Origin of the sequence: Agromyces subbeticus DSM 16689 (assembly GCF_000421565.1) — a bacterium.
In the GTDB taxonomy this organism is placed as follows: domain Bacteria; phylum Actinomycetota; class Actinomycetes; order Actinomycetales; family Microbacteriaceae; genus Agromyces; species Agromyces subbeticus.
Genome location: NZ_ATXG01000001.1, coordinates 458,211 through 514,941 on the forward strand (window position 1 = coordinate 458,211; position 56,731 = coordinate 514,941).

The window sequence follows — 56,731 nt, forward strand, 5'->3', positions numbered from 1 at the left end:
TTCGCCGCCGTCGTCGGCGAGCAGCAGTCCCGCCGCTGCGACCTCGAGCGTCGACGCGCACGTGTCGACCAGGGTCTGCAGCAGGTCGACCACGTCGTAGTCGTCGATGAGGGTGTCGGCGAGCGTCGCGAAGACGTCGACGAGTCGTTCATCCCTGGTCAACTCGTTCATCGGGCATCCTCGATGGCGTTGTCGGCGCGCTCGAAGCTCAGCCGCCGGGCCAGCAGGTCTTCGGCGATCTCGCGCATCGACCGGCTCTGCGCGAACGCCTGCCCCTGAATCAAGAGGTGGGCGTCTTCGGCGGAGATGCCGAGCTGCGCGATCACGAACCCGGTGGCCTGGTGGATGATGCGACGGGAGTTCGGTGCGCGGTCTTCGGCGGTGTCGATCACCGAGTCGGCCGTCTGCATGGCCCGGCGCAACACGTGTCGACTGACGATCGAGGCGAGCACTTCCGAGCGCTTGGTGTCGCGGGTGCCGAGTTCCATCGGCTGCACGGTGTACAGGTCGAGCGCCCCGATGCGCAATGGCCCGATGAGCAGGGGAAAGGCGAACAGGGCACCGATCTCCTGCGCCGCGACGGCGTCTGCGAAGGCGGGCCAGTGCCGCTGCATCGTCGCCTGCAGGTCGGGCTGCAGCACCGGCGCCCGGAGTGCGAGCGCATCCCAGCATGGGCCTTCGCCCGCGTCGAACTGCACCTCGTCGAGACGAGCGGCGAGCTGGTCGCTCGCTTCGACCGTCTGCGTGCCGAGGAAGTCGCCGAGCGTGGAGATCGCCGCTCCGGTGACGGGGATCGCCTCGAGGATCGGCGCGGTCAGCTCGTCGTCGGCACTCTCCATCTGCGAGAGGGCGCTCGCCGCGGCAGCGAATCCGTCCATGCCGAAAACGTTACTCCCCGAGCCCCGCGTCGCAACGGGTGGACATGCCGAGCGGCGTGTGCGACCGGCTGCGAACCGCCGGGGCTGCGTTCTCACAGCCAGAAGGTCTACCCTGAAGCGTGACTGCTGACGAAGCTCCGGTCGAGGTGGAGGCTCCTACTGAGCCCGCCGCGACGACATTCTCCGACCTCGGGCTCGATGGTGCTGTGCTGAAGGCGCTCTCCGATGTCGGCTACGAGACCCCCTCCGCCATTCAGGCCGCGACGATTCCGTCGCTCCTCGCCGGGCGCGACGTTGTGGGCCTGGCTCAGACCGGCACCGGCAAGACGGCCGCGTTCGCGCTGCCGATCCTCGCACGCCTCGACCTCTCCCAGAAGACCCCCCAGGCCCTCGTGCTCGCCCCGACCCGCGAGCTCGCGCTGCAGGTGTGCGAGGCGTTCGAGAAGTACGCCTCGCACCTCAAGGGCGTGCACATCCTTCCCGTCTACGGCGGGCAGGGCTACGGCGTGCAGCTCTCCGCGCTGCGTCGTGGCGTGCACATCGTGGTCGGTACCCCTGGCCGCATCATGGATCACCTCGAGAAGCGCACGCTCGACCTCTCGGAGCTCAAGTACCTCGTGCTCGACGAGGCCGACGAGATGCTGAAGATGGGCTTCGCCGAAGACGTCGAGACGATTCTCGCCGACACTCCCGACACCAAGCAGGTCGCACTGTTCTCGGCGACCATGCCGGCGACGATCCGCCGCATGTCGAAGCAGTACCTGCACGACCCCGAAGAGATCACGGTCAAGACGAAGACGCAGACCTCGGCCACGATCTCGCAGCGCTACCTGGTCGTGTCGTACCAGCAGAAGGTCGACGCCCTCACCCGCATCCTCGAGGTCGAGAACTTCGAGGGCATGATCGTCTTCGTGCGCACGAAGAGCGTCACCGAAGAGCTCGCCGAGAAGCTGCGCGCACGTGGATACTCGGCCGCGGCCATCAACGGCGACATCGCCCAGGTGCAGCGCGAGCGCACGGTCAACCAGTTGAAGTCGGGCAAGCTCGACATCCTGGTGGCCACGGATGTCGCGGCGCGCGGCCTCGACGTCGAGCGCATCAGCCACGTGGTGAACTTCGACATCCCGACCGACAGCGAGCCCTACGTGCACCGCATCGGCCGCACGGGCCGCGCGGGCCGCACCGGCGACGCGATCAGCTTCGTCACGCCGCGAGAGCGCAGCCTCCTCGCCCGCATCGAGAAGGCCACGCGCCAGCCGATCGTGCAGATGCAGCTGCCGAGCGTCGACGACGTCAACGTCACGCGCCTCGCGCGCTTCGACGACCGCATCACCGCAGCGCTCGGCCAGAACGAGCGCATCGACGGCTTCCGCGACATCATCGCCCACTACGTGCGCAACCACGACGTGCCCGAGGCAGATGTCGCCGCGGCGCTCGCCGTCGTGGCGCAGGGCGAAGCGCCCCTCCTGCTCGAGCCCGAGGCGGCACGCCGCGCCGAGCGCGAGTGGGCGGCTGATCGCCCCGCCCGAGGCGACCGGCCCGAGCGCGGTGACCGGCCCGAGCGTCGCGACCGCGGTGACCGCTTCGACCGTGGTGACCGGCCCGACCGCGGCGATCGCCCCGAGCGCCGCCAGCGACCGAGCAGCGGCCCGATGGCCACCTACCGCATCGCCGTCGGCAAGCGCCACAAGGTGGAGCCGCGCCAGATCGTCGGCGCCCTCGCCAACGAGGGGGGCCTCAGCCGCGGTGACTTCGGGGCCATCCAGATCCGCCCCGAGTTCTCGCTCGTCGAGCTGCCGGCCGACCTCTCGCAAGAGACGCTCCAGCGTCTCGACGGCACCCGCATCTCGGGCCGGCTCATCGAGCTGCGGCCTGATCGCGGCGGACCGACGCGCCGCAGCGACGACGGCGACGGCGAGAAGCCGTTCCGGAAGCCGCGACACAAGGGCTGAGCGAGCGGATGCCGGTGGCGACGGCTGGCTCGCGACGCATCCGCGTGCGCAGCCTCGTGGCCGCCGGCGTCTGCCTCGCGCTCGGACTCGGCCTGCAGCTGATCCATCGCACGCCGGTCGTCGACGTGCTCGGCAGCGCCTTCGACCCGGTGGACCTGGTGGCCTACGCGGCCGGCGCGCTGCTCGCCTGGCTCGTGCAGCTCGTCGTCGTCGACCGGCCTCGCGTACGCTCGTTGTCGGGCGAAGCCGCGAACCCGAGCTGAGCGCGGCCCGCCCGAGACCTGACGAGACCCGAGCGCCATGGAAGGCGGGTGAACATGCCCGACGACGAGCTGCACGACGGCCGAGGCCCCACCCGGCCCCGCGGACGCCGAGCGGCCCCTGCTGCATCACCTTCGCCCCTCGCCGGGGCGGTCACTGCGGTGCTCGCGATCGTGGCGGCATCGGCTGCGTGGGTGAGCCGAAACCGGCTCGCCACAGGCGTCGCCGTCACCGCGCTTGCGACCGCCGGCATGCTCGCGGGCGGCATGGCGCTCATGCAGCCGGCCGGTGGCTCTGCGCCCGAGCAGGAGGCCTCGACCTCGATCGACGATCCTCGCCCGACGTCGACCCGGCCCACGGCTCCGACCCCGTACGGCCCTGTGCTGCCGACCCCGGTGCCGCCGACATCGCCGCCCGCCGAGACGACGCCGCCGGCCGAGAGCGTCGAGCCGCCGGTCGACGACCCGGCGCCCGAGCCGACGACGGCGCCCGAGCCCGGCGACGACCACCCGGGTCAGGGCAAGGGCCCGAAGAAGCCGAGATGAGCCCGCGCCACAGCCCAGCTACAACCACTTCTTGATCTTGAACACCGTGTAGAGCCCGATGCCGAAGAGCACCATCGCGCCGAGCGCCATCGGGTAGCCGAAGGTCCAGTGCGTCTCGGGCATGTCGTCGAAGTTCATGCCGTAGACGGTGCCGATCAGGGTCGGCGCGAAGATGATCGCCGCCCACGACGAGATCTTCTTGATCTCGTCGTTCTGCCGCAGGCTCGTGTCGGTCTGGCGTCGGGCCACGAGCGCCGAGTGCACCGTGAGCGCGTTGTCGAGGATCGCGCGGAACGAGCCCACCCGTTCGTTGATGCGGATGGCGTGATCGAGGACGTCGCGCAGCGACCGCTGCAGCTCGACGTCGACCCGGTACTTCTCGGAGCCGCGGCGAAGCCACTCGAGCATCGCCGCGAGCGGCTGCACCGCGCGCTGGAAGTTGATGACCTCGCGGGAGAGCTCGTAGATGCGCCGCGAGAGGGCGTCGTCGTCGCTGTCGCCGAACAGTTGGTCTTCAATCTCGTCGATGTCGTTCTCGAGACCGGCGACGACGGGCTCGTACTCGTCGACGACCTCGTCGAGGATCGCGTAGAGCACGGCCTCCGGGCCCATCGCGAGCAGCTCGGGGCTCGACTCCATGCGGCGCCGCACGGCCGCGAGGTCGGGCGACTCGGCGTGCCGGATGGTGACCACGAAGTCGGGCCCGACGAAGAGGTGCAGTTCGCCGAACTCCACGGACTCCTGCTCGTCGCGGTACCGCGCGGGCCGCAGCACGGCGAAGAGCGTGTCGCCGTAGCGTTCGAGCTTCGACCGCTGGTGCCCGGTCAGCGCGTCTTCGACGGCGAGCGGGTGCAGGTCGAACTCGCGGGCGACCGAGGCGATCTCGAGCGGACTCGGCCGGTAGAGGCCGATCCAGGCGAGGCCGTCATGGTCATCCATGAGGCGGTAGGTGTCGTCGAGGTTCGTGGGTGTCTCGACGCGACGTCCGTCGACGTAGACGCCGTTGTCGACCAGAGGTGACATGAGCGATCCGTTCTCGCAGGGCGCGCGGCAGCGCGCCGGTATCGGCAGGTGTGCGGATGTCGCCGCAGACCGCGCGCGGATCGGAACGCGTTCGCGCCTGCCGAGCGAAGCTCAGCGCAGGAGGGAACGGGAATGCGACGCAGCGGGGCCTGCGGCGTCGGTACTATGATCGGCCATCGCCCTCACCGCCCTTCGCATTCGGGGGCCGCTCGATGGCAGGCCCGACGGCAGAGTCTAGCCGACGCGCCCGGGAGCCCGGAACACCCGGTCGGCGCCCACCACGAGCCGAGCGCCGAGGGCGCGCACCGGGCGCGGCAGCGGCAGCTTCGCCGTGAGCGAGCGGATGCCGCGGAACCGCTCGGAGCCGTGCGCCGCACGTCGCACGACGGCCTGCTCGAACGCCCCGGCCCAGAGTTGAGTGACCCGGCGCTCGTCGAACCGCGCGGCGGTGCGCACCGCATGCGCTCGCATGCGGGCGACGCGCTGCGGCGACATCCGCTGCAGCCTGACGATCGCGGCGGCGAGGGCGTCGACGTCGCCGGCCGGCACGAGGAAGCCGTTGCGGCCGTCGCGGATGAGGTCGGCGGGGCCGTAGGGGATGTCGTAGGCGATCGGCAGGCAGCCGGCGGCCATGCTCTCGACGAGCACGAGCGGAAAGCCCTCGGAGTGCGAGGTCAGCAGCAGGAACGAGGCTTCGAGCAGCTGTCGCCGTGCGCCGGGATCGAAGCCGTGCAGTCGCACCGCCGCAGGGTCGGTGATGCGTCGCTCGAGGGCGGGTCGGCTTTCACCGTCTCCGTAGACGTCGAGGCGCACGGGCGGGCCGGCGGGACCTGCCGGCCGACCGGCCGCCGGGCCGGTCGCGAAGAATGCGGCATTCGCGCGCTGCACGGCATCGATCGCGTGCGAGACCCGCTTGCGCCGGGTCAGCGCGGCGAGCACGACGCCCCGGTCGCGCTCCCGCGGCCCCGGCCCCGGCGCCGTTGCCGGTCGCTGCGGCAGGGGCCGGGCGTTCGGGATCACCGTCAGGTGGTCGTGCCGGCCGACGAGGCGCTCGACGTCGTCGCGCTGGCGCCGTGAGAGCAGCACGACGAGGTCGAAGCCGTCGAGCTGCTCGAACACCTCGCGCCGCGAGCGGCGGATCGGATGCTGCTCGGAATCAGCGGAGCGATGCGAGGCGTGCACCACATGGGCCGTCACGATGTGCGGCCGGCGGTAGCCGAGCAGCAGCGGCGCGACGGTCTTGCTGTCGATGATCAGGAAGCTCGGCCGGCCGCCGGTCAGCGCGTCGATCCAGGCACGGTAGAGCGGCCGGATGCCTCGCCACGAGCGCACCGGGCGCCCCTCGGCGTCGCACAGCACGACCGAGCGGCCGCCGAGCACGCCGCGCACTCGGGTGTCGCGCCGGTCGCTCAGGAGCAGCGTGCCGTCATCGCGGTAGTGGTCGAGCTGGAGCGTTCGGCCCTCAGCGTCGACTCGGCTACGACTCATGATGTGCGCGCCGCGACCGTGGATCTCGATCCCATCGGCCTCGTCGGGAGTACTCGCGTCGATCGGGGTGAAGACGTCGCGATCGAGCTGCAGCGAGCCGCCGGGCAGGGGATGTCGCCGGAGCCAGTCGTAGAGGTTCGTGACGCGAACCCCGTCGACGAGCACCCCGCGCCGTCGCAACTCGAGTTCGATCTCAGGCGTATCGGTGCGGGCGTCGAACGTCAGCACGTCGACCGTCACGCCGTCGAGTCGATGGAATGCCGCCGAGCGACGCAGCAGCGCGTCGGTCATGCCCCCGAACGTGTCGGGAATCGACCAGGTGAGCGCGAAGTGCCGCCCCTCGGGCAGTCGCACGCCCGTCACGCGTGCACCCCTGGGCAGTGCACGGCGAAGCGACATCCGTCAAGCCTAACCGGGGCGTCGCGGAGCGGCTGCGCCCTCAGCCGGTGACGCCCTCGAGGAAGTCGAGGGTCTCGACGAGTGCGGCCTGCGCCTCTTCGGAGTCGAGGTGGAACTGGTACTCGTGCGGCAGCGCGGGCACGTGGTCGGCGGGCCAGAACAGGGAGGTGACGTCGACGCCCAGCTCGGCGAGGCGCGCCTCCATCGGCAGCGACTGGATCCACGTGAGCGCGTCGCCGTTGCCGCCCGAGATGTAGGTGGCCGGGAAGTCGGCGGTCACGAAGTCGATCGTCGACATGGTCGCACCCGACGAGCGCTGCGACCAGTCCTGACTGCCGGTGTAGCCCCACAGTGCGATCTTGAGGCCCCAGGCGCCGATGCCGGTCAACTCGGACATCGCGTCGAGGTCGTAGACACCGCAGTTGAGCACGACGCCCACGATCTGGTCGGCATCGAGCGCGGGGTCGACACTCATGAGGCGCGCGTAGTCGGGGTTGGTCGACAGCGTCGCCAGCTGGCTCGCCAACTGAGCACCGGCGGAATCGCCGGCGATCACGATGCGGTCGGGGTCGATGCGGTACTCCGCTGCGTCGGCCTCGATGGTCTGCAGCGCATCGTTCAACTGGTGCACCGCGACGGGGTAGGTGCCCTCGGGCCCGAGCGTGTAGTTCAGCCCCACCGTCGTATACCCCTCGGCCGCGAGAATGCGCAGGTAGGGGTCGACATTCGTCGAGTCACCGGCGATCCACGCCCCGCCGTGCACCCACACGATGGTGGGCAGCGGCTCGTCGTCGCCGTCATCGGGCGAGAACACGTCGAAGGTCATTCCCGCGTCGTCGGCATCGCCGTCGACCGGCACCGCGAGGTGCTCGGTGAGCGGAGCGTCGGTCACGTACTTGTCCATCTCGGCCGCGGTGTCGTCGCCGCCCTTCTCGAAGACGGCGCGAATCGCCATCGCCGAAGGCCACGGCGTGAGCGTCAGGACCCACGTGATCAGGAAGCCGACGACGGCGATCACCACCACCGTGCCGATGAAGCGGCGCTGCCGCCGGCCGAGCCACAATTCGTTGCCCCACGACGGCAGCGTGTTGCGCGTGTTCTTCGACGACACTCGTTCCCCCTCGACTCCGTACCCGGTCATCCTGTCGGAGAATCAGCGGCCGCGAGGCGGGGCGCACCGTCGCCCGCCGCGTTCGGCTTCGTCACATGCCGTGTTCATGATCCGTTCAGCCTCACATGGTCGGCTAGTGTCCATGCCAGACGCCCGAGGTTGCGCGTCGACCACCGAGCGATGGGACCAATCGTGACGACCCGTACGGCCGAGTACCCTCGGCCGGACCACTTCCTCCTCCACATCAGCACACGCACGTGCTCGCCGGCGGCGGTCTGCTCTACGACCGGGTCGCGAGCGAGCGGCACCTGCAGACGCTCTTCGACGAGTTCGAGGCATCCGGTGCCCGCCCCGAGGCGATCGTCTTCACCGGCGATCTCGCCGACAAGGGGGAGCCCGACGCGTACGCCCGCATTCGCGGCATCGTCGACCCCGTCGCCGAGCGGCTCGGCGCCCAGGTCATCTGGGTCATGGGCAACCACGACGACCGCTCGGCATTCCGGCGCGGTCTGCTCGGGGAATCGCGGGACGGCGGCGTGGGCGGTGTGCGCCCCGTCGACCGGGTCGACGACGTCAACGGCCTTCGCGTCATCACGCTCGACTCGACGGTGCCCGGACACCACCACGGCGAGGTTGCTCCGGCTCAGCTCGACTGGCTCGCCGAAGAGCTCTCGATGCCAGCACCGCACGGCACGATCCTCGCGATGCACCACCCGCCGGTGCCGAGTGTGCTCGACCTGGCCGTCGCCGTCGAACTGCGCGATCAGGCCGGTCTCGCCGAGGTCGTCGAGGGCAGCGACATCCGCTCGATCATCGCCGGCCACCTGCACTACTCGTCGACCGCGACCTTTGCGGGGGTTCCCGTCTCGGTCGCCTCCGCCAGCTGCTACACGCAAGACCTCAACGTGCCGGTCGGCGGCACGCGGGGCCGCGACGGCGCGCGTGCGTTCAACCTCGTGCACGTCTACCCGACGACCGTGCTGCACTCGGTCGTGCCGCTCGGCGCGTTTCCCGCCCTCGACTGGATCGACGCCGGCGAGAGCGCGAGACGCCTCGACGCCTCCGGCATCAGCATCGCGGATGCCGAGGCTGCGCCGGTCGTGCAGGAGCCACCGTTCACGATGCCCATCCCGGTGCTCGCGGGCTGACGCCTGCTCGCGCGCTGACGCACTCGGCGGCGAGGCGTTGCCCCGCCCGATCGAGGCGCCTGCCATACTCGGAGCACTCTCGCGTCGGGTGCGAAGCCGCCCCCGACGCGGCGGAGCGCACATCTCGGGGGAGGGGTCGGTCATGGGGGCAGAAGTCGCTGCGATCATCGGCGTCGTGGTCGTGCTCGCAGATCTCGCGATCCGCATCGCCGCGCTGATCATCGTGCCCCGAGGGCGCAAGCCCACGGCCGCGATGGCGTGGCTGCTCGCGATCTTCCTGATCCCGTTCGTCGGCATCCTCTTCTTCCTGCTGATCGGCAGCGTCAAACTGCCGAGGAAGCGCCGCGAGAAGCAGCAGGAGCTCAACCGCCTCATCGCCGAGCGCGCTGAGCACGTCGACCTGGCCCCCGACCGGGCTTCGTGGCCCGACTGGTTCGCCTCGCTCACCGAGCAGAACCGGGTGCTCGGCGCGCTGCCGGCAGCCGGGGGCAACACTGCGCGACTCATCGGCGACTACCGCGGGTCGATCGACGCCATGGCCGACGAGATCGACACCGCCACGAGATTCGTGCACGTCGAGTTCTACATCGTCTCGTTCGACGAGACCACGAAGGGCTTCTTCGGCGCCCTCGAGCGTGCGGTGCAGCGCGGCATCACCGTGCGGGTGCTGCTCGACTCCGTGGCCTCGAATCGAGCCGCCGGACACGACGCGACGTACGCCGAGCTCGACCGCATCGGCGTCGCCTGGGCCTTCATGCTGCCGGTGCGGCCGCTCAAGGGCCAGTACCAGCGGCCAGACCTGCGCAATCACCGCAAGCTCGTCGTCGTCGACGGGCTGGTCGGGTTCATGGGCTCGCAGAACCTCATCGACCGCAGCTACAACTCGAAGAAGAACCTCGAACGAGGGCTGCAGTGGCAAGAACTCGTGACCCGGGTCACCGGGCCGGTCGTGACCGCGATCGACGCCGTGTTCGTCTCGGACTGGTACCTCGAGACCGACGAGCTCATCGGCGACGATGAACGGGTCGCCGCGGCCGCGGTGCCTGCCGACGAGTCATCCGCTGCGCTCGTCTGCCAGGTGGTGCCGAGCGGGCCCGGATACGACGCCGAGAACAACCTGCGTCTCTTCCTCACGCTCGTGAATTCGGCGCAACGCCAGGTCATCATCACGAGTCCGTACTTCGTGCCCGACGAGGCGATGCTCTACGCGATCACCTCGGCGTGCTACCGCGGGCTCGACGTGCAGCTCTTCGTCTCGGAGATCGGCGACCAGGGCTCGGTCTGGCACGCGCAGCGCTCGTACTACCGGGCCCTGCTCACCGCTGGCGTGAAGATCTGGCTGTACCCCGGCCCGTACATCCTGCACGCCAAGCACCTGTCGATCGACGACGATGTCGCCGTGATCGGCTCGAGCAACATGGACATCCGCTCGTTCAGCCTCAACTCCGAGGTGTCGCTGCTCGTGCGCGGCGCCTCGTTCGTGGCCGACATGCGGGCGGTCGAGCAGGGCTACCGAGACGCCGGGCGCCAGCTCACGCTCGAGGAGTGGGAGCGCGAGCCCGCCTCGGCGACCTTCCTCGACGGGGTCGCGCGTCTCACCTCTGCGCTGCAGTAGTCAGCCGCGCCGCCAGTAGTCAGGCGCTGAGGTCGGCTTGCGCCGAGGCATCCGCCGCTGCCTTCTCCCACGGAGCCGGGAACGGGAAGTAGTGCTCGAGGAACTCGATCACGGCGGCCGTGCGCTCCTCGACTGAGATCTCGGGAAAACTGCCGTCGTTCAGGCAGAACATGTCGTGGTCGCGGCGCTTCAGCAGCTGCTTCATGGCCGGCAGCGCCTGGCGCAGCGTCGTCTCGACGTACTTGACCTTGGCGTCGGTCTGCACCACCGCGTGACCCGTGAGCAGCGAGTAGTAGTGGTACAGCGAGTTGGTGACCGAGATGTCGGTCGCCGAGCGGAAGCGGCTCGCGGCCGTGCGCCGGAACTCCTCGGGGAACGCCCCCTCGAGCTCGGCCATCACGCTCTTGCGCAGCGGTGCCGCGCAGTGCTCGAGGTGACGGGTGGTGACCTTGCCGAAGCGGTCGCGCAGCAGTGCGCGGTTGACCCGCGCCGCGTTCTCGAAGCCGCTGCGGCCGGGGTGCGTCGATCCGAGGCCGATGCGGGTCGCCGCCTCGACGAACTTCGTGATGCCGCCGGGCGAGAAGAAGAGCGAGGGGCGGAGCGGGCGGCCGAAGAACATGTCGTCGTTCGAATAGAGGAAGTGCTCGGCGAGCCCCTCGATGTGGTGCAGCTGGCTCTCGACGGCGTGCGAGTTGTGCGTCGGCAGCACCGAGGTGTCGGCGAACATCTCTTCGCTGCGCACGATCGTGACCTTGGGGTGCTTGGCGAGCCAGGCCGGGGCGGGTGAGTCGGTCGCGATGAAGATGCGCCGCACCCACGGCGCGAACAGGTGCACCGAGCGCAACGCGTACTTGAGCTCGTCGATCTGCCGATAGCGGGCCTCGGAGTCGTCGCCCTCGCCGACCACGTAGCTCTGCATGCGCTTCGCCCGCTCGCGGATGAACTCGTCGCTCGAGCCGTCGACCCACGAGAAGACCATGTCGATCTCGAAGTCGACGTCGCTCGCGAGTGGCTCGAACATGTGCTCGAGCGTCGGCCAGTCGCGACCGTGCAGGTGCACGACGTCGTCGGTCGTCTCCGAGCGCGGCAGCGTGCGGCGCATGAGCGCGTTCTCGGCGGGGGCCTCGATCGTGTCGTCGCCGAACCGCCAGAACTCGATCTGCACCGCGGTCTCGCTGCCGTAGCGCAAGCGCCCGATGGGCTCGATGCGGGGTCGGTAGACGCGCAGCACCGTGGGCTTGCGGCCGGCCGAGAGCCGGCCGTCGGCGAGCAGCACCGGGTGGGTGTCGGCCGCACGCGTCGGAGCGAGGGTCGCCGCGTAGAAGGGTTCGTCGGCGAACGCCTCGGCGAACGCCTGGGCGACGCGCTTGCGATCGGCGCGGTCGACGGCGATCACGGGCCGGTCGTCGTTGCCGCGAACGAGCAGGAACGGGATTTCGGCGGCGTCGAGCGCCGCCGCCACGGTGAGCAGGTCTTCGACCATCGATTCCTGCGGCGTCATGTGGCCGTTGCGCAGGGCGTACTGTCCCTTGCGGATGACGAGGTCGTCGCGATCGAACCGGAGCGCACGGTTCGCGGACTCGACGAGCACGAGTTCCGACGCATCGGAGAGCCGCAACGGCGGCGTGGGCGTCGCCTCCCGCCGCGCGAACGCGTGTCCGTCGTGCTGCTGCCGGTCAGGGGTTCGATCGCGGTCGGTTCTCGTCACGGAGCGGTGGCCTCCAGGGGTCGTGGGGTGGGAGCGCGCGGAGCGCGATGCTCTGATTGTACGCAAGGCCGGGGTGGGAACAATCTCGTCCTCTGGACGTCTTGACAGCATGCTGTCAATCACGCCAAGATGACAGCATGCTGACAAACATTGCATCGAACGAACGAGTGGTCGTGCTGTACGCGACCGACACCATGGCCGATTGGGAGTACGGCTACCTCGTGGCCGGCCTCGGCATGACGGGAGGCGCGATCCGTCTCGTCGTCGCGAGCGAGAATGCGGCCGAGGTCACCACGATGGGCGGCATGCACGTGCGGCCGGATGCCGCGCTCGCCGAGCTCGACCCCGAGCGCATCGCGATGCTCGTGGTGCCCGGCGCCGACACCTGGGCCGAGGGGCACGAGCAGGTGCTCGCGCTCGCCACGCGCCTCGTCGCGGCCGGAACGCCGGTCGCCGCCATCTGCGGCGGAACGCTCGGGCTCGCCCGCGCCGGGCTGCTCGACGAGCGAGCCCACACGAGCAACGCGCCCGAATTCCTCGAGCTCGCCGCCGGGTACGCCGGGCAGGCGCACTACTCGCACGACCGCGCCGTCGTCGACCGCGGAGTGATCACCGCCGGCGCCACCGCGCCGCTCGAGTTCGCGAAGGCGGCCTTCGAGATGCTGAGCGCCATGCCGCAGCCGGTGATCGATGCCTGGTACGGCCTCTACACGACCGGCGAGCGCCGTTACTACGACGCGCTCGTCGGCGCAGCCTGATGGGCAGGCGGAGTCCCGCCGGCGACGCCCTCACGGCCCTCGTGCTGCCGGCCTTCGAGCTGAACGGGGAGTTCCTCGATGCGGCTCGCGAAATCGCCGGCCCAGCGGGCTTGACCCCGGCGCAGTGGCAAGTGCTCGGCGCGACGCTCGACGGCGGCCTCGCCGTCGCCGAGATCGCCCGCCGGGTCGGTCTCGGGCTCGCTCGCCAGAGCGTGCAGCGCACTGCCGATCAGCTCGTCGAACGCGGCTGGGCCGAGTACGTCGAGAATCCGAGGCACCGGCGAGCGAAGCTCCTGCAGCCCACTCCCGACGGGCGCGCCGCCGTGACTCGCCTCGGCGCTGCGCAGCGTGCGTGGGCCGACGCCGTCGGAGCAGAGCTCGGGGCGGAAGAACTGCAGGTCGCGCTCGACACGATGCTGCGCATCATCGCCGCGTCGCGGCGGGTGCGGGGCATCGCCGACTGATCGAGTCGCAAGATCGAGCGGGCGGGGCCGCTCGGTTCAGTGTGGCGCCGGATGACGCGAACTTACGCCGCGGGTCGGCGGGCGTGGCGGCATCCGATCGCCCTGTCTAGCGTTTCGAGCATGTCACGCACCATCTCGCTCGTCGCCGTCTCGGGCAGCCTGCACGCGCCCTCGAAGACCACTGTGCTCACCGCCGAGATCCTCGCGTCGTTCGCCGCTGCGCTCGGCGAGCACGTCGAGGTCGAGACGCATCTCATCGAGCTCAGTGAGATCGGCCGCGAGTTCACCGGGGCGCTGCGTCGCGACGAGCTGAGCCCGGTCGCCGAGGCCGCCATTCGCCGCATCGAGTCGGCGACGCTGCTCGTCGTGGCGAGCCCCGTCTACCGGGCGTCGTTCACGGGCCTCTTCAAGCACGTGTTCGACTTCGTCGGGCAGTACTCGCTCATCGACAAGCCGGTGCTGCTCGCCGCCACGGGCGGGAGCGACCGGCATGCGCTCATCATCGAACACCAGTTCCGGCCGCTGTTCTCCTTCTTCCAGGCGCTCACCCTGCCGCTCGGGGTCTATGCGAGCGATGCCGACTTCGTCGACTACCGTATCGACTCCGAGGCGCTTCGCGAGCGCATCGCGCAGGCCGTCGGGCGCGGGGTTCCGGTCGTGCGCGGCACCTTCTCGGACGTGGTCTCGGAGTACGTCGCGACGTGGTGACCCGGTGGGTCGCGGCCTGCGGCCCGGCCTGAGAGTTCAATGAGGATCACTCGACTCCACTGGGAGTCGGCGTACCGTTGAATGAGCAGAACGCAAGCCCAATACCGTGTGCCCGGACCCCGCGTGCGGCGACCTCGAGAGGAGGTCGTCATGACCGCGGAGGTCTCGCCGGTTCGGCTCACTCGACCGAGAACGGGTGACGGGCGCGCGACGCCGGCCAGCGATTTCACGGAGCTCGCCCGCCAGATCAAGGACGCGGGCCTCATGCGGCGCCGCTACGGCTACTACTGGACGAAGCTCATCGCCGTGCCCGTCGCGTTCGCGGCGGCGATCGCCCTGTTCATCTGGATCGGCGACTCGTGGTGGCAGATGTTCATCGCCGTTGGATTCGCCGTGCTGTTCACGCAGACGGCCTTTCTCGGGCACGACGCCGCGCATCGCCAGATCTTCCGCTCCGGCAAGTGGAACGACTGGGCGAGCCTCATTCTGGGCGGGTTCGTCGGCATGAGCTACGGATGGTGGCAGCACAAGCACACCCGTCATCACGCGAACCCCAACCAGGTCGGTGTCGACCCGGATATCGATCTGCCGGTGGTCGCCTTCACCCCGGAGCAGGCCGAACGCCGGCGAAGCCCCATCGCCCACTGGGTCATCGGGCACCAGGGCGCCTTCTTCTTCCCGATCCTGCTGCTCGAGGGCCTCTCGCTGCATGCGTCGAGCGTGCACCGCGTCTTCGCTCGAGAGCGGCTGCCGCACCGCACCGCGGAGACGCTCGTGCTCGCAGTGCGCATCATCGGGTTCGTGGCCCTCGTGTTCATCGTGCTCTCGCCCGACAAGGCGGTGGTGTTCCTCGCGATCCAGCTCGGCCTCTTCGGCTTCTACATGGGCGCCTCGTTCGCACCGAACCACAAGGGCATGCCGCTCGTGCCGAAGTCGATGAAGCTCGACTTCCTGCGTCGCCAGGTGCTCATGAGCCGCAACATCCGCGGCAACCGGTTCATCGACGTGCTGATGGGCGGGCTCAACTACCAGATCGAGCACCACCTCTTCCCGTCGATGCCGCGACCGCACCTGCGCCGCGCCGCACCGATCATCGAGCGCTACTGCCTGCGCCACGATGTGTCATATACCCAGACCGGGCTGTGGCAGTCGTACGGCATCGTGCTGCGCTACATCAATCGGGTCGGGCTCGGCGAGCGGGACCCGTTCGAGTGCCCGCTCGTGGTGCAGCGGGCGTCGATCTGAGCGGTCGCCGTGACGTCGTGTGACCCTCGATTGAGGCGTGTGACGGCCGGTTCCCCTGTGTGACGGGCACCCTCGCGACATCCGTTCGGCCTCCCTAGCGTCGGGGCAGGAGGTCGAAACATGACACGACTCATCATCGGCGCAATGGTCAGGGCGATCGGGGCGTATCCCTCGGGCTGGCGGTATCCAGGGGCCCATCGCGACCCGCGCGCCGACGCCGCCGTGCTGCGGCGCGCGGCCGAGGTGGCCGAGGCGGCACGGCTCGACTACCTCTTCTTCGGAGACTGGCTCGCGACGGGGCACGACCTCGAGTTCCGCGATCCGTACCTCGTGGCGCGCATCGACCCGATCTCGGCGATCACCTACCTCTCGGGCATCACCTCGCGCATCGGCCTGATCGCCACGGCGAACACGAGCTACTCCGATCCCTACACGCTCGCGCGGGCGACGGCGTCGGTCGACCTGCTCTCGGGCGGGCGGGCCGGCCTCAACCTCGTGACCGGCGCCGAGCCGCGCGCCGCGGGCAATCACGGGCTCGACTTCCACGCGGCGAACGAGTCGCGCTACGACCGCGCCGTCGAGTTCGAGATCGTGCTGCGCCGGCTCTGGGACTCCTTCGAAGACGATGCGATCGTCGCGGATGCCGCGACCGGCGTGTACCTCGACCCGCAGAAGCTGCACGCCACGGACTTCCACGGCGAGCACTTGAGCGTCACCGGGCCCTTGAACGTGGCGCGCCCGGTGCAGGGCCACCTGCCGATCGTGCACGCCGGCACCTCGCCGCGGTCGCGGCTCTTCGCCGCGCAGAGCGCCGACCTCGCGCTCGTCGCCGTGAGCGGTCTCGAACACGCCGTCGCGATTCGAGAGGAGCTGCGGGCGCTCGCCTTCGAATCGGGCCGCGACGATCGCACGCTCAAGGTCATCGCCCCGGTGCTGCCGATCGTGGGCGAGACCCGCGAGCACGCGCAGTCGATCGCCGACGAGCTCAGCGAGCTCGTGCAGATCGCCGAGGACTGGCCCGACGGCCCGCCGGCCGCGTTCCCGGCCAACCGCTCGCTCGCCCAGCTCGCCACCCTCGTCGGCGTCGACCTCTCGGGCCTCTCGCCCGACCGGGCGGTCACCCCCTCGCTCGTCGCTGCGTTCAGTGCCCCCGGGCAGGAGCTCGTCGAGATCGTCGCCGAGCGCACCGGCCGCAACCCGGGCGGGGATCGCCCGCCCACCCTGCGCCATCTCGTGGTCGCAGCCTCGGTGAACGCCTCGATGATCGTCGGCACGGCCGACGACGTGGCCGCCGAGTTCGAGGCCTGGGGTGAAGCGGGCGCCGTCGACGGGTTCAACGTGCTCTCGGCCGTGCAGCCCCAGCAATTCGAGGCGTTCGCCCTGCAGGTTGTGCCCGAACTGCAGCGCAGGGGGGTCTTTCCGACCGAATACGAGGGCGAGACCCTGCGCGAGCACCTCGGTCTCGGCCGCCCCGGCAACGTGCACGTGTCGCCCGGTGACGTCTCGTTGCAGGGCATTTCACCCCGTGACCGCGCGGGTCGCAGCGCGGTTGAGACGGCCCCGAGGCATCCGTAGTTTCGACCCCACGCCTCCACCAAGGGCCGTCACGATCCGTTCCCGACCGAAGGAAGACCACCAGATGTCCACCCCACGCACCTTCCGCCGCCTCGCCGTCACGGCAGCCGCCGCGCTCGCCGCCGTGAGCCTGCTCGCGTCGTGCGCAACGCAGACCACCGCGACGGATGCCGCCACCGGCGGCGACCCCGTCGAAGGCGGCACGCTCACCTACCTCGAGCACCAGCCGCACACGACGCTCTACCCACCCCAGGCCGGCTTCTACCCGAACGGCGGCATCGTCAACAACATCACCGCACGTCTCACCTGGCAGGACCCGGAGTCGCTCGAGATCGAGCCGTGGGTCGCGACCGAGTGGACGGTGAACGCGGATGCCACGGAGTACACCTTCGAGCTGCGTGACCACGTGACCTTCTCCGACGGCACCGTCGTCGACGCCGCTGCGGTGGCCAAGAACTTCGACACCTACGGGCTCGGCAACACCGAGCTCGGGCTCACGGTGTCGGAGGCGATCAACAACTACGCCTCGAGCGAGGTCGTCGACGCCGACACGGTCACGTTCCGCTTCTCGGCGCCGGCCCCCGGGTTCCTGCAGGCGACGTCGACGATCAACTCGGGGCTCCTCTCGCCAGAGACCCTCGACCGCAAACTCGAGGAGTTCGGTGCGGGCTCGTCGACCGAGATCGTCGGCTCGGGCGCGTTCGTCGTCACCGAAGAGGAGATCGGCACCTCGCTGCGCCTCGAGGCGCGTGACGACTACGACTGGGCGCCGCCCTCGTTCGAGCACCAGGGCCGTGCCTACCTCGACGCGATCGACCTCGTCGTCGCCCCTGAAGACAGCGTGCGCATCGGCTCGCTGCTCGCGGGCCAGGCCGACGTGATCCGTTATGTGCAGGCGTTCGACGAGGCGCAGGTCTCGGGCGCGGGCTTCGAGATCATCGCGGCGCCGACGCGCGGCGTGAACAACTCGATCGGGTTGCGCTTCACGAACCCGCTGCTCAGCGACCTGAAGGTGCGCCAGGCGCTCGTGCACGGCGTCGACGCGCAGGAGGTCGTCGACACGATCTTCACCGAGAACTACCCGGTCGCGACCTCGCAGCTCGCCTCGACAGCGGCCGGCTACACGGATGAGTCCGAGGCGCTCGCCTTCGACCCCGAACTCTCAGAGGAGCTGCTCGACGAGGCCGGCTGGCAGGTCGGTGCCGACGGCGTGCGCGAGAAGAACGGCGAGCGCCTCTCGCTCACGGTCTACGAGGCGAAGCCGCAACCGCTCTCGAAGCAGACCCTCGAGCTCGTCAGCCAGCAGCTCGCCAAGATCGGCGTCGAGCTCAACGTCAAGGCAGCGGATGCCGGCAGCTACGCAGCAGACATCCTCGATCCGCTGAAGACCCCGCTCTACCACTCGATGGTCGGACGCGCCGACAACGACGTGATCAAGAGCCAGTACTTCACGAAGAACCGCAACACCCTGCTCTCGAACGACGCGAAGCTCGACGAACTGCTGACCGCCGTGGCATCCGAACCCGATGCCTCCAAGCGCGACGAGGCCTCGGCCGCCGTGCAGGACTACCTCACCGAGCAGGCGTACGTCATCCCGCTCTTCGAGGAACCGCAGGTCTACGGCGCCGCGCCCTACGTGCACGGCTTCGCGACCGAGGCCGTCGCCCGCCCGCAGTTCTACGACACCTGGCTCGACGAGAAGTAGCCGATGCCGTATCTCGCACGCCGCGTCGGGCAGGCGCTCGTGGTGCTCGCACTCGCCTTCACGGTGACGTTCGTGCTGCTGCAGGCGCTGCCCGGCGACGCGATCCTGATCAAGTTCGAGAGCCCGGAGCTCGGGCTCTCGCCCGAGCAGATCGCCGACATCCGTGCGAGTTACGGCGCCGACGTGCCGGCCTGGCAGCAGTACCTGCACACCGTGTCGGGATTCCTCGTCGGGGACTTCGGCTACTCGGTGCAGTACGGCACGCCCGTGCACGAGCTGCTCGCGGCAGCCCTGCCAGAGACGCTCGCGCTCGCCGGGCTCGGGTTCCTCGTCGCGGTGCTCATCGCGGTGTCCGTCGCGTTCCTCTCGACACTCGCGCCATTCGCGTGGTTGCGCCAGGCACTGCGATCGTTGCCCGGCGTCTTCGTCTCGGTGCCGGTGTTCTGGCTCGGCATCGTGCTGATCCAGGTGTTCTCGTTCCAGCTGAAGCTCGTGCCGGTGATCGGCGCAGATCCGGTGCAGTCGCTCATCCTGCCGGTGCTGACGCTCGCGATCCCGATCTCGGCCCCGCTCGCGCAAGTGCTCGCCCGGTCGATCGACGACGTGGCGCTCTCGCCGTTCGTCGCGGTGGTGCGGGCCAAGGGTGCAGGGCCGGCACGAGTGCTCTGGCGGGATGTCGCACGCAACGCGTTGCTGCCGACGATCACGATCGCCGGTGTGCTGATCGGCGAGCTCATCGGCGGCGCGGTCGTGACCGAGACCGTCTTCGGTCGCGCCGGCGTCGGGCGGCTCACCGAGCAGGCGGTCGCCAATCAGGACGTGGCCGTGCTGCAGGCGATCGTGATCCTCGCGGCGGTGGTGTTCGTCGTCGTGAACCTCGCGGTCGATCTCGTGTACCCCGTGCTCGATCCACGGTTGAAGCGGAAGGCGGTGGCGGCATGAGCGCGACCGCTGTCGAGACGCGCCCTTCGTCGAGTGCTCCGCAATTCGCGACCGACGGTCGGCGACGGCTCCGCGGCATCCGACCCGGGCTCGTGCTCGCCTGGCTCGTGATCGCCGTCGTGCTCGCGTGGGCGGTCGTGCCGTGGCTCTTCACCGGGCAGGACCCGATCAGCGGCGTCCCGGCCGAGAAACTGCAGGCGCCGAGCCTCGCCCATCTCTTCGGCACCGACGCGATCGGCCGAGACCTCTTCACCCGGGTCGTCTACGGCGCCGTGCACTCGCTCTCGGGCGCGCTCGTCGCGGTCACGGTCGGCCTCGTCGTCGGCACGCTGCTCGGCGTGCTGGCCGGCTCGCTGGGCGGGGTCGTCGACGCGATCGTGATGCGCATCGTCGATGTGCTGCTGTCGATCCCGGGTCTGCTGCTCGCACTGTCGATCATCATCCTGCTGGGGTTCGGCACCGTGAACGCGGCGATCGCGGTGGGCGTCGGCTCGATCGCGGCCTTCGCGCGACTCTCGAGGTCGGAGGTGGTGCGCGTGCGGCAGAGCGACTACGTCGAGGCGGCGTTCGGTTCGGGGGCTCGCCTGCACACGGTGCTGTTCCGTCACGTGCTGCCGAACTCGCTGACCGCCGTGATCGGGCTCGCCGCCCTGCAGTTCGGCGCCGCCATCCTCGCGATCTCGACCCTCGGGTTCCTCGGCTACGGCGCGCCGCCGCCGACACCCGAGTGGGGCCTCCTGATCGCCGAGGGGCGCAACTACGTCGCCACCTCCTGGTGGCTGACCGTGCTGCCCGGACTCGTCGTCGTCGCGGTCGTGCTCTCGGCCAACCGCATCAGTCACGCCCTCGGGAGGAACCGATGACCGCACCGCTGCTCGCGATCGAGCACCTCGACGTCGCCTACCGCGCCGCGAGCGGGCCGCGCCGCGTCGTGCACGACGTCTCGTTCGACGTGCAGCCGGGCGAGGTCGTCGCACTCGTCGGCGAGTCGGGCTCGGGCAAGACGACCACGTCGAGCGCGGTGCTCGGGCTGCTGCCCGGGGGCGGCCTCGTCGAGGCCGGCGCGATTCGGCTCTCGGGCGTCGACCTCGCCGGCTGGAGCGACCGACGGCTGCAGAGCGTGCGCGGTGCCCGCATCGGCTACATCCCGCAGGACCCGGTGTCGTCGCTGAACCCCGTGCGCCCGATCGGCGTGCAGCTCGCCGACGCGTTCCGCATCCACGGGCGGGGCGACCGCCGCGACATCCGTGCCCGAGTGCTCGACCTGCTCGACCGGGTCGGGCTCGACGACCCGGCGCTGCGGGCGAAGCAGTACCCCCACGAGCTGTCGGGCGGCATGCGCCAGCGCGTGCTCATCGCGAGTGCCGTGGCCCTCGAGCCCGAACTCGTGATCGCCGACGAGCCGACGAGCGCCCTCGACGTCACCGTGCAGCGGCGCATCCTCGACCTCATCGACGTGCTGCGTCGCGAGCACGGCACGGCCGTGCTGCTCGTCACGCACGACCTCGGCGTCGCGGCCGAGCGGGCCGAGCGCGTCGTCGTGATGCAGCACGGCGGCATCGTGGAGCAGGGATCGACGGCGGCGGTGCTCGACGCGCCCGCCGAGGCGTATACGAGGCAACTGCTGGCGGATGCCCCGGGGCTCGGCGAGCACGAATTCCGCCACCCGCGCCCCCCGCTCTACCTGCGCGACGCGAGCGTCGCCGCGGCCGAGAACCCGTTCGCCCTCGAGGCATCCGGCCTCGTGAAGGAGTTCTCGCTCGGCCGAGGTCGCGAGCCGTTCCGTGCCGTCGACGACGTGTCGTTCACCGTGCTGCGCGGCACGACGCACGCGATCGTGGGCGAGTCGGGCTCGGGCAAGACCACCACCGCGCGCATCGTCGCGAGGTTCGTCACGCCTGACGCGGGCGAGGTCGCGCTCGGCGGCGAGCCGGTGAGGGCGCTCGCGGGGGCGGCCAAGCGGGTGTTCCGGCGTCGCGTGCAACTCGTCTACCAGAACCCGTTCGCCTCGCTCGACCCGCGCCAGTCGGTGCAGGAGATCATCGCCGAGCCGCTGCGCAACTTCGGCATCGGCGATCGGCGTTCGCGCGCGGCATCCGCTCGGCAGCTCATCGACCGGGTCTCGCTGCCCGCCGCCCTCGCGACGCAGCGGCCCGGCGAACTCTCGGGCGGCCAACGGCAGCGGGTGGCGATCGCCCGCGCGCTCGCCCTCGAACCCGAGCTCGTCATCCTCGACGAGGCGGTCTCGGCGCTCGACGTCACGGTGCAGGCGCGCATCCTCGAACTGCTCGAACAGCTGCAGGGCGAGCTCGGCCTCAGCTACCTCTTCATCTCGCACGACCTCTCGGTCGTCGCCCGGCTGAGCCACTCGGTGTCGGTCATGCGCCGCGGCCGCATCGTCGAGGGCGGCGCGACCGAGCAGGTCTTCGGCGCCCCGCAGCACGACTACACGCGGGAGCTGCTCGAGGCGGTTCCCCGGCGTGCTGCGGCTGACGCGCGCGGCGCCAGCGACAGACCCAGCGCATCCAGCCCTGCCAGCCCCGCCAGCCCCGCCAGCCCCGCACGCTCCACACGAAAGGCACTCGCATGACGCGCATCGGATTCTTCACCAGGCTGCTCGACGACGCTGGGCCGGCCGAGCGCTACCGCATCGCGACCGAGCAGATCGTTGCCGCCGAGCGGCACGGCTTCGACTCGGCGTGGGTCGCGCAGCATCACTTCCACGCGGCCGAGGGCGGGCTGCCGTCGCCGTTCGTGTTCCTCGCGCACGCCGCCGCGTCGACCTCGCGCATCCGGCTCGGCACCGCGATCGTGACCCTGCCGCTCGAAGACCCCGTGCGCGTGGCCGAAGACGCCGTCGTGCTCGACCTGCTCTCGGGTGGCCGGGCCGAGCTCGGGCTCGGTTCGGGCGCGAACCCGGCATCGTTCACCGCGTTCGGGCAGCGCTCGGAGGACCGCGCGGGCGTGTTCGCCGAGAAGCTCGATGCGCTCGTCGCCGCGCTCGCCGGCGGCGCGCTCGGCGACGACCGCAATCGACTGCAGCCCACCGGCCGCGACCTGCTCGGTCACGTCTGGCAGGCGACGTTCTCGGCGCCCGGCGGCACGCGCGCCGGCCGTGCCGGCCACGGACTCATGCTCTCGCGCACCCAGCCCAGGTCGGCGGATGCTCCGCGGGCATCGCTCTCGGCACTGCAGCAGCCGGTCGTCGACGCCTACCTCGAGTCGCTGCCGCACGGGGTGCCGCCGCGGATCCTCGCCTCGCGCACCCTCTTCGTCGCCGACTCCCGCGATGAGGCTCGTCGCTACGCCGAGGCCGGGCTGCGCCGGGCAGCGGCCGGCTTCACTCGCACCGGGCAGCCGCCGTTCGGCGACTCGCTCGACGAGCTCATCGCCTCGTACGACACCCACGTCGGCACCGTCGACGAGGTGATCGAGTCGCTCGCCGCCGACACGGTGGCGACGCAAGCGAGCGACGTGGCGTTCCAGGTGCACTCCGTCGACCCGCCGCACGAGCTCGTGCTGCGCTCGATCGAGCTCATCGCCCGCGAGGTCGCCCCGGCCCTCGGCTGGGGGAGCGGCCACGTTGCGCGTGCGCCACAACTCGTCGAGTAGCGCCTGCCCCGCTGGTCGAGTAGCGCCCGACGAAGGAGGACGCGTATCGAGACTCCGAGGGATGTCGATACGGCCCTGGCGGGCCTCCTCGATCAGCGAACAACGAACGACCGAAAGGAAGCACCCATGACCGACATCATCGACCAGCTCGCGGGGCTGGCGCCCGGCGGTACCGTCGACGCGCTGCGGCGGCATCGCCCCGCCACGCGCGACAACGCGCAGGCGAGCTACGACGCCCTCTTCACCCACTTCGACGAGGCGCACGCAAGCCTCGCCGAGCGGGCCGCGATCGCGCAGTTCGTCGCGATCCTGCATGATGACGTGCCAGTTGGCGAGCACTACGTCGCACTGAACCGCCGAGCGGGTGACGGTGCGCTCGTCTCGACGATCGCCACGCTGGCGGCCGCCGCGCGCACGACCGGGCCGTACGGCGAGTACCCCGCCGACGGGCCGTTGGCTCCCGAGAGCGTCGTCGGGCCGCGCTTCGCGGTCGACGACGAGGTTCGAAGCGTGCTCGGCGAGCGACTCGCCGCGGCGCTCGAGCACGCGCACCTGCTGGTGTTCCGCCCGCGCGAGTCATCGGTCGCGGCACTCGCGGCACTCGGCGACGCCGGCTGGTCGACCGACGGCATCGTCACCCTCTCGCAGCTCGTGTCGTTCCTCGCGTTCCAGTTGCGCGTCGCGGCCGGGCTCCGCCTGCTCACCACGAAGGACGCAGCATGACCGAACAGACGATCGACCACCCCGTGGCACAGCCGGTGACGGATGCCTCGGACGGCACGCCCGTGCGCATCCTCACGCACCCCGGGGCGTCCGTGCCCCTCGCGTTCACGCAAGCCGAGCTCGACTGGCTGCCGTGGCTCGAACCCGCCGACGAGGCGACGCTCAGCGAACGCCAATTCGAAGGTCTCGTCGACCGCTCGCGCGCGAAGAGCGACTACTTCCGGCTGCTCGTGCGCGATCCCGACATTCTGCGGGCCCGCACGCTCACCGACAAGGACATCTTCTACAACGCCAAGGACGGCCTGCCCCGCGCCGAGCGGGAGCTCGCCGCCGCCGCGACGAGCCGCTTCAACGGCTGCATCTTCTGCGCCTCGGTGCACGCGCGATTCGCGACCCACCACTCCAAGCGCCACGACGACGTGCAGCGGTTGCTCGACGAGGGCATCGACGGCGAGCAGGATGCCGCGTGGCGAGCCGTCATCGACGCGGCGGTCGCGCTCGCCGCCACACCGTCACGACTCGAGTCGCGCCACCTCGATGCCCTGCGCGCCGCTGGGTACGACGAGCAGGCGGTCTCCGACGTGATCCACTCGGCGGCGTTCTTCAACTGGGCGAACCGGCTCATGCTCTCGCTCGGCGAGCCCGAGAACCCGCCCGGCGAGTGAGGTGATGGCCGCCGGTGTCAGCCGCTCGTTGCGCCGGCGGCCGCGTCCGCTGAGTCGGGCGCCGGCGCTGCCGGCCCCCGCAGCACCCGCAGCAGGATCGATCGCAGCGCACCGAGGTCGTCGCCCCCGATCGGGCCGAACAACTCGTCGGCCACGGCCTTGGTTCGCTGCTGTGCGAGGCGCAGCTCCGCCTCGCCTTCGGCGGTGAGGCGGAGCAGCGCGACCCTGCGGTCGCGGGCGGATTGCGTGCGAGTGAGGTGACCGAGCCGCTCGAGGTCGTCGACCACCCGCACCATGCCGGTCTTGTCGGTGCCGAGCTGGGCGACGAGGTCGCGCTGCGTCTCGACGCCGTCGCGAATGAGGAACATCACCGAGACGTGGCGGCTCGTCAGGCCCATCGGGCGCAGCTCGGCGTTCAGCCCTGCGGTCGCCCGTGAGTACACCTGATGCAGCAGTACGCCAACCTCGATCGCGACCTGCCCCTCGTTCTCGCTCATACGACGAGTCTGCCGTAACTCGATCCGAACGCAACTGATCCAGATGGATCTAATTCGGGGTAGGCTCCGACCATGTCAACTTCCCACGAGGTGCTGCGTTCGCCCGAAGAGTCCCGTTCGCCCGAGTCGAGCCATGCTGCGCCGCGCTGGCCGTTCCGGTTCCTGCAGGTGGCGCTGTCGGTGACGGCGGTGCTGATGTTCGGCGAGGCGGTGCTCGCCGGTCAGTTCATGGCGGGCGATCACTCGGCATTCGCGATGCACCGCGAACTCGCGACGGTGGCGGGCATCGCGGTGATGGTGAGCATCGTCGCGGCGGTGCTCGTTCGGTGGGTGGGGCGCGGGCCGTGGTGGCCCATTGCCGCGACGACCGGCCTGCTCGCCCTGATGTCGCTGCAGGCGTTCGCAGGGTTCCGTTCACTCACCGCGCTGCACGTTCCGCTCGGGGTGGCCGTGATCATGCTCACCGTCGCACTGGCGACCTGGGCGTGGTGGAAGCGGTGACGAGCCGCGCCGCAGCGCCGAGCGAGTGTGTCGCAATGTGTCGCGGTGTGACACCCCATGGCGCGCGATGATTGAGGCCGAGCGCACTCCTCCGTAGCGTCGTCGCCAGACCGCCAGCTGAGGAGAATCCGTGATCGGCATCGAGGAGCGCACCGCCCGTCGGGGCTCGAGCCTCGCTGCCCAGACGGATGTCGCGGCGTCGCTGCCGACCAGCGCTCCGGGCCCGCTCGCGGTGCTCGCCGACGCCGGGCTCGAGGTGCCGGTGCTCGGCGGCGGGCGTGTACGCCACGTGAACCTCGACGTCGCGGCATCCGCCCCCGCTCTGGAGGTCGTGACGCAGCAGGTGGCTCGCGTACTGCCGTACTACGCGAGCGTGCACCGCGGGTCGGGGTATCCCTCGCAGGTGTCGACGTCGCTCGTCGAAGAGGCCCGCCTGACCGTCGCGCGACACGTCGGCGCTCGCGACGACGACCTCGTGGTCTTCACCCGCAACACGACCGACGCGCTCAACCTGCTCGCGGCGGCGGTGCCCGGCGACACGGTCGTGCTCGACCTCGAGCATCACGCCAACCTGCTGCCGTGGCGATCGCGCCGCGTCGTCGAGGGGCGGGCGACGATCGACGCCACGCTCGACGCGCTCGATGCCGAGCTCGCCCGATGTCCCGCCGCGCTGCTCTCGGTGACGGGCGCCTCGAACGTCACCGGTGAGGTGCTGCCCATCGATCGGCTCGCCGCGATCGCGCACGCCCACGGTGCGCGCATCGCCGTCGATGCCGCGCAACTGCTGCCGCACCGCCGCGTCGACCTCGCGGCATCCGGCATCGACTACCTCGCCTTCTCGGGTCACAAGGCCTATGCGCCCTTCGGCGCCGGGGCGCTCGTCGGCCGTGGCGACTGGCTCGACGCAGCACCTGCCTACCTCGCCGGCGGCGGCGCCGTCGCAGCGGTGCGCATCGAGGGCGTCGACTGGAAGCAGGGCGTCGATCGGCACGAGGCCGGCACGCCGAACGTGGTCGGCGCTGTGGCGCTGGCCACCGCGCTCGTCGAGCTCGAGCGACTCGGCGATGAGGCGCGACACGAGCACGAACGGGCGCTCTCCGATCGCCTGCACGACGGGCTCGCCGCCCAGGCGGGGGTCCGGGTCATCCGCGGGTTCCCGGGGGCGTCGTCGTCGGTGGGTGCCGTTGCACATGAGGCGGTCGACCGTCTCGGCATCGCCACGATCGAACTCGAGCGCGGCTCGGTCGGCCTGCTCGCCGCGGCACTCGGCGCCGAGCACGGCATCTCGGTGCGCGCCGGTCGATTCTGCGCCCACCCCTTCTTCGAGCGCGCGGCGACCCGGTCGAACGGGCTTCGCGCGAGCCTCGGTGCCGGCAGCTCGGCCGACGACATCGACCGGTTCCTCGACGCATTGGCCCGGCTCATCGCCGACGGCCCGGCGCACGACTACGACCACTCGCCCGCCGGCTGGTGCCCGCGGGTCGACGACCGGCCCTGGCCGAGCTTCGCCGGCTGACGCAGGTTCCTGAGCCCGCGAGTCTCGCGTCGCCTCGCGTCGCTGACGTCGCACCGCTCGCCGAGGTGATGCTGAGGGGTGCGCGCGCCCGCGCGGCGGCGTAGCGTTGAACGTGGGAGCCGTCGATGGACCTCGACCGTGCACGTCTGTTCGCTCGCCGCGACGAGTTGCGGCGCGTGATCTACGGCACGCCCGGCGGCGACACGGCAGAGGCCATGACCGAGCTCGCCATCGTCGAGCGGCAACTCGCTGAGCTCGATGCGCGCGACGAGCGCGAGCGGCTCGCGCGCAGCGCCCGCCTCGAACGAGGCGCGGCGGCAGCGGCTGCAAGCGTCACCTCCGGCACGAGCGAGCCGAGCGATGCCAGCCGGCCTCACTGGTGGCGAAGACCCGCGATCGTCGGCGCGGGCGTGCTGGCCGTCGCCGCCATCGGTCTCGGCATCGCCATCGCGATCGGCTCATCGCCGAACCTCGGCGACTCGCCGCGCGGACTCGAGGTCTTCGACCGCGGCCGTGACGCCGTCGATGCCGGCCCTCGAGCCTTCGTCGCCGTGCTCGGCACGGAAGCAGTCTCGACCTTCCGAAGCATCGGGCACGCCGTCGGACACGATGTGTGGGTGTTCCGCGATGACGGTGACGTCTGCATGATCGCCCAGCGTGAACAGTGGAGCAGCTGGGGCGCGAACTGCGTGACCGAGACGGAGTTCGCGCGCCGCGGCATCCGGCAGTTCATCACCGCCGACGAGTTCGGCGATCAGGAACCACCGGTCGGGCTGCATCCGGCGAGCGCCGTCGAACTCGTGTGGACCGAGCGATCGACGGGCGTGGAGTGGTCGATCGTGCCGCTCACGGAGGCGTCGGTCGATGGCGTCTGGGTGTTCGTTCCGGCGCCGGTCGACGACGGGCCGACGCCGATGACCTACGACGAGTGGTCGTCGTCGGGCGCCGTCGCCCGCTGAGCGCCCAGGCAGGCGAGCGGTCGCGCAGAATTCGCCGTTCCCACAGCGCGCGCGATGCGCCACACTGAGCGCATGGGATCAGCGTTGACCACCATCGGATTGCCCCTCGCCCTCGGCATCATCATGTTCGGGCTCGGCCTCTCGCTCACGCCGGGCGACTTCGCGCGGGTCGCGAAGCATCCGAAGGCCGTGATCGTCGCCCTGCTCTGCCAGCTGCTCGTGCTGCCCGCGCTCTGCCTGGGGCTCGTGCTCGTGTTCCAGCTGCCGCCGGTGCTCGCGGTCGGCATGATGCTGCTCGCGGCGTCGCCCGGTGGCACGACGGCGAACCTCTACAGCCACCTGTTCCGGGGCGACGTGGCCCTGAACATCTCGCTCACCGCGATCAACTCGGTGCTCGCCGTCTTCACGCTGCCGCTCATCACGAACCTCGCGATCGCCTACTTCCTTCCCGGCGACGAGACTCTCGGCCTGCAGCTCGCCAAGACGCTCGAGGTCTTCGCGATCGTGCTGTTGCCGGTGGTGCTCGGCATGCTCGTGCGGTGGTGGCGCCCGAGTTTCGCCGACCGCATGGACACGCCGGTGCGCATCGCCTCCATCGTGATCCTCGTGATCGTGATCGCCGGCGCGATCGTCTCGAACCTCGAACTGCTGCTCGAGAACGTCGCGAGCCTCGCCGGCATCACGGTGGTGTTCTGCCTGCTGAGCCTCACGGTCGGCTTCGTGGTGCCGCGGATGCTCCGGGTCGACCGCGCCCAGTCGATCGCGAGCTCGTTCGAGATCGGCATCCACAACGCGACCCTCGCGATCGTGATCGCCCAGACCGTCATCGGCAGCGTCGAGATGAGCCTGCCCGCCGCGGTCTACGGCGTGCTCATGTTCTTCGTGGCCCTCGCGTTCGGCTTCCTGATCCGAGGCCGCGGCGCGGCACCAGAGCGAGCGGATGCCGCAACGGGCGCGGTGCCCGCGGCCGGCCCGTCATCGCGATGAGCTGAAGGGGGCTGCCCGGTTCGCAGCTGCGCCGAGCGCGCGACCCGTTCGTAGACTGGAGTCACGCACGGAGGGGAATGCATGCAGCCACTGGTCGAGACCGACATCCGCTCATCGCTCGGCAACGCGAGCGCGGCGGAGCTCGAACAGCTCTCGCTGCCGGTGCGGTTCTTCATCACCGAGTGGGCTCCACTCGACGCGTTCTCGTGGCGCGATCCGCGCATCCCCGCTCGCGGCTACCTCATCACCGAGCTCGAGGGAGCCCCCGCCGGCATCGTGCTGCGCGCCGCGGAGCGCACGGGCTCGCATCATCGCGCGGCGATCTGCGACCTGTGCCACACTCAGCAGCCGGGCGACCAGGTCGAGATGTTCTCGGCGCGGCGCGCGGGCGTGCGAGGGGAGCGCGGCGACAGCGTGGGCACGTACATCTGCGCCGACCTCGCGTGTCAGGACACGGTGCGGCTCGGCCGGCCGCCGGCGCCGTCAGAGGTGCAGCCGAGCGCGCACGAGCTCGAGCGCATCGAAGGGCTCGCCCGGCGCACGCGGGCGTTCGTCGCCGACGTGCTCGCGGTGCGCTGACGCGCGTCAGCCGCAGGCGTCAGCTCGCGGCATCCGCTGCCACCGGCTCGAGGCTCGGCCGTTTCGCCGTGCGCCCGTCGCCCGACGAGCGGCCGGTGAGGCGTCGCCCGATCCAGGGCAGCACGAACTCGCGGTAGTACGCCGCGGTGTTGCGGCTGCGCGGGCCGGCCGCGGCGGCCGCGACCTCTTCGACGCCCCACTCGGCGGGCACCGGCAGGCCGAGACCGGTGAGCACGTTGCTCGCGACGCGGGCGTGGCCGAGCGCGTTCAGGTGCAGCTTGTCGGCCGACCAGTAGCGGATGTCGCGCAGCACGTGGTCGTTGAAGTTGTCGACGAACGTGACACCCGGCATGTCGGCGAGGTCGACGAGCGCCGCCGTGAGGCGCGCGCCGCGCGCATCGAACACCTTGCCCATGGGCAGGTGCTCGGTCGGGTTCGCTCCGCTCAGCATGAGCACGTGGATGTCGGCGGCACGGATGCGCTCGATCGCGCCCCGGAATCGCGTGGCCGTGGCCTGCTCGTCCATGCGGGGGCGCAGCATGTCGTTGCCGCCGCCGTTGAAGCTCAGCAGCTCGGGCTTCAGGGTGATGGCCGCGTCGAGCTGCTCGTCGATGATCGGACCGAGCTTTCGCCCGCGGATCGCGAGGTTCGCGTAGCCGATCGGCTCACGAGCGACCGCCGCGAGCCCGAGCGCGACGAAATCGGCCCACCCGCGCGGGGAGCCGTCGGGCAGTTCGTCGCCGACGCCCTCGGTGAAGCTGTCGCCGATCGCCGCATAGGAGTGGAACATACGTCCACGGTATCGCGGCGCGGCGCGGCGCCAGCGCCGGTGCTGCTGCCGGTGCACGTGAGTGTGCAGCCTCAGCCCGCGGGCAGCCTCAGCTCGCGTGCTGCTCGTGCTCGAGCACGCAATCGGCGCCGGGATACAGCAGCGTCTCGTGCCCGTCTTCGAATCGCACGAGGTAGGGCGGGCCGCCGTCGTCTCCGCGGACCTCGAGGATCTCACCGCGGCGCATCGACTGGCCGACCTGCTTGCCATGGATGACGAGGTGTGCTCCGACGCTTGCCTGCATCGCATTCTCCTCTCGCTCGTTCCAGCGTACGCCGGGCGCTCGCCGTGCGGAAGGTGCCGGACGATCGGTGCCGGACATCCTCCGAAGCGCGGACGCGCGTCCCTTGACGTGCATGGAACCGAATCCGTACGCTCCGAAGCACGTCCAGGGGGAGGGCCTTTCGGGGCAGGTTCCGCGGGCGCGTGCCGCCCTTGGCGGCGCGTCGAACTCACAGGGGAGCAACAGATGACCGAAGTCTCGACGTCACCGAATCGCCGTCGTCGCACCACCGTCCTCGCAGCCGCAGCGGCCCTCGCCGTGGCGGCCCCGCTGGCCGCGGGTTCGCCCGCGCTGGCTGACCCGAATTTCCCGTCACCCAACGGCAACACCAACATCTCCAGCATCGCCACGTACGCCGATGTCATCGCCGAACTCGACCGGCTCGAGCGCACCTCGCGCTTCGGCGTGGAGGTCTCGACCCTTGCCGAGATCGGCACCGAGGTCGCGACATCCGAGCAGGGTCGCGACCTGTACGTCGCCACCGTCGGCGACGGGCCCGAGGCGGTGTGGCTGCAGGGCCGCATCCACGGGAACGAGCCCTACGGCACCGAGACGCTGCTGGCCGTGCTGAAGGACCTCGGCACGAACGGCTCCGCCGACTGGGCGCTGCTGCGCGAGACGTACACGTTCCACGTCATCCCGATGTACAACCCCGACGGATCCGAGGCGAACATCCGCCATACGATCCTTCAAGACGGTTCCGACACCCGCATCGACCTGAACCGCGACTGGGGCGACAACCGCTTCGTCGCCGCCGAGTCCGAGGCGTACTACGAGTACTGGACGATGGTCGACCCGGCGTTCGCCGTCGACATCCACCACCAGGGGCTCAAGACGGAGTACGGCACGGGAGACGACGTGACGCTGTCGCTCGGCATCTCGCTGGCCCCGGGCGGACCGACCTTGCCGGGCATCGAAGGCGGTGCGTACGACACGCTGACGCGGCAGATGCACGTGCACGTGTACGACGAGCTCATGAAGTACGGGTCCATCAACATGGACCGCTACCAGGTCGGCGGCAGCCTCGAGATCGACATCAAGGGCGGGGTCGTCTCGGCGATGATGCTCGGGTACGACTACAAGGGCCTGAACCCCGAAGGTCACAGCAACCCGGCGATCTTCTTCGAGACGAGCGGCAACACGAGCGACGGCAGCCTCGGGCAGAAGGCTCGCGGCAAGTCGATCCACCAGAACGTGCTCGCGTTGACGGAACTGCTCATGGGCATGGCAACCGGTGAGGTCGCCCAGGAGGACCCGGCCCGGTGGGAGGAGATCCCGCACGCACCGGTCACCGGCTACCAGACCGATGACGGCGTGATCCCGGTCGGCTGAGTCCGGTCGCCGCATGGCGAAGCGGCGGGTCTCCGGCGATGCCGGCGGCCCGCCGCTTCGTCGTGCGACGTGGTCGCGCACCCTTCCGCAGACCGGGCAGCCCGGCTATGGTGACGAGAGTGGGTCGCTTGTCCCACTTTGAGCAAGCGGATGCCGCGGCATCCGCTGATCGCGACCTGCCGACGAACAGCGAGGTTCTCATGGGCGATGCCGCCACTCCCGACCACTCGGCCGAACCGCCGCGCTCGCCGCGGGACTTCCGCTGGGGTGCCGCCACGGCGGCCTTCCAGATCGAGGGGGCGACGAGTGCCGACGGGCGCGGCGAGTCGATCTGGGACGTGTTCACCCGCACTCCGGGTCGCGTGCTCGAGGGCACCACCGCCGAGGTCGCGGCCGACAGCTACCGGCGGTACGGCGACGACGTGGCCCTGCTCGCCACGCTCGGGGTCGACGACTACCGCTTCTCGATCGCGTGGCCGCGAGTGCAGCCGACCGGGGCGGGGCCGGCGAACGAGCCGGGGCTCGCGTACTACGACCGCCTCGTCGACGCGCTGCTCGCCGAGGGCATCGCCCCGGTGCCGACGCTCTACCACTGGGATCTGCCGCAGCCGCTCGAGGCCGCGGGCGGCTGGCTGAACCGCGATACCGCCGCTCGCTTCGCCGACTACGCCGCGCTCGTCGTCGACCGCCTCGGCGATCGGGTCGCCCGCTGGATCACCCTGAACGAGCCCGCCATGACGACGCTGCAGGGATATGCCCTCGGCACGCAGGCGCCGGGGCACGCGCTCATGATGGGGGCCCTGCCCACCGCGCACCACCAATTGCTTGCGCACGGGCTCGCCGTCGCGGCGATCCGCGCTCGGGGCAGCGCCGAGGTCGGCATCACGAACAACCACACGCTCGTCGTGCCGGCGACGGATGCCCCGGGCGACCGCCTCGCCGCCGGCGCCTTCGACCTCGTCTACAACCGCATCTTCGCGGGCCCCGTGCTCACCGGCGCCTACCCCGACCTCTCGGCTTTCGGGCTCGACGCGATGCCCGGGCTCGCCGACGGCGACCTCGAGCTGATCGGGGCGCCGCTCGACTTCTACGGGGTGAACTTCTACAACCCGACGCGGGTGGCCGCGGCATCCGACGGCTCGGAGTTCGCCACCGCCGGGCTGCCGTTCGAGCCCGTCGAGTTCGAGGGCGTGCCCACGACCGGGTTCGGCTGGCCGATCGTGCCGGCTGCGTTCACCGAGCTGCTGGTGTCGCTCGATCGCGACTACGGCGAGCGGCTGCCGCCGATCGTGATCACCGAGAACGGCGCATCGTTCCCCGACGAGGTCGTCGACGGGGCGGTGCACGACGAGCGTCGCACCGCCTACCTGGCGGAGCACATCGACGCGGTGCGCGCGGCGATCGAGCTCGGCGTCGACGTGCGCGGGTACTACCTGTGGTCGCTCCTCGACAACTTCGAGTGGGCCGAGGGCTACACGCAGCGCTTCGGCCTCGTGCACGTCGACTTCGAGTCGGGTGAGCGCGTGCCGAAGGACTCGTTCGAGTGGTACCGCGAGCTGATCGCGCGCGAGCGCGTTGCGCGGAACCAGGAGAACGGCGCGGCGTGAATTCGGGGAGCTCGGCGGCCGGGGAGCTCGGTGGCGGAGTTCGACCGCCGGAAGGCTCGGCTGAGAGCAGAGCGGGCGCTCAGTCGACCGCCAGCAGCGCCGCCCAGAGGTCGGCGCGCGCGTGGAACCCCGAGAGGTCGCGGCCGAGGAGCCGCTCGGCGAGCGCGATGCGGCTGCGCACGGTGTGCCGGTGCACCCCGAGCGCTTTCGCGGTGGCGTCGAACTGCCCGCCGTGCTCGAGCCAGGTGCGTGCCGTCGCGAGCAAGGTCGTGCCGTTGGCGGCGTCGTGCTCGGTGAGCGGTGCGAGCGTCGCGAGGGCCACCGCTCTGGCATCGGTGCGCGCGAGGAACGCGAGCACGCCCTGACGACTGATCTCGTCGAACAGCACCACGCCCGCCCCTGACTCGCGAGCCCGCTCGAGCGCCCGCAGCGCCTGCTCGTGGGCGGCGGCGATGCCGCCGGATCCGACGGTGTCGGAGAGCCCGACCGGCAGCTCGAACTCGGCCGCGAGCTCGTCGGCGAGCCCGAGGTCGGCCTCCTCGAGCACGAGCACGAACTGCTCGTCGTCGCGGGCGAAGAAGAGCCGCCCGCCGCGCTCGTCGACCCGCAGCTCGAGCAACTCGGTCAGACGATCGACGTTCGTCAGCGGGGCATCCGTCACCGCGATGCGCATCGGCGCAGATGGCAGCGGCCCCCACATCTCGGTCGCGACGCGCTCGGCGAGCGAGAGGTCGCCGGCGAGGATGCCGCGGAGCAGCCCTGATCGCAGGTGCCCCCTGGCCCGGTCGAGGTCTCGGTTCTGCTCGAGCGCGAGGCCGGCGAGTGCGATCACCGAGGTGACGACCTCGCGTCCGGCCTGGTCGAGCTCGGCGGAGTCGCCGATGGCGAGCACGCCGCGCAGCCCGCCGCCGCTGCCGAGCGTCTGCAGGGTCATCCGCTGCGGGGCACTCGTCGACTCGCCGGCGAGCAGGGTGCGGCTGGCGCGCTGCCCGCGGCGCAGCATCGAGCGCGCCTCGCCGACGACCTCGCCGAGCAGCGGCTGGCCGAGCCCGCTCGATGGCGCTTCGCGATCGAGGGAGCCCGTGGCATCGATGAGGCCGACCCACGCGCCGATGCGGTGGGAGAGCTCGACGAGGGTCGCCGACAGGCCGTCGGGTCGCAGTGCGGCGAGCGAGATCGCTCGCTGCGCATTGAGCGCCCACGCCTGCCTGGCATAGGCGTCTTCGGCGATCAGGTCGGCGACGGTGCGCGCGATCGCGATGAACGGCACGCGATAGGGCACCTCGAAGAGCGGCAGGCCCTGCGCGGTGCACGCCGCGACGAGCGACTCGGGCGTGCCCTCGCGAATGACCTCGGTGCCGAAGCCGAGCGCGGCGACCCCAGTCTCGCGCAGCCGCCGCACGTAGTCCTCGGCGAAGCCGGCATCGGCGTCGTCGCCGAACTGCGTGCCGGTCGTCAGCAGCACGTGCCCGGCGTCGAGGAACGGCGCCGGGTCGGCGAGGTCGGAGCTGTGCGCCCAGACGACGGGGGCCGCGAGAGCGCCGTCGGGCAGGGTCGCCGCCGGAGTGAGCAGGCCGAGGCCGAGCTCGGAGCGGTCGAGCAGGGTCTGCACGGTCGGCTGCACGAGCCAGTCCTCTCGGCCGGGGAATGTACGCGGCGTCGAACATTCAGGCCCGAGTGTACCTGTCGGCGTCGGATGTCGCGGCTCAGGTGACCGTGCCGCGCCGCGCGAACCGCGGCTCGCGCCAGACGCCGGTCGCGAGCACCTCCTCGAGTACGGCGATCGCGTCCCAGACGTCGGCATGCGAGACGTAGAGCGGGGCGAAGCCGAATCGCATGAGGTCGGGTGCGCGGAAGTCGCCGATGACGCCGCGTTCGATGAGCGCCTGCATCACGGCGTATCCGTCGTCGACCCGCAGTGCGACCTGGCTGCCGCGCTTGGCCGACTGCCGAGGCGTGACCACCTCGACGCCCCACGGCGCGAGCCGCGAGTCGACGAGCGAGATGAACAGTTCCGTGAGCCGCAGGCTCTTCTCCCGCACGTCGGCGAGGTCGACCTCGCCCCAGATCTCGAGGCTCGCCTCGAGCGCCGCCATCGACAGCAGCTGCGGCGTGCCGACACGGAAGCGCGTGACACCGTCGGCCGGCACGTACTCGACGTCGAAGTCGAACGGCGTGGCATGTCCGTGCCAGCCCGTCACGGCCGGGCTCGCGACGGCGTGGTGCCGCTCGGCGACCCACATGAACGACGGCGAGCCCGGGCCGCCGTTCAGGTACTTGTAGGTGCAGCCGATCGCGAAGTCTGCGTCGGCGCCGTTGAGATCGACGGGCACCGCTCCGACGCTGTGGCAGAGGTCCCACACCATGATCGCGCCGGCCGAGTGCACTCGCCGGGTGACCTCGACCATGTCGTGCATGCGGCCCGTTCGATAGTCGACGTGGGTGAGCACGACGACGGCGACGTCATCGTCGAGCACCTCGTCGAGGCTCGGCCCGCCGTCGTCGATCAGTCGTCGTTCGAGGGGCGCCGGCCGGCCGAGGAGCTGCTGCACGCCGTCGAGGATGTAGAGATCGGTCGGGAAATTGCTTCGTTCCGAGACGATGACGCGTCGATCGGGACGCAGCCGCGCCGCGGCGACGGCGACCTGGAAGAGGCTCGCGCTGGTCGAATCGCCGAGCACCACTTCGCCCTCGGCCGCGCCGATCAGGGGCGCGATGCGATCGCCGAGGACGAGCGGCTTCGCGAACCACCCGGCATCGTTCCAGCTGCGGATGAGCCCGGTGCCCCATTCCTCGGTGATGACGTGCGCGACGTGCGCCGCCGTCGCCTGCGGCAGGGCGCCGAGCGAGTTGCCGTCGAGGTAGACGAGGTCGTCGGGCAGCGCGAAACGGTCGCGATACGCGGCGAGCGGGTCGGCAGCGTCGAGGGCGAGGCAGGTCGCGCGATCGATGGCGAGAGGGGCGGATGTCGCGAGGCTCATGGTGTGCGTCGTCCTTTTGCGGCTCAGGGGCGGGTGCGGTCAGAGGGCCAGGAAGCGCCGGGCGTTGCCGTGGCGGATCGCGGTCTTCTGCGCGTGGGTGAGGAAGTCGGCGCGCTCGACCACCGCACCTACGGGCCGTTCGCCGAGCGGATAGGGATAGTCGCTGCCGAGCATCACCTGCTCGGCGCCCAAGGTGTCGACGAGCAGTCGCAGGGCGGCGGGGTCGAACACCACTGAGTCGACGCTGAATCGATCGACGTAGGCCGACGGCGGTCGCTCGCTGACACCGATCAGGTCGGGCCGCTGGTGCCAGGCGTTCTCGAAACGGCCGAGCCAGAAGGCGAAGGAGCCGCCGCCATGGGCGAAGCAGATGCGCAGGCTCGGGGGCACCCGATCGAAAACGCCGCCGAGGATCATCGCGATGATCGAGAGATGGGTCTCGGCGGGCATGCCCGTGAGCCAGCGCGCCATCCAGCGGTCGAGGCGCGGCGAGTCGGGCATGTCCCACGGGTGCACGAGCACGGGGATGCCGCGGTCGGCGCAGTGCTGCAGGAACGTGACGATGCCCTCGTGATCGAGGTCGCGGTCGCCGACGTGATTGCCGATCTCGACGCCCACATGTCCGCTTGCCATGGCGCGATCGACTTCGGCGCACGCCGCGTCGGTGTCTTGCAGGGGCACTTGGGCGAAGGGCAGCAGCCGATCGCGGGCCGGGCTGCAGACCTCGAGGGCGAGGTCGTTGAAGATGCGCGCCACCTTGGCGGCCTCACGTGGACCGGCTTCGTAGGAGAAGAAGACCGGAGTGGGCGAGACGACCTGCAGGTCGACGCCGTCGGCATCCATGTCGGCGAGCCTCGCCTCGGCCTCCCAGCACCGCGGATCGATGCGGCGGAACTCGCTCGAGCCGACCATGATCATGGCCTCGCGCTCGGAGTCCACGCGGAGCCACGGCCAAGGCCCGGGCCCGACCTGCGCGGCGAGGTCGGGCCAGCCCTTCGGCACGAAGTGCGTGTGGACGTCGATCTTGCCCACCCGGTTCAGCCCTTGCCGGGGTGGACTGCCCCGCAATTCGGGCAGGTGCGACCCTCTTCGCTCTCGTAGAAGTCGCGGAATACGGGCGGAAGGTCTTCGACGATGTCGCGTACCTGCAGCTCGACCTCGTGCACCTTCGTGTTGCAGTTCGGGCAGAACCAGGCGAATTTCTCGAGCGTGCCCTCCTCGCGGATGCGCTCGATGACGATGCCGATCGAACCCGCCTCGGGGCGCTGGGGGGAGTGGTAGACATCGCCGGGCAACAGCCACATCTCGCCCTCGCGGATGTCGATGCGCTGCAGGCCGTCGTCGGTCTGCACGTTCACATGCATGTTGCCCCGGTACTGGTAGAACCACTCCTCGTAGGGATCGAAGTGGAAGTCGGTGCGCTGGTTCGGGCCGCCGACCACCTGCACGATGAAGTCGCCGATCGGCTCCCAGGCCTGCTTGTTGTTCACCGGCGGCTTCAGGAGGTGCTCGTGCTTCTCGATCCACGCGGCGAAGTCGATGACGGGTGGGATGGTGCTCATGGTTCCTCCTCGGTTGTGGTGGTGCTGATAGCCGGTTCGGCACGCCTCGCGACCGCCTGGATCTCGATGCGAAGATGCGGATGCGGCAGGCTGTGCACGGCGACGGTCGTGCGGGCGGGGCCGTTCTCGTCGAAGTACTCGGCCCAGACCGCGTTGTAGCCGCCGAAGTCGTTCATGTCGACGAGGTAGCTCGTCGTCTGCACGAGATCGCCGAGCGAGCAGCCGCAGGCCGAGAGCACCTCGCGGATGTTCTCGATGACGGCGCGGGTCTGTACCGCGATGTCGAGGTGCGTGGTGCCGAACTCGTCGACCTCGGCGCCCTCGATCGTGTTGTCGGGGCGCCGGCTCGAGGTGCCCGACACGAAGACCAGGTCGCCCGAGACCCGCGCATGCGGAAAGCGGCCCCGGGGCACGGCCTTGCCTGCGACGGTGACGGCGCCGCTGGCGTCGGTGACGCCCATGTCGTGTTCAGGCATCACTGATCCGTTCGTTGCGGTCGACCCGAACCGACACCCGCCCGAGGCCGGTCACGACCGCCTCGATGCACCCGCGCGCGGGCACCGGCACCGCGGCGGTCGCGGCTCCGGCGAGCAGCACCATGCCGGCACTGAGGGCGAAGCCGTGCGCGGCCGCGAGGCGCCGTGCGGCGGTGATCGCTCGGTGCGGGTGGCCGAGCACGGCTGCGGTCGATCCCGTCTGCACCGGTCGGCCGTCGATCTCGAGCCGCACCCCGCGATTGCCGAGATCGCCGGCGTGTGCGGGGTCGGCCCACTGGCCGATGGCGAAGGCTGCGGCTGAGGTGTTGTCGGCCACGACGTCATCGAGCGAGAACCGGAAGTCGCGGTACCGCGAGTCGATGATCTCGAGGGCGGGTGCGACGGCCGCGATCGCCGAGGCGGAGCCGCGTGCATCGGCGTCGACCTCGTCGAGATCGGTTCCGAGCAGGTAGGCCACTTCGGGTTCGATGCGCGGGTGAATGGCGGTGCGCGGGTCGAACGTTCCACCGTCGTCGATGCGCATCGCGTCGGTCAGCGTGCCGATGATGACGTCGGAGACGCCCATCTGCTGCGCCTTCGCGCGGCTCGTGAACCCGAGCTTCACGCCGACGACGTGCTCGCCGCGGGCAAGGCGGCGCGCGATCAGTGCATGCTGCGCCGCGTACGCCGTGCCGAGGCCGATCGTCGCATCCGGTGCGAGCCGCCGGATCGGCGATGCGGTGCGCTGCGCCTTGTCGAGCGCCGCGGCGAAGGCGGCCGCGGCGGTCATGCTGCGCCGGCTCTCGCGGCGATGAGGTCGAGCGCGACGTCGACGATCATGTCCTCCTGGCCGCCGACCATGCGGCGGCGTCCGAGTTCGACGAGGATGTCGCGGGCATCGAGGCCGTGCCGCGTGGCCGCACGTTCGGCGTGCAGCAGGAAGCTCGAGTAGACGCCCGCGTAGCCGAGCGTGAGGGTCTCGCGGTCGACGCGCACCGGGCGTCGCTGCAGGGGCCGGATGAGCGATTCGGCGGCGTCCTGCAGCGCGAACAGATCGCAGCCGTGCTCCCATCCGAGCAGGTTCGCGACGGCGATGAACGCCTCGATCGGGCAGTTGCCGGCGCCGGCGCCCTGCCCGGCGAGCGAGGCATCGACGCGGAACGCGCCATGCTCGACCGCTGTGATGCTGTTCGCGACGCTCAGCGAGAGGTTCTCGTGCGCGTGGATGCCGATCTGGGTCTCGGGCTCGAGCACGGCCCGGTAGGCATCGATGCGCTCGGCGACATCGCCCATGGTCAACCGCCCGCCCGAGTCGGTGACGTAGACGCACTGCGCGCCGTACGACTCCATCAGCTTGGCCTGTTCGGCGAGTGCTCGGGGCGGGCTCATGTGACTCATCATGAGGAAGCCGGAGACATCCATGCCCTGATCGCGTGCCCACTCGATGTGCTGGGCGGCGACGTCGGCCTCGGTGCAGTGCGTCGCAACCCGCACACTCGTCACGCCGAGGTCGCGGGCGCGGGCGAGCTGATCGATCGTGCCGATGCCCGGCAGGATCAGCGTCGTGAGCTTGGCGCGACGGAGCACCGAGGCGGCGGCCTCGATCCACGCCTCGTCGGTGCTGGCGCCGTGGCCGTAGGCGACGCTCGACCCGCCGAGCCCGTCGCCGTGCGCGACCTCGATCGCGTCGACGCCGGCGGCGTCGAGCGCAGTGGCGATCTCGCGGACGTCGTCGACCGAGTACTGGTGCGCGACGGCGTGCATGCCGTCCCTGAGGGTGACGTCCTGCACGTACACCCGCGGTGCGCCGGTCGCGGTTGCGTCGGTCGCGCCGGTCTCGGCCGAATGCGTGGCTGCTGCGAACTCGGTCATGCGGTGGCCTCCATACGGTCGGCGATGAGGCGCTCGGCCGTGCGCAGCGCCGCGCTCGTCATGATGTCGAGGTTGCCGGCGTACTCGGGGAGGTAGTGGCCGGCGCCGGCCACCTCGAGCAGCACTGTGACCCGGGTGCCGCGGAACGCGCGGTCGAGCGCCGGGACGTAGGCCTCGTCGACGGCATCGAACTGCACCTCCTGCTTGAGGCGATACCCGCCGACATAGCCCTGCACGTCGGCGACCATCGCGTCGACGGAGGCGCGCACGGCGGCCTCGTCGACCTCGCCGTCGACGAGGCAGTAGACCGTGTCGCGCATGATGAGCGGCGGGTCGGCCGGGTTCAGCACGATGATCGCCTTGCCCCGCTCTGCGCGGCCGATGCGTTCGATCGCACGAGACGTGGTCTCGGTGAACTCGTCGATGTTGGCCCGCGTGCCCGGCCCGGCCGACTTCGAGGCGATCGAGGCGACGATCTCGGCGTAGGCGACCGATGCGACACGTGAGACGGCGGCCACCATCGGCACGGTGGCCTGGCCGCCGCAGGTGACCATGTTCACGTTCGTGGCGCCGAGATGCTGGTCGAGATTGACGACGGGCACGACATACGGCCCGATCGCCGCGGGCGTGAGATCGACCATGATGCGGCCACGATTGCGCACCAGTGCGTCGTTGCGGGCGTGCGCGCTCGCCGAGGTGGCGTCGAACACGAGCTCGACCTCGGCGAACTCCGGCATGCGCAGCAGCCCGTCGACGCCCTCGTGCGTGGTCGCGACGCCGAGTCGGCGCGCGCGGGCGAGCCCGTCGGAGTGCTCGTCGATGCCGACCATGGCGGCGACGTGGAGAGTGCTCGAGAGCCGCTTGACCTTGATCAACAGGTCGGTGCCGATGTTGCCCGAGCCGATGATGGCGATGCCCGTGGTCATGCCAGGGCTCCTTCCGGTCGCGAGTCGATGAAGTCGGCGTGCACCTCGCCGAGCCCGTCGAGACGGGCTCGGTACACGCCGGGCCCGGTCACCGCGACCATCGGGCCGAGGGCGCCCGAGAGCACCACCTCGCCCGCGCGCAGCGGCCGGCCGTGTCGGGCGAGGGCCCGAGCGAGCCAGGCCACCGCGATGACCGGGCTGCCGAGGCACGCGGCGCCCGAGCCGGTCGAGACGACCTCGCCGTCGTGGTCGAGGCTCATGCCCGTGGCGGCGAGGTCGAGCCCGTCGAGCGAGCGCGGCACCGTGCCGAGCACGATCGCGCCACTCGAGGCGTTGTCGGCGATGGTGTCGGTGATGCGGATGTCCCAGCCGGCGATCCTCGAGTCGACGACCTCGATCGCCGGCAGCACGAACTCGGTCGCTCGCAGCACGTCGGCGACGTGGGTGGCGGGGGAGTCGAGGTCGCGACCGAGCACGAAGGCCACCTCGGCCTCGACGCGAGGTTGCAGAAAGCGCGAGAGCTCGAGCGGTTCGCGGTCGGCGGCGACCATGTCATCGAGCAGCACGCCGTAGTCGGGCGTGTAGACCTCGAACTGCGCCTGCACCGACGCAGAGGTGAGGCCGATCTTGCGGCCGACGATCCGGCTCCCGCCGGCGATGCGCCGGTCGATGCCGAGCGACTGCACGGCATAGGCCTCGTCGAGATCGACCTCGCCGATGAGGTCACGCACGGGCGCGCACGGGGTGCCCGTCTCGGAGGCGAGCCGAAGTCGTTCGTCGGCGAGTGCCGCGGCGCTCACAGCTGCACGCAGACGTTCGTCGGCTCGGTGTAGAACTCGAGCGAGTGGTGGCCGCCTTCGCGGCCGATGCCCGAGAGGCCGACGCCGCCGAAGGGACTGCGCAGATCGCGCAGGTACCAGGTGTTCACCCACGACATGCCGACGCGCATGCGCTGGGCGACCCGGTGACCGCGGGTGAGGTCGCTCGTCCACGTCACGGCTGCGAGGCCGTAGTCGGTGTCGTTGGCGAGCGCGATGGCCTCCTCCTCGGTGTCGAACGGGATGAGAGCGGCGACCGGGCCGAAGATCTCTTCGCGCACCACGCGGTGCGAGTTGTCGAGCCCGGTCCAGAGGGTCGGCTCGATCCAGGAGCCGGCGTCGAGGCCGTCGCCCAGGGTGGGCACTCCGCCGCCGGCGAGCACGGTGGCGCCCTCTTCGCGCGCGAGCTCGAAGTACCCGAGCACCTTCTCGCGGTGCTGCGGCGAGATGAGCGGGCCGGTCGTCGTGGCCGGGTTCTCGGGGCGGCCGAGGCGCAGGCGCGCGGCCTGTTCGGCGAGGCCGTCGGCCACGTCGGCGAAGATCGAGCGCTCGACGTAGATGCGCTCGGTGCAGAGGCACACCTGCCCGGTATTCAGGTAGGTGGAGCGGGCCAGGCCCGCGATCGCCGTATCGAGATCGGCATCGGCGAACACGACGGCGGCGTTCTTGCCGCCGAGCTCGAAGGACACCGGGCGCACCCGCGGTGCCACGGCGCGCATGATCGCCGAGCCGGTCGACGACTCGCCGGTGAACGTGACCCCGTCGATGCCCGGATGCGTCGTGAGCAGCTCCCCGGCAGAGTCGGCGCCGAAACCGTGCACGACGTTGACGACGCCGACGGGCAGGCCGGCCTCGACGAGGATTTCGGCGAGCAGGGTCGCCGACGACGGCGTCTCCTCCGACGGTTTCACCACGACGGTGTTGCCGGTCGCGAGCGCCGGGGCGAGCTTCCAGGTGAGCAGCAGGAGCGGGAGGTTCCAGGGCACGATCACGGCGACGACGCCGAGCGGCTTGCGCACCGCGTAGTTGAGCGCGCGGCGTCCGTCGGGCAACTCGGTGAGGAAGGAGTCGAGGCCTGCGGCCGAGACGATGTCGGCGAAGGCGCGGAAGTTCGCCGCAGCCCGGGCGACATCGAGGTCTCTCGCGAGGGTCTCGGGCTTGCCGGTGTCGCCGACCTCGGCGGCGACGAGGTCGTCAGTGCGCCGCTCGATGGCATCCGCGATGCAACGCAGCATCGTCGCGCGCTCAGTGACCGACATGCGGCCCCAAGGGCCGTCGAGTGCGGCTCTGGCGGCGGCCACTGCGCGGTCGACTTCGTGCCGGCCGGCCTCGTGCACCTCGGCGATCGGCGAACCGTCGACGGGGTTCACCTTGGTGAAGGTGCGCACGCCGTCGACCGCCTGGCCCCCGATGAAATTGCGCAGCTGGCAGGGCGGCTGCGGTGTCGGGACCGTCGCACGCAGCGACGTCGTCTGGGAGCTCATGTGGATCAGGCTAGGAACTGGAGGTGATGCCGACAAATACCCACTTGTGGCACTGCCATGCCCCCACGGCTATAGTTCCGAAGCGTGGGCACTGATCGCCTCCTCGACGGACGGCTGAAGATTCGGCATCTGGTTCTCGTCGCCGCCATCGCCGACGAGGGCACGCTCGTGCGTGCCGCCGAGTCGCTGCACATCACTCAGCCGGTCGTGACGAGGGCGCTGCGCGAGGTCGAGGAACTGCTCGGCGTGCCGCTCTTCGAGCGCCGACCGCGCGGCGTCGTGCCGACGCAGTACGGCCACGCGTTCATCGAGCGCGCCCGTTCGGTGCTCGCCGAACTGCGCACGGCGGGCGAGGAGGTGCGCCTGCTGCAGTCGGGCCAGCTCGGCACCGTGACCGTCGGCACACACCTCGCCGGCTCGAACCTGCTGCTGCCGCGGGCCATCGCCGGCCTCAAGGCCGAGCACCCTCGGCTCACCGTCGTCGTGCGCGAGGGCACGCCCGATACCCTCCAGCAGCTGCTGCTCGCGGGCGACCTCGACCTCACGGTGGGGCGCCTGTCGCCGACGGTGCCGGTGCGGCTCGAGCAGGAGCGCCTGCACCAGGAGCCGATCCGCCTCGTCGCCCGTGCGGGGCATCCGGTGCACGGCGGTTCGCGGACCTCCCTTGCCGACCTGATCGCGTATCCGTGGATCTTCCCGGTCGCGCAGACCGCGCTGCGGGCTGAGCTCGAGGCGGTCTTCTTCCACGAGGGCCTGCCGTTGCCGGCCGACCGGGTCGAGTGCACGTCGATGCTCACGTTGCGAAACCTCCTCGTGTCGACCGACGTCATCGCGGCACTGCCCATGTTCATCGCGGTCGACGACCGCGAGCTCCGAATCCTCCCGACACCGTTGAGCTCGATCCGGCGCTCCGTCGGCGTCACCGTGCCGAAGGATCGTGCGCCGTCGGGGGCTGCCGCTGCATTGCTCGTGCATCTGCGCGAAGAGGGAGCACGGCTCGCCGAACTCGAACGCGACTTCACGCAATCGGAGTCTCGTCGCCTGGGCTGATATGCCCGAACGGTCATGGCTGCGAGCCGGATAGATATTGGACAGCATCGGTTGATCTCGCGACGCTGAGTGCACGACGCCTCACCGCGTCGACCGATGCACCCGATGTTCTGCGAACCCTGGAGGCGACATGGCCGGCTCTCCCTACGTGCCCGATGCGAAGAAGTACCGCCCCGACGACTTCGAGCGCGTCGACGGTGAGCCGACGGACCCCGATCCGGCGAGCTGGGGCATGCAGCCCGACGGCTCGTTCCTGCCGCCGGCATCGACGCCCTCGGTTCCCCGCGACGTCTTCGTCGACTGGCCCGGGCAGCTGCCGTACCGTGACGCCCAGACGTACAGCCTGAACGCGACATCCGAGGCGTTCTACCCGATCGTCGTGAACACGAGCCACTCGTGGCAGTCGATCTACGACTGGGAGGGCCGGCGCTACATGCTGCACTACGGCGGCGGCAACCGGTGGAACGTCTACGACATCACCGACCCGCGCGCCCTCGTGATCGTCGACGAGGAGACCCTGCCCTGGAGCGGCCCGAGCTTCGGCGCCGTGACGGTGCAGTGGAACGAGCAGCTCGGCAAGCACATCGCGATCCAGGCGAACGAGACGCCGCGCTACTTCCTCAACGGCCGGGTCGCGAACAAGTGGACCGACCCCACCGTCGAGGGCCAGCTCCTCGAGTGGGAGGGCCTGCGCGGCTTCCGCGTGTTCGAGGTGAATGGTCCGACCCCACGCGACTGGACCCTGCTCACCGAGGTCTCGACCGACCCGAACCACGGGCCCGACGAGGTGCAGGAGGGCAACGGCGTGCTCGACCTGCCGATCTACTACGGCGACAAGTACCTGTTCGTGGCGACCGCGCCCGACAACACCTTCACGAACCAGCCGTACAAGACGACGCTCTGGGCGGCGGGCCATGCCGCCTACGACGTCTCCGACCCGGCCAACCCCGTGCACCTGTCGACCTGGTGGGTGCCCGGCACCCGCGCCGGCGAAGAGGCCGACTCCGAGTACCTCGCGGGCAACGAGCGCTGGAACAACAAGACCTCGTGGTTCGGCTCGCGCATGGGCATCTTCATGCCGCGATCGGTCGAGTCGGGCTGGAAGTACGGCTACGCGGCGCAGGGCGGCCAGGGCTTCTTCGTCCTGGATGTCTCGGACCCGTCGAACATCCACCACGTCGGCTGGTGCGACCTCCCGGTGAGCGTCGCCGGCACCGAGGGCGACAACGTCGACACCACCCAGGTCGAGGAGACCGGGTACGTCTACGTCTCGGGCTACCCGATGAACACCGACTGCTACGAACCGGCGAAGGAGATCTACCAGATCGACGTGAGCGACCCGGCGCAGCCGCGGCTCGTCCGCACGATGCCGCGCCCGATGCCGCCGGCCGAGGCGGCGTTCACCGACTGGGCGCAGCGTCGCGGTTCGTTCGGGCCGAAGCGCTCGGGCTACTTCACCAACACCGGCACGCCGCACGGCGGGGTCATCCCGTACGCGTTCTATGCGGCTGGGCTCCAGATCTTCGACGTGCGCGACCCCGAGAACCCGAAGGTGGGGGCGTACTACGTGCCCCCGATGGGGCTCAAGGACGACGACGACCTCGCCGCACCGGTGCACGGCATCTTCGTCGAATGGGACCGCAACCTCATCTGGCTGTTCGCCAATCACGGCATCTACGCGGTCTCCACGCCCCTGCTGGGCGAGCCGGTCGTCGGGCTGCCGACCCCGCCCCCCGTCGTGAGCTGAACCGGCGCCGAATCGTCCCCCGCGAAAGTCGACCATGAATCAGAAATCCAGGCCGTGGCCGGCCCTCTGGGCGCTCGTCATCGGGTTCTTCATGATCCTCGTCGACACGACGATCGTGTCGATCGCGAACCCGGCGATCATGGCCGACCTCGACACCGACCTGACGGCCGTGATCTGGGTGACGAGCGCGTACCTGCTCGCCTATGCGGTGCCGCTGCTCATCACGGGTCGGCTCGGCGACCGGTTCGGGCCGAAGCGGGTCTATCTGGCCGGGCTCGTGGTGTTCACGCTCGCGTCGCTCTGGTGCGGGTTGTCGGGCGACATCACGACGCTCATCGCCGCGCGTGCGGTGCAGGGCCTCGGTGCGGCGCTCATGACCCCGCAGACGATGGCCGTCATCGCCCGCGTCTTCCCCCCGAACCAGCGAGGCGCCGCCATGGGCCTCTGGGGTTCGGTGGCGGGAGTCGCGACCCTCGTCGGCCCGATCCTCGGCGGCGTGCTCGTCGACTCGCTCGGCTGGGAGTGGGTGTTCTTCGTGAACGTGCCGGTCGGCGTCGTCGCGTTCGTCGCGGCGTGGCGCTTCGTGCCGGATCTCGAGAAGCACGGGCACCGCTTCGACTGGCTCGGCGTGGTGCTGAGCGCGGTCGGCATGTTCCTCGTCGTGTTCGGCATCCAGGAGGGGCAGGCGTACGACTGGGGCACGATCACCGGTCTGATCACGGTCTGGGGCATCATCATCTCGGGCATCGTCGTGCTCGCCGCATTCGTGGTGTGGCAGGCGTTCAACCGCACCGAGCCGCTGCTGCCGCTCGGACTCTTCCGCGACCGCAACTTCGCCCTCTCGAACGTCGCGATCTCGCTCGTCGGGCTCGCGATGACCGCCATGCCGCTGCCGCTCGCCTACTACTTCCAGATCGCGCGCGGGCTGACCCCGACGCAGGCCGCGCTCATGCTCGTGCCGATGGCCGTCGTCTCCGGCCTGCTCTCCCCGCTCGTCGGGCGGTTCAGCGACCGGGTCGATCCCAAATGGGTCGCGCTCGCGGGGCTGTCGACGTCGGCGCTCGCGCTCGGCGGCTACGCCGTACTTCTCGGTCCGGATGTCCCGTACTGGCTGCTCCTCCTGCCCTCCGCGCTGCTCGGGCTCGGCGTCTCGGGGATCTTCGCCCCGCTCGCGTCGACGGCGACCCGGAACCTTCCGTCGGCCCTCGCCGGCGCCGGGTCGGGCGTCTACACGATGACCCGGCAGGTCGGGTCGGTGCTCGGCTCAGCGGCGATCGCCGCGCTGATGAGCTACGCCCTCGCCGTGCAGTTGCCCGGCCTCGACGCCGAGCAGGCACGGCCCGGCGAGGGCGGGGCGGTGCCCGCCGAGTTCGCAGCGGGCTTCTCCGCGGCGATGGCGCAGTCGCTCTGGCTCGCCGTCGCGGGGTTCACGGTCTGTGCGGTCGTGGTGGCGTTCTTCGCGAAGCCGAAGGTCACCGTCGGCTGGGGCGAGGAACGAGCGGCCGGGACATCCGACGCCGGATCGTTGTCGGATTCGGCCGGCGCGCGCTGATGTCCATCGACGTGCCCACGGCGGACATCCAGCCCATTCAGCGGGATCCAGAATACAAAATCGTCACGGAAAGTTGAGCGCGACATGACTCACGCAAGCGGCGGCGGTCGACTCGTCGTCGACGGCCTCGAGAAGCAGTACCTGCTCGACGGTGCGGAGATTCCCGTGGTGAAGGGTGTCACCTTCACGATCGAGCCCGGCACCTTCACCTCGCTCCTCGGCCCGTCGGGTTGCGGCAAGACGACCACGCTCCGCTGCGTCGCCGGCCTCGAGAACAGCAACGGCGGCGTGATCTCACTCGACGGCAAGGTGCTCTCCACCGGGTCCCGGCACGTGCCGCCCGACAAGCGGGATGTCGGCATGGTGTTCCAGAACTACGCGATCTGGCCGCACATGACCGTCTTCGCCAACGCGGTCTTCCCGCTTCAGGTGTCGGAGGGAAAGCTACCGAAGAAGGAGGCGAAGAAGCGCGCGATGGAGGCGCTCGAGCTCGTGCAGCTCGATGGATTCGCCCATCGGCCGGCCACCGCGCTCTCGGGAGGCCAGCAGCAGCGACTCGCCCTCGCCCGAGCGCTGGCGCACCGTCCGCGACTGCTGCTGCTCGACGAGCCGCTCAGCAACCTCGATGCGAAGCTCCGCGACACGATGCGCAACGAGCTGCGCAGCCTCCAGCAACGGCTCGGCATCACCGCGCTCTACGTCACCCACGACCAGTCCGAAGCCCTGTCGATGTCGGACCGGGTGGCGGTGATGAACCAGGGCCGCATCGTGCAGGAGGCGGCACCCCGCGATCTCTACTACCAGCCCGCCGACCGGTTCGTCGCGGACTTCGTGGGCAGGGTCAACATGATCCCCGCCGTCGTCCGCGACCGTGACGGCGACGGCGACGCGGTCGTCGAAGCGTTCGGCACCCGCCTGATCACGCCCTGCCCGAGCGGGGTCGCGAAGGGCACCGACGTCACGGTCACCTTCCGGCCCGAGAGCGTGCGCTGGCACGAAGCTGAGCCCGACCGCCCGAACGTGGTGCCGGCGCGGGTCGTGCGAGTGGAGTTCCTCGGCGAGATCGTCGAGTACGAGGCGGAGATCCTCAACGGCCAGAGCGTCGTCGGCAGCATCGTCGGGCGCGGAGCGCCCTTGAACTCACCCGCGACGGGCGACGCGATCTTCATCGAACTGACACCCAAGGCGTGCCGCGTGCTCGCGGCATAGATCCACCCCAACCCCAGATCCACGTCAGAGAGGACATCCGGATCATGAACACACTCACAGCACGGAGCGGGCTGATCGCCCTCGGAGCGGCGGGCATGCTGCTGCTCAGCTCCTGCAGCACCCCCACGGAAGCGGCGGGCCCGATCGAACCGACCGGCGACGTCGTGCTCGCGGACTGCGAGGCCGTCGAGATCGGCGCGATCACGCGGTGCGAGAACTTCTACGACGACTTCTGGCCCCAGATCGACGAGCAGATGGACGCCCTGTACGAGACCGCCAAGGAGACCGACGGCGGCAAGCTCGTGATCTGGGACTGGTACGAGCTCTCGCCCGACGTGATCGCCGAGTTCAACTCCCGCTACCCCGACCTGAAGATCGAGACGCGCGGCCTCACCTACAACCTGTCGTCCGCGATCATCTCCGCCAAGACGACCGGCTCGCGCAACACCGACATCATCTCGGGCTCGCTCGTGTCGGCGGCCACGATGACCGACGAGGGGTACTGGGCCGACATCGACTGGACGAAGTTCGGCGTCCCCGCCGAGTACTTCACGATCGGCGACCCCGCGATGCTGCCCGACAGTGTCAACGGCTCGCTCATGCAGGTCAACACCGACAAGATCGAGGCGCCCGCCACGCTCCCCGGCCTGCTCGATCCGCAGTACGAAGGCACGGTGTCGGTCGCGAGCTACAACGCGAACGTCTTCGCCGGGTACGGCATGGTGGAGGGCGAGGACGCGATGCTCGACCTCATCGGCGAGCTGAAGTCGTCGGGCACGCTGCAGGTGCTCGAGGATCAGGACTCGCAGTTGTCGAGCGGCGACGTGCCGATCGCGCTCGGCCAGACCCTGTTCAACCCGAACCCGAGCCTCACGGTCTCGCCGTACGAGGATTCCGGCGTGTTCGCCCAGTTCTCGGGCGTGAACGTCGATGCGAAGAACCAGGCCGGCGCCATGCTGTGGTCGCTCTGGAACGCGTACGACCCCGACTGGCTCGAGCTGCGCATGACCGACGAGCGCTACTCCACCACGCAGGTGCCCTACCCGGGCCTGCCGACCTCGCTGTTCGACTCGGCGACCGGTCTCATGAAGACCAACGCCGACGCGCTCCTGGCGGGCCTGCAGGGCGGGGCGGTCACGGAGACCGCCGAAACCCGCGACGACTGGATCGCGATGATCAACGCCGCGGACGCGGCGCTGAACGGATAGCACGTGTCTCAGGCAGGACGGACCACGACGGCCGGGCGCACTCGGCCGACCTCGATGAAGATCGCGACGATCATCGCCGGAGCGGTGATCTTCCTCCTCCTCGCGATCCCGTTGGCCGTTCAGGTCATCACGGCCTTCCGTGGTCCGTTCCTGCCGTTCGGCGTCTCGTCCGCGAAGTGGTCGGCCGAGAACTTCGTGACCCTCTGGGAGCTCCGCGAGGACTTCTGGGCGGTCATCGGCTCGACGGCCGCATTCGTGGGCGGGTCGACCGTGCTCTCGCTCGCGATGGCGTTCGGGCTCGCATGGGTGACGGTGCGCACCGACGCGCCGCTCCGGCGGGTGATCTCCGTGCTCGTCGTCGTGCCCTTCATCATCCCCCCGATCGTGAAGGCGCAGGCGTATCTGCTGATGCTCTCGCCCGAGTCGGGCGTGCTCAACCAGCTCCTGCGCCTGCTGCCGGGCGACCTCGTGATCGATCCGTACTCGTTCGTCACGATGACCTTCATCCAGGCGCTCACGAACGTGACGTTCCCCTTCCTCATGATCGTGCCGATCCTCACGAGCATGGACGGATCGCTCGAGGAGTCCGCCCGCGTCTCCGGGGCATCCTGGCCGCAGACGCTGCGGCGCGTGACCCTGCCGATGCTGTGGCCCGGCCTGCTCGGCGTGGCTGTGCTGACCTTCATCCTCGGCCTCGGCAGCCTCGAGGTTCCGCTCCTGTTCGGTCAGGAGAGCGGCCAGTCGATCTTCGCGCTGAAGCTCTGGAACCTCATCAGCGCGGGGGCCGGCGAGCTGCCGCAGTACGGACTGGCCGCGGCCTGGGGCTGCGTGTTCCTCGTGATCACGACGATCGCCTTCGTGGTCTACCTCCGCGCGACCAGGAATGCCGAGCGCCGGGCCTCGATCTCGGGCAAGGGGTTCCGGCCCACGGTCATGAAGCTCGGCGGCTGGCGCATCCCGGTGATGATTCTGATCTTCGTCTTCGTGCTGCTCACGGCGATCCTTCCGCTGTTCGCCCTGTTCTGGTCGGCGATCACGCCGTACCCGATCGCGTTCTCGTTCACCGCCCTCGTCGAGCAGACGCAGTTCGGCTCGTTCGGCGCCGTGCTCGGCGACCCCGAGTTCTGGGCCTCGCTCGGCCGCACCCTGATCATCGCGGGCGCCAGCGCCACGATCGCGTGCGTCGCGGCGACGGTGCTCGCGTACGGCATCGCCAGGACGAGGCGCACCGGCTGGACGAAGGCGATGGACCTGTTCGCGTCCTCGTCGGTCGCGATCCCCGCCGTCATCGCCGGCTTCGCGATGTTCCTCACGTTCATGGTGATCAACCCGGTGATCCCGCTCGCGGGCACCATCGCGGCGCTCGTGATCGCCTACTCGTACCGCGTGTCGATCGCCTACCGGGCCGGGTACAGCGCGACGCTCCAGATCCGCATGGAACTGGAGGAGGCCGCGCTCGTCAGCGGCGCGAGCCCGCTCGAGGGCTTCCGGCGCATCGTCGCACCGCTGCTCATGCCGACGGTCTTCGCCGTGTGGATCCAGATGTTCGTGCTCGGCACCAATGAGTTCACGCTGCCGGCGTTCCTGGCGACACCCGAATCCCGGCCGTTGTCGGTGTACATGTACGCGATGATCAGCCCGCGATCGGCGCAGCTCTACGCGCCCGACCAAGGTGCAGCGATGGCCCTGATCTTCACGCTCCTCGTGTTCGCGATCGGCTACGGGTTGCAGTGGGCCGTGTCGCTCGGCGCGATCGGTCGCGCGAAGCGGCGCACGCCGCTGCTCGGGGTGAGCTCGACACCCGTGGTGCCGCCGGTCGTGCCGGGTGCGCCCGACACCCGTGCCGTCGCCGCGCAAGATCTTCGCGATCAGCGAGAGCTGACCGCGAAGCGTTGACGACGAGGAGGAGCGAGATGACCGGACAGTGCGACGACAGGGATGCCGTGCGGCTGACGGTCGTCGTCGGTCGCGACGGAGACGAAGTCGGCGTAGGCCAGCAACGGCGCTGAGCACCGTCTTCATCGGGTGCACGAGCCATGTACCTGATGTCCAGTGAAGTGCCTTCGGGTGTACACGCGGGCTATGAGGCATCCGCTCGGCCCGACCTACCATTGCCGCATCAGCCACCGTCGTCACCTTGCATCGGAGCACTCATGACTCTCGTCGACACCCCGGCCACCACGACCGGAGGACCCTCGCTCGCCCAGGAGCGCCGCCTCGTCACCGCCATTCCCGGCCCGCGCTCGCAGGAGCTCATGGCCCGCAAGGCCGAAGCCGTCGCCGCGGGCGTCGGCCACACGCTGCCGATCTCGGTCGTCGCGGCGGGCGGCGGCGTCGTCGTCGACGCCGACGGCAACTCGCTCATCGACCTCGGCTCGGGCATCGCCGTCACGGGCGTCGGCAACTCGCACCCGCGCGTCGTCGAGGCCGTGACCGCGCAGCTGAACGCCTTCACTCACACGTGCTTCACCGTCTCGCCCTACGAGGGCTACGTCGCGGTGGCCGAGAAGCTCAACGAGCTCACGCCCGGCGACCACGTCAAGCGCTCGGCCCTCTTCAACTCGGGCGCCGAAGCCGTCGAGAACGCCGTGAAGATCGCTCGCCACTTCACCAAGAAGCAGGCCGTCGTCGCATTCGATCACGCCTACCACGGCCGTACGAACCTCACGATGGGGCTCACGGCGAAGAACATCCCCTACAAGAGCGGCTTCGGACCGTTCGCCCCCGAGGTGTACCGCGCCTCGCTCAGCTACCCGTTCCGCGACGGCGGCCTCGACGGCCGTGAGGCAGCCGCCCGCGCGATCACCCAGATCGAGAAGCAGATCGGCGCCGAGAACCTCGCCGCGATCATCATCGAGCCGATCCAGGGCGAGGGCGGCTTCATCGTGCCCGCCGCCGGGTTCCTGCCGGCGCTCGTCGAATGGGCGAACGCCAACGGCGTCGTCTTCATCGCCGACGAGGTGCAGACCGGATTCGCCCGCACGGGCGCCTGGTTCGCGAGCGAGCACGAGGGCATCGTGCCCGACCTCATCGTGACCGCGAAGGGCATCGCCGGCGGCCTGCCGCTCTCGGCCGTCACGGGCCGCGCCGAGATCATGGACTCCGCGCACGCCGGCGGCCTCGGCGGCACCTACGCCGGCAGCCCGATCGCGTGCGCCGCTGCCCTCGCCACGATCGAGACCTACGAGCACGAGGGCCTCATCGCCCGCGCCCGCGACATCGGCGCCGTGCTTATCGGCCGCCTCAACGCATTGCGCACGGCCGACCCCCGCATCGGCGACGTTCGCGGCCGCGGCGCGATGGTCGCGATCGAACTCGTCGACCCCGAGACCGGTGCGCCCGACGCGGCCCTCACGAACCGCGTCGCGAAGTACGCCCACGAACACGGCGTCATCGTGCTCACGTGCGGCACCTACGGCAACGTGATCCGCTTCCTGCCGCCGCTCACCATCTCCGACGAACTGCTCGTCGACGGCCTCGGCGTCGTCGCGGAAGGACTGAAGAACGCATGACCGACCTCCTCGCGGCGACGACGGCGTCGACCGCAACGGATGCCGCGCCGGATTCGGCGAGCACCGTCGTTCACCCCGCGGCATCCGTCGATCACATCGCCACCCCGCTGACCGACGCGCGCTCGCAGCTCGCCGAGGCGATCGGCCTGCTCGGCTACACCGACGGCCTGCACCAGATGCTCGCGACCCCGCGGCGCGAGCTGAGCGTCGCGGTGCCGTTGCGCATGGACTCGGGCGAGAGCCGGCTCTACCTCGGCTACCGCGTGCAGCACAACTTCTCGCGCGGCCCGGCCAAGGGCGGCCTGCGCTACGCCCCGAGTGTGAACCTCGACGAGGTGCGCGCGCTCGCGATGTGGATGACGTGGAAGTGCGCCCTGCTCGACGTGCCGTACGGCGGCGCGAAGGGCGGGGTCGCGATCGACCCCCGCGAACACTCCATGGCCGAGCTCGAGCGGGTGACGCGTCGCTACACGAGCGAGATCCTGCCGATCATCGGCCCGGAGCGCGACATCCCTGCCCCCGACATCGGCACCGACGAGCAGACCATGGCCTGGATCATGGACACCTACTCGGTGAACATGGGCTACACCGTGCCCGGCATCGTGACCGGCAAGCCGATCTCGCTCGGCGGATCGCAGGGCCGCGCGTCGGCCACGAGCCGCGGCGTCACCCACATCGCGCTCGCCGCGCTGCGACACGTGGGCATCGAGCCGTCGAGGGCTTCGGCCGCGGTGCAGGGCTTCGGCAAGGTCGGCGCGGATGCCGCGCGGTTCCTGTCGGAGGCCGGCGTCTCGGTCACCGGCATCAGCGACCAGTACGGCGCGATCTTCAACGCCGCAGGGCTCGACATCGAGGCGCTCAGCGAGCACGTGCGCGCCACCGGATCGGTCGTCGGCTTCGCCGGGGCCGAGCCGATCGACGGCGCTGAACTGCTCGCACTCGACGTCGACCTGCTCGTGCCGGCTGCCGTCGAGGGCGTGCTGCACGAGGGCAACGCCGCAGCCGTTCGCGCGACGGTCGTCGTCGAGGGCGCCAACGGCCCGACCACGCCCGCCGCCGACCGCATCATGCGCGAGCGCGGCATCCTCGTCGTTCCCGACATCCTCGCGAACGCGGGCGGCGTCATCGTCTCGTACTTCGAATGGGTGCAGGCGAACCAGGCCTACTGGTGGCGCGCCGACGAGGTCGAGGCCAGACTGGAAGAACGGATGCTCAGCGCGTGGCAGCACGTGCTGGGCTACGCCGGGGCGCGGGGGCTCTCGCTTCGCACCGCCGCAACCGCGCTCGCCGTCGAACGTGTCGCCGAAGCGCACAAGCTCCGGGGCCTCTACCCCTGATCGATCGACCGCCGACCGGCGCCGCCACTCTCGCAACATCGAACGGAAACCACGCATGACGAACGCAACTCTGGAAGCCACCGTGCTCGACACGCTCAACGGCGGGCTCTTCATCGGCGGCGAATGGGTCGACGCTGAGGGCGGCAAGACGCTCGCGGTCATCGACCCGTCGACTGGTCGCACGATCAAGGAGATCGCGGATGCGTCGGTCGCCGATGGCACTCGTGCCCTCGACGCCGCCGTCGCAGCGCAAGACGCCTGGGCGGCCACCGCTCCTCGTCAGCGCGGCGAGCTGCTGCGCCGCGCCTTCGACCTGCTGCAGGACCGCAAAGAGGAGTTCGCCCTGCTCATGACGCTCGAGATGGGCAAGCCGCTCGCCGAGGCGCGCGGCGAGGTCGCCTACGGCGGCGAGTTCCTGCGTTGGTTCAGCGAAGAGGCCGTGCGCATCTCTGGCCGCTACGGCCTGAACCCCGAGGGCACGGGCAACATGATCGTCTCGCAGCGCCCGGTCGGCCCGTCGTTCTTCATCACGCCGTGGAACTTCCCGCTCGCGATGGCGACGCGCAAGATCGCGCCGGCGTTGGCGGCCGGATGCACCGTGGTGATCAAGCCCCCGGCCCTCACGCCGCTCACGACGCTCGCCTTCGTGCAGCTGCTCGAAGAGGTCGGTTTGCCGGCCGGCGTCGTCAACGTCATCGCGACGTCGACCTCTTCGAAGGTCTCTGGCCCGATCATCGCCGACCCGCGCTTGCGCAAGCTGAGCTTCACGGGTTCGACCGAGGTTGGCCGCAGCCTCATGAAGGAGGCGGCCCAGGGCATCCTCCGCACGTCGATGGAGCTCGGCGGCAACGCGCCCTTCGTCATCTTCGACGACGCCGACCTCGACAAGGCGGTCGATGGCGCGATGCTCGCGAAGTTCCGCAACATCGGGCAGGCGTGCACGGCCGCGAACCGCTTCATCGTGCACGAGTCGGTCGCCGAGGAGTTCGGCAAGCGCGTCGCCGAGCGCGTGCAGGCGATGCGCGTCGGCCGCGGCACTGAAGACGGCGTCGCGATCGGCCCGCTCATCGACGCGAAGGCCGTCGCCTCGACCGACGAGCTCGTGACCGACGCCGTGAACAAGGGCGCCACGGTGCTCGCGGGCGGCAGCCCGATCGACGGCGAGGGCACGTTCTACGCCCCGACCGTGCTCGGCTCGGTGCCGGCCGACGCGCGGCTGCTTCGCGAAGAGATCTTCGGCCCGGTGCTCGGCATCACGACGTTCTCGAGCGAAGACGAGGCCGTGCGCCTCGCGAACAACACCGAGTACGGCCTCGTCTCCTACGTCTTCACGCAAGACCTCGCCCGCGGCCACCGCATGATCGACCGCCTCGCCACCGGCA

51 protein-coding genes and 1 pseudogene (2 of these 52 only partly in view) are annotated in these 56,731 nt (G+C 70.3%); 33 read left to right on the forward strand and 19 right to left on the reverse strand.

From position 1 onward, the window contains the following. Both H521_RS0102065 and H521_RS0102070 read right to left on the reverse strand, forming a co-directional pair. Positions 1–171: the 5' end (the start) of a GAF and ANTAR domain-containing protein gene (locus tag H521_RS0102065; RefSeq protein ID WP_022891372.1), read on the reverse strand. Its footprint begins 543 nt before the window's first position; only the first 171 of its 714 coding nucleotides appear in the window; the start codon lies at positions 169–171; its stop codon lies off the left edge, out of view. After that, positions 168–878, reverse strand: a complete 711-nt coding sequence (locus H521_RS0102070; RefSeq protein ID WP_022891373.1) for a GAF and ANTAR domain-containing protein — start codon at positions 876–878, stop codon at positions 168–170. The genes H521_RS0102065 and H521_RS0102070 overlap by 4 nt, the downstream gene beginning before the upstream one ends. A 119-nt stretch (positions 879–997) precedes the next feature. Between H521_RS0102070 and H521_RS0102075 the strand changes: the two genes are divergently transcribed. The 3 genes from H521_RS0102075 to H521_RS0102085 are packed head-to-tail and all read left to right on the forward strand — an operon-like array spanning position 998 to position 3,636. Further along, the gene (locus tag H521_RS0102075; RefSeq protein ID WP_051159125.1) at positions 998–2,830 is read left to right on the forward strand and encodes a DEAD/DEAH box helicase; all 1,833 of its coding nucleotides are present in this window, start codon (positions 998–1,000) and stop codon (positions 2,828–2,830) included. A gap of 14 nt (positions 2,831–2,844) precedes the next feature. Beyond that, entirely contained in the window at positions 2,845–3,093 is a 249-nt protein-coding gene (locus H521_RS0102080) for a hypothetical protein (RefSeq protein ID WP_156891245.1), read from the forward strand. Between the two features lie 54 nt (positions 3,094–3,147). Then, entirely contained in the window at positions 3,148–3,636 is a 489-nt protein-coding gene (locus H521_RS0102085) for a superantigen-like protein SSL4 (RefSeq protein WP_156891246.1), read from the forward strand. Positions 3,637–3,654: 18 nt separating this feature from the next. On the opposite strand, the gene H521_RS0102090 is transcribed toward H521_RS0102085, so the two are convergent. From H521_RS0102090 to H521_RS0102100, 3 genes are all read right to left on the reverse strand, one after another. Then, a complete protein-coding gene (locus H521_RS0102090) occupies positions 3,655–4,659 on the reverse strand; it encodes a magnesium and cobalt transport protein CorA (RefSeq protein ID WP_022891377.1) in 1,005 nt (334 codons plus the stop codon). A gap of 234 nt (positions 4,660–4,893) precedes the next feature. After that, positions 4,894–6,546 carry a glycosyltransferase gene (locus H521_RS0102095; RefSeq protein ID WP_084511812.1) on the reverse strand — a complete coding sequence of 551 codons (1,653 nt, stop codon included), beginning with the start codon at positions 6,544–6,546 and terminating at the stop codon, positions 4,894–4,896. A 40-nt stretch (positions 6,547–6,586) separates the two neighbouring features. Next, a complete protein-coding gene (locus H521_RS0102100) occupies positions 6,587–7,657 on the reverse strand; it encodes an alpha/beta hydrolase (protein WP_022891379.1) in 1,071 nt (356 codons plus the stop codon). A gap of 180 nt (positions 7,658–7,837) precedes the next feature. Between H521_RS0102100 and H521_RS21005 the strand changes: the two are divergent. Both H521_RS21005 and cls read left to right on the forward strand, forming a co-directional pair. Then, a pseudogene (locus H521_RS21005) lies at positions 7,838–8,805 on the forward strand (metallophosphoesterase). A 142-nt stretch (positions 8,806–8,947) separates the two neighbouring features. Beyond that, positions 8,948–10,420, forward strand: a complete 1,473-nt coding sequence (gene cls / locus H521_RS0102115) for a cardiolipin synthase (protein WP_022891380.1) — start codon at positions 8,948–8,950, stop codon at positions 10,418–10,420. A 19-nt stretch (positions 10,421–10,439) separates the two neighbouring features. Here cls and H521_RS21010 read toward each other — a convergent pair whose 3' ends face one another. Next, a complete protein-coding gene (locus H521_RS21010; protein WP_245560931.1) occupies positions 10,440–12,011 on the reverse strand; it encodes a stealth family protein in 1,572 nt (523 codons plus the stop codon). Positions 12,012–12,265: 254 nt separating this feature from the next. Between H521_RS21010 and H521_RS0102125 the strand changes: the two genes are divergently transcribed. The 12 genes from H521_RS0102125 to H521_RS0102180 all read left to right on the forward strand — a co-directional run bounded on the left by H521_RS0102125 (position 12,266) and on the right by H521_RS0102180 (position 24,525). Further along, positions 12,266–12,886: a DJ-1/PfpI family protein gene (locus H521_RS0102125; protein WP_022891382.1), complete on the forward strand. Its 621-nt coding sequence runs from the start codon at positions 12,266–12,268 to the stop codon at positions 12,884–12,886. Next, entirely contained in the window at positions 12,886–13,350 is a 465-nt protein-coding gene (locus H521_RS0102130; RefSeq protein WP_022891383.1) for a MarR family winged helix-turn-helix transcriptional regulator, read from the forward strand. Before H521_RS0102125 ends, H521_RS0102130 begins: the two co-directional genes overlap by 1 nt. A gap of 120 nt (positions 13,351–13,470) precedes the next feature. After that, positions 13,471–14,058, forward strand: a complete 588-nt coding sequence (gene msuE, locus H521_RS0102135; RefSeq protein ID WP_022891384.1) for an FMN reductase — start codon at positions 13,471–13,473, stop codon at positions 14,056–14,058. A gap of 150 nt (positions 14,059–14,208) precedes the next feature. Continuing rightward, positions 14,209–15,303 carry a fatty acid desaturase family protein gene (locus H521_RS0102140; protein ID WP_022891385.1) on the forward strand — a complete coding sequence of 365 codons (1,095 nt, stop codon included), beginning with the start codon at positions 14,209–14,211 and terminating at the stop codon, positions 15,301–15,303. A 120-nt stretch (positions 15,304–15,423) separates the two neighbouring features. Beyond that, the gene (locus H521_RS21015) at positions 15,424–16,878 is read left to right on the forward strand and encodes an NtaA/DmoA family FMN-dependent monooxygenase (protein WP_022891386.1); all 1,455 of its coding nucleotides are present in this window, start codon (positions 15,424–15,426) and stop codon (positions 16,876–16,878) included. 64 nt (positions 16,879–16,942) lie between these two features. Next, positions 16,943–18,583 (forward strand): TIGR04028 family ABC transporter substrate-binding protein, encoded by a 1,641-nt coding sequence (locus H521_RS0102150; RefSeq protein ID WP_022891387.1) that lies wholly within the window; start codon positions 16,943–16,945, stop codon positions 18,581–18,583. 3 nt (positions 18,584–18,586) lie between these two features. Then, positions 18,587–19,525, forward strand: coding sequence for an ABC transporter permease (locus H521_RS0102155; protein ID WP_022891388.1), 939 nt, complete (start codon positions 18,587–18,589; stop codon positions 19,523–19,525). Further along, positions 19,522–20,388, forward strand: coding sequence for an ABC transporter permease (locus tag H521_RS0102160; RefSeq protein WP_022891389.1), 867 nt, complete (start codon positions 19,522–19,524; stop codon positions 20,386–20,388). The genes H521_RS0102155 and H521_RS0102160 overlap by 4 nt, the downstream gene beginning before the upstream one ends. Then, positions 20,385–22,115 (forward strand): dipeptide ABC transporter ATP-binding protein, encoded by a 1,731-nt coding sequence (locus tag H521_RS21020; protein ID WP_022891390.1) that lies wholly within the window; start codon positions 20,385–20,387, stop codon positions 22,113–22,115. The genes H521_RS0102160 and H521_RS21020 overlap by 4 nt, the downstream gene beginning before the upstream one ends. After that, positions 22,112–23,137, forward strand: a complete 1,026-nt coding sequence (locus tag H521_RS0102170) for a putative FMN-dependent luciferase-like monooxygenase (protein WP_022891391.1) — start codon at positions 22,112–22,114, stop codon at positions 23,135–23,137. Before H521_RS21020 ends, H521_RS0102170 begins: the two co-directional genes overlap by 4 nt. Before the next feature lie 126 nt (positions 23,138–23,263). Further along, a complete protein-coding gene (locus tag H521_RS0102175) occupies positions 23,264–23,860 on the forward strand; it encodes a CMD domain protein (protein ID WP_022891392.1) in 597 nt (198 codons plus the stop codon). After that, the gene (locus tag H521_RS0102180; protein ID WP_022891393.1) at positions 23,857–24,525 is read left to right on the forward strand and encodes an alkylhydroperoxidase domain protein; all 669 of its coding nucleotides are present in this window, start codon (positions 23,857–23,859) and stop codon (positions 24,523–24,525) included. Before H521_RS0102175 ends, H521_RS0102180 begins: the two co-directional genes overlap by 4 nt. 17 nt (positions 24,526–24,542) lie before the next feature. Here H521_RS0102180 and H521_RS24840 read toward each other — a convergent pair whose 3' ends face one another. Beyond that, the gene (locus H521_RS24840; protein ID WP_022891394.1) at positions 24,543–25,022 is read right to left on the reverse strand and encodes a MarR family winged helix-turn-helix transcriptional regulator; all 480 of its coding nucleotides are present in this window, start codon (positions 25,020–25,022) and stop codon (positions 24,543–24,545) included. Positions 25,023–25,094: 72 nt separating this feature from the next. Between H521_RS24840 and H521_RS24845 the strand changes: the two genes are divergently transcribed. The 5 genes from H521_RS24845 (at position 25,095) to H521_RS0102210 (ending at position 29,564) form a co-directional block, all read left to right on the forward strand. Next, positions 25,095–25,523, forward strand: coding sequence for a hypothetical protein (locus tag H521_RS24845; protein WP_022891395.1), 429 nt, complete (start codon positions 25,095–25,097; stop codon positions 25,521–25,523). 130 nt (positions 25,524–25,653) lie between these two features. Beyond that, positions 25,654–27,039: an aminotransferase class V-fold PLP-dependent enzyme gene (locus H521_RS21035; protein WP_022891396.1), complete on the forward strand. Its 1,386-nt coding sequence runs from the start codon at positions 25,654–25,656 to the stop codon at positions 27,037–27,039. A gap of 125 nt (positions 27,040–27,164) precedes the next feature. Continuing rightward, a complete protein-coding gene (locus tag H521_RS0102200) occupies positions 27,165–27,998 on the forward strand; it encodes a hypothetical protein (protein WP_022891397.1) in 834 nt (277 codons plus the stop codon). A 72-nt stretch (positions 27,999–28,070) separates the two neighbouring features. Further along, positions 28,071–28,985 carry a bile acid:sodium symporter family protein gene (locus H521_RS21040; protein ID WP_022891398.1) on the forward strand — a complete coding sequence of 305 codons (915 nt, stop codon included), beginning with the start codon at positions 28,071–28,073 and terminating at the stop codon, positions 28,983–28,985. A gap of 81 nt (positions 28,986–29,066) precedes the next feature. Continuing rightward, entirely contained in the window at positions 29,067–29,564 is a 498-nt protein-coding gene (locus tag H521_RS0102210) for an FBP domain-containing protein (RefSeq protein ID WP_022891399.1), read from the forward strand. 19 nt (positions 29,565–29,583) lie between these two features. Here the strand turns inward: H521_RS0102210 and H521_RS0102215 are convergent, their stop codons facing one another. Further along, complete coding sequence (locus tag H521_RS0102215; RefSeq protein WP_022891400.1) at positions 29,584–30,354, reverse strand: SGNH/GDSL hydrolase family protein; 771 nt, start codon at positions 30,352–30,354, stop codon at positions 29,584–29,586. 88 nt (positions 30,355–30,442) lie between these two features. After that, positions 30,443–30,637, reverse strand: a complete 195-nt coding sequence (locus H521_RS0102220; protein WP_022891401.1) for a DUF1918 domain-containing protein — start codon at positions 30,635–30,637, stop codon at positions 30,443–30,445. A gap of 225 nt (positions 30,638–30,862) precedes the next feature. Between H521_RS0102220 and H521_RS0102225 the strand changes: the two genes are divergently transcribed. Next, complete coding sequence (locus H521_RS0102225; RefSeq protein ID WP_022891402.1) at positions 30,863–32,008, forward strand: M14 family zinc carboxypeptidase; 1,146 nt, start codon at positions 30,863–30,865, stop codon at positions 32,006–32,008. A gap of 128 nt (positions 32,009–32,136) precedes the next feature. After that, positions 32,137–33,615, forward strand: a complete 1,479-nt coding sequence (locus H521_RS21045) for a GH1 family beta-glucosidase (RefSeq protein WP_245560915.1) — start codon at positions 32,137–32,139, stop codon at positions 33,613–33,615. Between the two features lie 79 nt (positions 33,616–33,694). Here the strand turns inward: H521_RS21045 and H521_RS0102235 are convergent, their stop codons facing one another. The 10 genes from H521_RS0102235 to H521_RS0102280 form a co-directional block, all read right to left on the reverse strand. Continuing rightward, positions 33,695–35,239 (reverse strand): PucR family transcriptional regulator, encoded by a 1,545-nt coding sequence (locus tag H521_RS0102235; RefSeq protein ID WP_022891404.1) that lies wholly within the window; start codon positions 35,237–35,239, stop codon positions 33,695–33,697. 82 nt (positions 35,240–35,321) lie between these two features. After that, positions 35,322–36,596: a kynureninase gene (gene kynU, locus H521_RS0102240; RefSeq protein WP_022891405.1), complete on the reverse strand. Its 1,275-nt coding sequence runs from the start codon at positions 36,594–36,596 to the stop codon at positions 35,322–35,324. Positions 36,597–36,635: 39 nt separating this feature from the next. Further along, the gene (locus H521_RS0102245) at positions 36,636–37,628 is read right to left on the reverse strand and encodes an amidohydrolase family protein (protein WP_022891406.1); all 993 of its coding nucleotides are present in this window, start codon (positions 37,626–37,628) and stop codon (positions 36,636–36,638) included. Positions 37,629–37,633: 5 nt separating this feature from the next. After that, on the reverse strand, positions 37,634–38,158 hold the full coding sequence (locus H521_RS0102250) for a 3-hydroxyanthranilate 3,4-dioxygenase (protein ID WP_022891407.1): 525 nt from the start codon (positions 38,156–38,158) through the stop codon (positions 37,634–37,636). Next, positions 38,155–38,634 carry a RidA family protein gene (locus tag H521_RS21050; protein ID WP_051159127.1) on the reverse strand — a complete coding sequence of 160 codons (480 nt, stop codon included), beginning with the start codon at positions 38,632–38,634 and terminating at the stop codon, positions 38,155–38,157. The genes H521_RS0102250 and H521_RS21050 overlap by 4 nt, the downstream gene beginning before the upstream one ends. Then, a complete protein-coding gene (locus H521_RS0102260) occupies positions 38,627–39,424 on the reverse strand; it encodes a 2-keto-4-pentenoate hydratase (protein WP_022891409.1) in 798 nt (265 codons plus the stop codon). Before H521_RS0102260 ends, H521_RS21050 begins: the two co-directional genes overlap by 8 nt. Beyond that, complete coding sequence (gene dmpG / locus H521_RS0102265) at positions 39,421–40,506, reverse strand: 4-hydroxy-2-oxovalerate aldolase (protein WP_022891410.1); 1,086 nt, start codon at positions 40,504–40,506, stop codon at positions 39,421–39,423. The genes H521_RS0102260 and dmpG overlap by 4 nt, the downstream gene beginning before the upstream one ends. Then, the gene (locus tag H521_RS0102270) at positions 40,503–41,432 is read right to left on the reverse strand and encodes an acetaldehyde dehydrogenase (acetylating) (protein ID WP_022891411.1); all 930 of its coding nucleotides are present in this window, start codon (positions 41,430–41,432) and stop codon (positions 40,503–40,505) included. The genes dmpG and H521_RS0102270 overlap by 4 nt, the downstream gene beginning before the upstream one ends. After that, the gene (locus H521_RS0102275; protein WP_022891412.1) at positions 41,429–42,232 is read right to left on the reverse strand and encodes a 2-keto-4-pentenoate hydratase; all 804 of its coding nucleotides are present in this window, start codon (positions 42,230–42,232) and stop codon (positions 41,429–41,431) included. The genes H521_RS0102270 and H521_RS0102275 overlap by 4 nt, the downstream gene beginning before the upstream one ends. Then, on the reverse strand, positions 42,229–43,734 hold the full coding sequence (locus H521_RS0102280) for a 2-hydroxymuconic semialdehyde dehydrogenase (protein WP_022891413.1): 1,506 nt from the start codon (positions 43,732–43,734) through the stop codon (positions 42,229–42,231). Before H521_RS0102280 ends, H521_RS0102275 begins: the two co-directional genes overlap by 4 nt. A gap of 84 nt (positions 43,735–43,818) precedes the next feature. On the opposite strand from H521_RS0102280, the gene H521_RS21055 reads away from it, so the two are divergent. The 9 genes from H521_RS21055 to H521_RS0102325 all read left to right on the forward strand — a co-directional run. After that, complete coding sequence (locus H521_RS21055) at positions 43,819–44,784, forward strand: LysR substrate-binding domain-containing protein (RefSeq protein ID WP_022891414.1); 966 nt, start codon at positions 43,819–43,821, stop codon at positions 44,782–44,784. Between the two features lie 130 nt (positions 44,785–44,914). Further along, positions 44,915–46,531 (forward strand): LVIVD repeat-containing protein, encoded by a 1,617-nt coding sequence (locus H521_RS21060; protein WP_022891415.1) that lies wholly within the window; start codon positions 44,915–44,917, stop codon positions 46,529–46,531. 34 nt (positions 46,532–46,565) lie between these two features. After that, positions 46,566–48,083 carry a DHA2 family efflux MFS transporter permease subunit gene (locus tag H521_RS0102295; RefSeq protein ID WP_022891416.1) on the forward strand — a complete coding sequence of 506 codons (1,518 nt, stop codon included), beginning with the start codon at positions 46,566–46,568 and terminating at the stop codon, positions 48,081–48,083. A gap of 84 nt (positions 48,084–48,167) precedes the next feature. Beyond that, complete coding sequence (locus tag H521_RS21065) at positions 48,168–49,292, forward strand: ABC transporter ATP-binding protein (RefSeq protein WP_022891417.1); 1,125 nt, start codon at positions 48,168–48,170, stop codon at positions 49,290–49,292. Positions 49,293–49,336: 44 nt separating this feature from the next. Beyond that, positions 49,337–50,500, forward strand: a complete 1,164-nt coding sequence (locus H521_RS0102305; RefSeq protein WP_022891418.1) for a type 2 periplasmic-binding domain-containing protein — start codon at positions 49,337–49,339, stop codon at positions 50,498–50,500. Between the two features lie 3 nt (positions 50,501–50,503). Next, positions 50,504–52,396, forward strand: a complete 1,893-nt coding sequence (locus H521_RS0102310) for an ABC transporter permease (protein ID WP_156891247.1) — start codon at positions 50,504–50,506, stop codon at positions 52,394–52,396. 257 nt (positions 52,397–52,653) lie between these two features. Continuing rightward, positions 52,654–54,012 (forward strand): 4-aminobutyrate--2-oxoglutarate transaminase, encoded by a 1,359-nt coding sequence (gabT, locus tag H521_RS0102315; protein WP_022891420.1) that lies wholly within the window; start codon positions 52,654–52,656, stop codon positions 54,010–54,012. Beyond that, a complete protein-coding gene (locus H521_RS0102320; protein ID WP_022891421.1) occupies positions 54,009–55,349 on the forward strand; it encodes a Glu/Leu/Phe/Val family dehydrogenase in 1,341 nt (446 codons plus the stop codon). The genes gabT and H521_RS0102320 overlap by 4 nt, the downstream gene beginning before the upstream one ends. 55 nt (positions 55,350–55,404) lie before the next feature. Then, on the forward strand, positions 55,405–56,731 hold the 5' portion of the coding sequence (locus H521_RS0102325; protein ID WP_022891422.1) for an NAD-dependent succinate-semialdehyde dehydrogenase. The gene runs 143 nt beyond the window's last position; only the first 1,327 of its 1,470 coding nucleotides appear in the window; the start codon lies at positions 55,405–55,407; the stop codon falls past the right edge of the window.

What these genes read in the sequence shown, in the direction of transcription:
- gabT (WP_022891420.1), top strand. Translation starts at nt 52,654, where the DNA reads ATGACTCTCGTCGACACCCCGGCCACCACGACCGGAGGACCCTCGCTC.
- H521_RS0102095 (WP_084511812.1), bottom strand. Translation starts at nt 6,546, where the DNA reads ATGTCGCTTCGCCGTGCACTGCCCAGGGGTGCACGCGTGACGGGCGTG.
- H521_RS21020 (WP_022891390.1), top strand. Translation starts at nt 20,385, where the DNA reads ATGACCGCACCGCTGCTCGCGATCGAGCACCTCGACGTCGCCTACCGC.
- H521_RS0102270 (WP_022891411.1), bottom strand. Translation starts at nt 41,432, where the DNA reads ATGACCACGGGCATCGCCATCATCGGCTCGGGCAACATCGGCACCGAC.
- H521_RS0102305 (WP_022891418.1), top strand. Translation starts at nt 49,337, where the DNA reads ATGAACACACTCACAGCACGGAGCGGGCTGATCGCCCTCGGAGCGGCG.
- H521_RS0102150 (WP_022891387.1), top strand. Translation starts at nt 16,943, where the DNA reads ATGTCCACCCCACGCACCTTCCGCCGCCTCGCCGTCACGGCAGCCGCC.
- H521_RS0102085 (WP_156891246.1), top strand. Translation starts at nt 3,148, where the DNA reads ATGCCCGACGACGAGCTGCACGACGGCCGAGGCCCCACCCGGCCCCGC.
- H521_RS0102260 (WP_022891409.1), bottom strand. Translation starts at nt 39,424, where the DNA reads ATGACCGCCGCGGCCGCCTTCGCCGCGGCGCTCGACAAGGCGCAGCGC.
- H521_RS0102160 (WP_022891389.1), top strand. Translation starts at nt 19,522, where the DNA reads ATGAGCGCGACCGCTGTCGAGACGCGCCCTTCGTCGAGTGCTCCGCAA.
- H521_RS0102295 (WP_022891416.1), top strand. Translation starts at nt 46,566, where the DNA reads ATGAATCAGAAATCCAGGCCGTGGCCGGCCCTCTGGGCGCTCGTCATC.
- H521_RS0102250 (WP_022891407.1), bottom strand. Translation starts at nt 38,158, where the DNA reads ATGAGCACCATCCCACCCGTCATCGACTTCGCCGCGTGGATCGAGAAG.
- kynU (WP_022891405.1), bottom strand. Translation starts at nt 36,596, where the DNA reads ATGAGCCTCGCGACATCCGCCCCTCTCGCCATCGATCGCGCGACCTGC.
- H521_RS0102070 (WP_022891373.1), bottom strand. Translation starts at nt 878, where the DNA reads ATGGACGGATTCGCTGCCGCGGCGAGCGCCCTCTCGCAGATGGAGAGT.
- H521_RS21015 (WP_022891386.1), top strand. Translation starts at nt 15,424, where the DNA reads ATGACACGACTCATCATCGGCGCAATGGTCAGGGCGATCGGGGCGTAT.
- H521_RS24840 (WP_022891394.1), bottom strand. Translation starts at nt 25,022, where the DNA reads ATGAGCGAGAACGAGGGGCAGGTCGCGATCGAGGTTGGCGTACTGCTG.
- H521_RS21060 (WP_022891415.1), top strand. Translation starts at nt 44,915, where the DNA reads ATGGCCGGCTCTCCCTACGTGCCCGATGCGAAGAAGTACCGCCCCGAC.
- H521_RS24845 (WP_022891395.1), top strand. Translation starts at nt 25,095, where the DNA reads ATGTCAACTTCCCACGAGGTGCTGCGTTCGCCCGAAGAGTCCCGTTCG.
- H521_RS0102130 (WP_022891383.1), top strand. Translation starts at nt 12,886, where the DNA reads ATGGGCAGGCGGAGTCCCGCCGGCGACGCCCTCACGGCCCTCGTGCTG.
- H521_RS0102225 (WP_022891402.1), top strand. Translation starts at nt 30,863, where the DNA reads ATGACCGAAGTCTCGACGTCACCGAATCGCCGTCGTCGCACCACCGTC.
- H521_RS0102220 (WP_022891401.1), bottom strand. Translation starts at nt 30,637, where the DNA reads ATGCAGGCAAGCGTCGGAGCACACCTCGTCATCCATGGCAAGCAGGTC.
- H521_RS21040 (WP_022891398.1), top strand. Translation starts at nt 28,071, where the DNA reads ATGGGATCAGCGTTGACCACCATCGGATTGCCCCTCGCCCTCGGCATC.
- H521_RS0102175 (WP_022891392.1), top strand. Translation starts at nt 23,264, where the DNA reads ATGACCGACATCATCGACCAGCTCGCGGGGCTGGCGCCCGGCGGTACC.
- H521_RS0102320 (WP_022891421.1), top strand. Translation starts at nt 54,009, where the DNA reads ATGACCGACCTCCTCGCGGCGACGACGGCGTCGACCGCAACGGATGCC.
- H521_RS0102215 (WP_022891400.1), bottom strand. Translation starts at nt 30,354, where the DNA reads ATGTTCCACTCCTATGCGGCGATCGGCGACAGCTTCACCGAGGGCGTC.
- H521_RS0102170 (WP_022891391.1), top strand. Translation starts at nt 22,112, where the DNA reads ATGACGCGCATCGGATTCTTCACCAGGCTGCTCGACGACGCTGGGCCG.
- H521_RS0102125 (WP_022891382.1), top strand. Translation starts at nt 12,266, where the DNA reads ATGCTGACAAACATTGCATCGAACGAACGAGTGGTCGTGCTGTACGCG.
- msuE (WP_022891384.1), top strand. Translation starts at nt 13,471, where the DNA reads ATGTCACGCACCATCTCGCTCGTCGCCGTCTCGGGCAGCCTGCACGCG.
- H521_RS0102280 (WP_022891413.1), bottom strand. Translation starts at nt 43,734, where the DNA reads ATGAGCTCCCAGACGACGTCGCTGCGTGCGACGGTCCCGACACCGCAG.
- H521_RS0102155 (WP_022891388.1), top strand. Translation starts at nt 18,587, where the DNA reads ATGCCGTATCTCGCACGCCGCGTCGGGCAGGCGCTCGTGGTGCTCGCA.
- H521_RS0102200 (WP_022891397.1), top strand. Translation starts at nt 27,165, where the DNA reads ATGGACCTCGACCGTGCACGTCTGTTCGCTCGCCGCGACGAGTTGCGG.
- dmpG (WP_022891410.1), bottom strand. Translation starts at nt 40,506, where the DNA reads ATGACCGAGTTCGCAGCAGCCACGCATTCGGCCGAGACCGGCGCGACC.
- H521_RS0102180 (WP_022891393.1), top strand. Translation starts at nt 23,857, where the DNA reads ATGACCGAACAGACGATCGACCACCCCGTGGCACAGCCGGTGACGGAT.
- H521_RS21050 (WP_051159127.1), bottom strand. Translation starts at nt 38,634, where the DNA reads ATGCCTGAACACGACATGGGCGTCACCGACGCCAGCGGCGCCGTCACC.
- H521_RS21065 (WP_022891417.1), top strand. Translation starts at nt 48,168, where the DNA reads ATGACTCACGCAAGCGGCGGCGGTCGACTCGTCGTCGACGGCCTCGAG.
- H521_RS0102140 (WP_022891385.1), top strand. Translation starts at nt 14,209, where the DNA reads ATGACCGCGGAGGTCTCGCCGGTTCGGCTCACTCGACCGAGAACGGGT.
- H521_RS0102210 (WP_022891399.1), top strand. Translation starts at nt 29,067, where the DNA reads ATGCAGCCACTGGTCGAGACCGACATCCGCTCATCGCTCGGCAACGCG.
- H521_RS0102090 (WP_022891377.1), bottom strand. Translation starts at nt 4,659, where the DNA reads ATGTCACCTCTGGTCGACAACGGCGTCTACGTCGACGGACGTCGCGTC.
- cls (WP_022891380.1), top strand. Translation starts at nt 8,948, where the DNA reads ATGGGGGCAGAAGTCGCTGCGATCATCGGCGTCGTGGTCGTGCTCGCA.